Genomic DNA, 55634 nt, shown 5'->3' on the forward strand with positions numbered 1-55634 from the left:
GACGTGGGAGGATATTTTGACTTTTCCCCTAATGATGAAGCGGTGAGGGTACGAACCGAATTGATGGAAGCCCTCAATAAAATGGGGCTGGAAGTCGAAGTTGGGCATCACGAAGTGGCTTTGGGGCAGCATGAGATTGATTTTCGTTTTGCGGATGCCTTAAGGACTGCCGACAATGTGGTCACTTTAAAGTACACCGTTAAAGCAATTGCTGCTCAGCATGGTCTGATTGCTTCCTTCATGCCCAAACCCATTTTTGGGATTAATGGTTCGGGGATGCACTGCCATCAGTCGCTTTTTGACAAAGAGGGGAATAATCTCTTCTTTGCAGAAAATGACCCCTTCCATCTCTCGCCGATAGCCTATGGTTTCATTGCCGGGCAACTGGCACATGCCCGCGCACTATCGGCCGTGGTTGCGCCTACGGTAAATTCTTATAAGCGATTGGTGCCCGGCTACGAAGCTCCCGTCTATGTCGGTTGGGCGCAAATCAATCGGTCGGCGTTGATCCGCATCCCGCGTTACACCCCCGGCATGCATAAAGCCACCCGTGCCGAATTGCGCTGTCCGGATCCGTCCTGTAATCCGTATCTGGCTTTCAACGCCATGTTGAAGGCAGCATTGGACGGAATTGACCGCCAGTTAACCCCGCCGGAACCGCTCAATAATGTCAATGTTTATGAAATGGATGCTGCAGAACGCCGCGAGCGCGGAGTTGCCGAGTTGCCCGGCTCGTTACGTCAGGCACTGGAGGAGCTGGAAAAAGATGAGGTCATTCAAAGCGCATTTTCATCCAGCTTATACGAGGCGTTCGTGCGTGCCAAATGGACGGAGTGGGATGAGTTCCGTACGCAGGTATCGGACTGGGAAATTGAACGCTTCCTGGAGACGGCTTGAATTAGACCTCAGTTTTCTTCAAACAAACGGCAGGTTGCGCATAAATCACCCGTAGAGGTGGGTTGACCGCAGGACGGGCAGGGATTGAGGATGACCTCTCCCTGCTCGTCTTCGATGGGGTGGATGAATCCCTGTTCCATTGCATTAAAAAATCCCAGCAGAAAGCGCAATTTGACGCCGGGTTGCTGTTCTTCAAGGCGGTTCAGCAGGTCTTTGTATTGCAGTTGTTTGCTACCTTCGGCAAAGGGGCATTCTTCTTCAATGTATTCAATTCCACGCACAATCGAATAGGCCGCAGTTTCGCGTTCGGAGAAACGAATAAACGGTTTTACTTTACGAACAAAGCCTTCTTCAGCCTCCAGGACTGGCGATTGGCGCGGAATCTGCCGCAGGTTCCAGGATAGTAAGTTTCCAAACAGGAAGGATACCTCATCATCCAGATTATGGGCGGTAGCCAAAACACTGAAACCCAACTGGCGTGCCATTTGATTCATGGTGTGGCGTTTAATTAAACCGCAGACAGCGCACGGCTTTTGACGACCACGGTGGGTACGCAGGGCAATGGCAGGTACCGATTCGCCGCGCCGTTCCTCGACATGGTAAATGTGTAATTTTAATCTGCGTTGGTCCGCAAATTTTTGGGCGGCTTGTTGCGACTCATCCGAGTAGGCAAATTCCCCCCCAATACCGAGGTTGATGTATAAGCCTTCGGCTTCATAACCCAGTTGCCAGAGGACATCCCAAAGCGCAAGCGAATCTTTGCCGCCGGAAACGGCCACCAGAATCCGATCCTGATGGGTGAACATCCGATATTTTTCAATGAATCGTTGGGTTTGTTCGATGAACCATTGTGGGTAGTGATCTTTACAAAGCGCAAGGCGATGCTGCCGCATCCGAATCACGGCGCGTTGTGGACATTTGTGACAGCGGATGGTGGTCACCGCGCACCCCCCGAAATTGCGGAAATTACTTTGACCTCTTCTCCGTTTCGCAGGATGTCATTTTCATTCAGCAGTTCCCCATTCCGCACAATGAGGTGACTTTCGGGCGAAAGACCCAATTTTTGCAACGCTTCGCGAACGGTGAGCGTGCCTTCAACCTCTAATTTTTGTTTACGATAAATCAAAACGACCGGCATGGCTTCACCTCCTCAAAGGTGATTCATTTTAACACAAGTAAGAAGGGTCTTATTGCCCGATTTGTTTTTGAATGCAGAACAACCACTCCTGTACATACGGATCGGGCACAGTTAATTCTGCCAGCACAGGAAATTCACGGACATTTTGATCACCTTCAATGTTGACCAAAGTCACCTGTTCGTTGCTCCATTGTGTAGTGAGAATGCCGATTGCCGACGGATTTTCTACAATGTTCTTGCGCATTTGAAGCGGGTGGGGTGCTAGAAAGGCCAGCGCAGAAAGTGATTGCGGTGATAAACCGCTCCATTGACTAAAATTTTCCATGATGGAAAAGGATTGTGGGTAAAGCCAGAGTTGAATTTCGGCATCAGGCAGGTTTTCGGCAATTTCGTTCCATTGGCTAATCTTTCCGGTGAAAATCGCCTGCATTTTGGCATTGCTCAGCTCGCGAATTGCAAGAGCGGGATTGACTGCGACTTGTAGGGTATCACTTGTGATCTGGTAAGTATTTTTTGAGGGCGAGGTTGTTGAGCCCCAGTATATTTGGACGGTTGATTCAACTTCCGCCACAAGTGGGGTTTCTGTGGACAGAAGGATCCAGTTCCGCTCCGGGATTTGCTGACTGCAAGTTTGCATGGCGGGTCGTAGCCACTCGACAATCGGGTCCACTTGAATCTGCACAGAAGGGAGCGGGGTTGAGGTCGGCAGGGCGACTGGTTCAACGCTGCATGCGGTGATCAGCAGGATTGTCAACCCAAAAAGGAAGAGTTTATAAACCCGCATAAGAAAAAATCAAGGTTATTGCTGCCAGCAAAAGGCAGTAAACCGCAAATGGGCGCAATGAGCGGCGGGCGAGAAAACCCAGCAGCCAGTGAATGGATGAATAACCCACGATGGCGGCCGTAAAAAAACCTGCAATCATGCCGGGCAGGAAAGCAGCCAGATTGGGCAATTGAACTAAATCAATCAACCCAATCAGTCCCGCAGCTGCCATAATCGGGATGGACATCAGGAACGAAAAACGCGCAGCAGCGGGGCGGTCCAAATTGCGCGACATACCGCTGGCAATGGTCGCGCCGGAACGCGAGATACCCGGAAAGAGCGCCAGGGCTTGTCCAATTCCAATCCAGACGGCATCCACCCAGTTGAGAGTAGACAGGTCGCGGCTACGTTTCCCGATAGTTTCGGCAATCCACAATAAAGCTGCAGTTCCAATCAAGAAAAAGGCAACGCTCACCGGACTCTTAAAAGCCGCTTCGACGACATCCTTCAGTAAAATTCCGGCAATTCCGGCCGGCAGACTGGCAAGCACAAGCAGCCAGCCCAGACGGGAGGAGGAAGCGGAGAAAGGCTGACGGTTGACCAATCCTTGAATAACTTCGATCAGGATGCGCAGTAAGTCCTTACGAAAGTAAATTATGACGGCAACCAGCGTACCGACTTGAACCAGCACGTCAAACGGAAAAATCTGCTCGTCTGGTATTTGCCAGCCAAAAAAGAAGGGCGTCAAAACCAGATGCGCAGAACTGGAAATTGGCAGGAATTCTGTTATTCCCTGAATGATGCCAAGGATCAAAGCCTGTAAAAAATTCATGCTTGTGCCTTTTCCGGGAGAGTGTAATGGGCAAGGAACTCCTCTGCAAATTGTTCAAAAGTTCCTTCAAGGATCGCCCGCCGCGCATCTTGAACCAGATAAACGAGCGTGGCGATATTATGGATGGAGATGAGTGTTGCAGCCAGCATTTCTTTGGCAACGATCAAATGGCGCAAGTAAGCCCGGCTGAAATGGGTGCAGGTGTAACAGTGGCACTTTTCGTCTATTGGGCGGGGATCGCGGGCATGAGCCGCATTCATGAGGTTAAGCCGGCCCTGTCGGGTCATAGCGGCCTGATGACGGGCAAGGCGGGTTGGAAGTACACAGTCGAAAATATCCACGCCGCGGCGAATGCCGTTGATCAGGTCCTCGGGGGAACCTACTCCCATCAGGTAGCGGGGTTTGTCTTCCGGCAAAATCTGGTTGAGCAGTTCCAGTGTACGGTGCATTTCTTCTTTTGTTTCCCCTACCGAGAGACCGCCGATGGCATGGCCGGGAAACCCCAATGAAGAGATAAACCGGGCGGATTGCTCCCGCAGGTCCGGAAAAATACCTCCCTGAACGATACCAAATAGAGCCTGATCGGGGCGGGTTTGCGCAGCGAGACAACGTTCAGCCCAGCGATGGGTGCGAGCGACAGCCTGCTGGTTGTAGGCCCGGTCGTACGGGGGAGCGCATTCATCGAAGGCCATGATGATGTCAGCACCGAGTTGTTCCTGAACCTGAATGGCTTTTTCGGGCGTGAAACGGTGGATTGAGCCATCAATATGGCTCTTAAAGGTGACGCCGTCCTCATCAATTTTGCGCATTCCCGCCAGTGAAAAGACCTGAAAACCGCCCGAATCGGTCAAAATAGGAGAGTCCCATCGCATAAAGTGATGAAGACCACCCATCTCGGCTACCAGATCGGCACCGGGGCGCAGGTAGAGATGATAGGTGTTGGCCAAAACCAGCGTTACGCCAATTTCTTTTAGCTGGGCGGGGGTGACTGCCTTAACCGTTGCCTGCGTACCCACCGGTGCAAAGATGGGTGTCAGAAGGTCACCATGCGGCGTGTGGAAAACCCCGGCACGGGCATTGTGATCTTTTGCGACTAAATCATATTGGAAGTTGAAGGTCGTCATTCCACCAAATTCTATATATGGATTTACCAAGTCCAAAGGATTATAGCCTGATTCTTGCATTTGGCAAACCTTCGGTTTGGCTTGCAGGAACGCAAACCCCGTTTTATACTTGTGCACATGAATTCCCCCCTTCCTACCGCATGGCTGGAAATAGACCTCAGTGCCATTCAAAATAATTACCGGGAATTGTGCCGTATTAGCGGGGCAAAGGTGGCGGCGGTGGTCAAAGCCAATGCATATGGGCACGGTTTGGTTGAAGTTGCCCAAGCCGTACTCGAAGCCGGGGGCGAATGGCTGGCAGTTGCCCGCTTTGAAGAGGCTGAGCAGTTACGCAAAAACTGGATTATGGCCCCCGTTCTGGTGTTGGGATATACCCCGCCGGAACAAGTTGTGGAGGCAGCCAAAGAGAACATTCGCTTGACCCTGTTCGATACCCAGACGGCAATCCGGTATTCAGCCCAAACCAGCCAACGAGGGATGACCGTAAAGGTGCATATCAAGGTGAATACAGGGATGAACCGCCTGGGAATTGCTCCGCAGGATGCCGTCGAGTTCACCCGCTGGGTTTCTGGTCTTCCCGGCATTGAGGTGGAAGGTGTTTTTACGCACTTTGCGCGGGCAGATGAGCCGGCGGCAGATACGACCGATCGGCAGATACGCATCTTTGATGAGGTGCTTGCCAGCCTGCGTTCAGTCGGGATTCAACCGAAACTTTTCCATGCTTCCAATTCTGCGGCGGTTTTTAACTACCCGCAAGCGGCTTATGATATGGTGCGTTGCGGGATTGCATTGTATGGGCTGCATCCCTCCCCTGAAACCCTGCTGCCGGCAACATTCAGGCCTGCGTTGACCCTGAAAACTCGCCTGACAAGCATTCGGGAACTGGATGCTGGGGAAGGAGTCGGCTACAACTACCGCTACTACACGTCCAAGAAAGAGCGGATTGGCACCATCGCAATTGGTTATGCGGATGGTTTTCGAAGGGTGATGGGCAACAAAGTGCTGGTTAACGGCGTCGAGGTCCCTGTGGTTGGATCGGTTTGTATGGATCAATGTATGATTTCATTGGATGGCATTCAGGGCGTTCAGGTTGGGGATGAGGTCGTATTAATTGGCAAATCGGGTGGGCTTCAACGCACCGTCGAAGATGTGGCGAAAGAATGGGGCACGGTCAATTACGAAGTGGTCTGCGGAATGGCAGACCGCCTGACACGAAGATTCATTCACTCCAATGATAAGAAAGGCTAGTCATGCAAAAAGTTGCCTCAAAACGCTGGAAACTGGCAGAAAAAATACCACCGGAAATCGAACAGGCATTGAGTTATTATCCGGCTTTCTTTCGTCAGGTATTGTATAACCGCGGCATTACCAGTACCGAGCAGGCCATGGCTTTTCTCAGTCCGGGCGAAGATTTTCACGACCCCATGATGCTCCTAAATATGGCGGGGGTGGTAGAACGACTGCTGTATGCCATTGATCATCATGAACCGATTGCCGTTTATGGGGATTATGATGTGGACGGAGTCAGCGCAACGGCTTTGCTGGTAGAAACCATTCAATTACTGGGTGGAAATGTCACCGCATACATCCCCAACCGCTTTGAAGAGGGTTACGGTTTGAACATTGAAGCGCTGGGTCATTTACGGGAGCAAGGCATTCGTCTGGTATTAACGGTGGATTGTGGGATTCGTTCGTTACAGGAGGCAGAGCATGCCAGACAGATTGGATTGGACTTAATCATCAGTGACCACCATCACCCATTGGATGAAATTCCGCCGGCAAATTTTGTGATTTGCCCCAAACAAAACGGTGACGAATATCCGGAGAAAAATCTGGCGGGGGTGGGGGTTGCCTATAAAATTGCTCAGGCATTACTTCGGCAGCGCCGGAAAGAACTGCCACGCGAAGGATTTGGCCTGGATCTGGTGGCATTAGGCACGGTTGCGGATGTTGTGCCGCTCACCGGCGAGAACCGGCTTTTGGTGCGGGCTGGATTGAAAGAGTTGAGGCGTGGTGGGCGCACCGGTTTGCGTTCCCTGGCTCAGGCTGCCCGACTCAATCTTGGGGCATTGAGTACTTCCGACATTGGATTTGGTTTAGCGCCGCGTTTGAATGCCGCCGGGAGGTTAGAATCGGCGCTGGCTTCTTACCAGCTGCTGCTTGAGAGGGATATTCAGCAAATTGGCATGCTGGTTCAGCATCTGGATGATCAAAACCGCGAACGGCAAAAAATCACTACTGAGATGCAAAAACGAGCCGAAGAGCTCATTCAGGAGGAGGGATTCGAGGAAATCCTGTTTGCTTTTGATGAAAGTTTCAATCCTGGGGTTGTCGGCCTGGTGGCAGGTAAGTTAACCGAAAGTTACTACCGTCCGGCGGTGGTGGGACATATCAATGGGGAATATGTGCGGGCTTCCTGCCGGAGTATCCCCGCTTTTCACATCACTCAGGCATTGGATGCCTGTGCCGATCTGATGGTACATCATGGGGGACATGCGCTGGCGGCGGGTTTTACCATCCATCGGGATCGTTTAGCCGAGCTCAAACAGCGGCTTGCAAAAATTGCCTTTGAGCAATTGGGAGATTTAGATTTACGTCCCGTGCTACGGGCTGATGTGGAAATTCCGCTGGGTGAACTGCACCCGGAATTTTTGAAGTACTTGTATCTACTGGAACCAACCGGAATGGATAACCCGGAGGTCTTTTTTGTTTCGCGCAATGTACGCACTTCCAATGCCCGGGCAATTGGTGCGGATGGAAAACACCTCAAATTTTTAGTGACCGATGGGTGGATTACGTACGACGCGGTTGCTTTCCGGCAGGGACATTGGATGGAAGCCGGTTTACCAAAAGAGGTAGATATCCTATACCGCTTCGAGATGAATACCTTTAACGGGCGGGAAAGTTTACAGCTAAATGTAGTGGATATCAAACCCGCTGGCGGGGATTGATCTCGAATGGAAGGCGGCTTAATCTACGAAACGATACTTGATCAAAGCCCATAAGGCCTCAAAGGCATCCCAGGCTTTGATTTTTTTGCCTTCCGAATAATCGCGTGGATTGAAGGCAATTGGCACTTCGTAGATGCGTATCTTTCGTTTGAGAATTTTGGCGGTGAATTCCGGTTCAAACTCAAATCTGCGGGCATGCAGGGGAATATCTTTGATGATTTCCCGTTTGAATACTTTGTAACCGGTTTCCATATCGCTCAGAATATTGTTGTAGAGGATGTTGGTGATCATGGTCAATAACTTATTGGCGACCATGTTCCAGAATAAAATCGGACGGCGTGCAGCCCCCAAAAAGCGCGATCCATACACGACATCGGCGATTCCATCCCGAATCGGCTGCAAAAGATTGGGGTATTCTCGCGGGTCGTATTCCAGATCGGCATCCTGAATAATGATGACATCACCTGTAGCATTTTGAATGCCGGTTCTTACGGCAGCCCCCTTGCCCATATTCTTTTCATGGAAAATGGTACGGATTTCACCTTTTTGTTCCAACTCGCTTAAAATTTCGCGGGTGCCGTCCCTCGAACCGTCATCCACTACCAGGATTTCATCTGCTAAACCGGTTGATTGGACGCGCTGGATAATCTCGGAAATTGTTTTACGTTCGTTATAAGCCGGTATGATGACAGAAATTTTCATGGCGGCAATTATAAGGTATCCGTCCCAAATCAACAAGTCATGGCGTGCTATAATTTGGATGTCGGTTTCCGCACTAGTTGTTTGCTTATTCAGATGAAGTGAAACGGTTTTGAAAACTTTCTTTGGAGGGGTAGGATGACCAAAACTACTCGCCCGCCAACATCCGCTGCAACAGCAGTACCCACCGGCCCTTTTGTTCCACCGCCGATTAATACCATCGAAGATACCGGTCTGAATCCGTTGTGGCTTCAAGATCTGGCTCTGAAAATATTTTATTTTCAAGGGTATATGAGCGGTTTCAAACTGGCCGAGGAAATCGCCCTGCCGTTTACCGGCGTGCTCAGCCAGATTTTAGATGCCCTGAAACGCGAAAAATTAATCGAGGTACGTTCGTCGCAAGCAGGAGTGGGGGAGGGCGCTTATATTTACGCTATTACAGGCGCGGGTATTGCCAGAGCAAGGGAGGCTCTAGAGCGGTCACAATACGCTGGCCCTGCGCCGGTTCCGTTGGAAATGTACAATGATGCGATTCGACGCCAAAGCCGCGGCCGACTACAGGTGACGAATCGCGTAATGCGGCAGGTGCTTTCCCATGTAGTTCTTTCGGAAGACACGTATCAGCGTTTAGGCCCGGCAGTTAATTCGGGAATGTCTATTTTTCTCTACGGCCCTCCGGGCAATGGCAAAACGACGATTGCCCGAGCCATTGGCAACCTGATTCAAGCCCAGAAAATGTACATCCCTTACGCAATTTATGTGGATGGGCAGGTGATAACCCTGTACGATTCGGTCAATCACCAACTGGCTGGCGAGGAAGATGCCTCTATGCAAGGTACCGGCGGACTGCGTTCCACCGTGCGGCGCGATCCACGCTGGGTGCAGATTCGGCGCCCCTTTATTGTAACCGGCGGCGAGTTAACCATGGCGGGGCTGGATCTGGTCTTTGACGATACGCTGAAGTATTACGAAGCCCCGTTTCAGATCAAGGCGAATGGCGGCATTCTCCTGATTGACGACTTTGGCCGCCAGCAAGTCCGACCGCGCGATCTGCTCAACCGCTGGATTGTACCGCTCGAAAATCGGATTGATTACATGAGCCTGCACACCGGCAGAAAATTTGAAGTGCCTTTTGATGTGCTGGTGATCTTTTCAACTAATCTGCCGCCCAAAGAGCTGGTAGATGAGGCGTTTTTACGCCGATTGCGCCATAAAATTGAAATCACCGATCCGAATTACGAGGAGTACCGGGAGATTTTCAAGCGAGTGGCGGCGCAAAAAGGTGTGGCTTACAACGATCAAGGGTTGGCTTATCTACTTCAAGAATACTACATTAAAGCAAATCGAAAATTGAGGGCGTCTCATCCCCGTGATTTGTGTGATCAAATTCTGGATATCTCCCGTTATCTTGGAATGGAGCCGGAAATGTCCAAGGAGTTAATTGACCGCGCGGTGAAGTCCTACTTTGTGGAATTATGAATCGACTTTTTGAATTACCCAAACCGATTATTTTTGCCCATCGAGGGGCCTCGGCTTATGCCCCGGAGAACACAATGGCAGCCTTCCGCCTGGCCGCCCAACAAGGAGTAGAAGCGATTGAACTGGATGCCAAACTTTCAGCGGATGGTGAAGTCATTGTTATTCACGACAAAACCGTTGACCGAACTACCAACGCAAAAGGCGCGGTGAGCCAATTCAGCCTGCGGGATTTTCAACAAATGGATGCAGGCAGTTATTTTTCTGAGGAATTTCGTGGTGAGTCGGTGCCGGCGTTGCGGCAGGTATTTGAGGAATTCGGACGGAAACTTTATATCAATGTTGAGCTGACCAATTACGCTACCCCGCGTGATCCGCTGCCGGAAAAAGTGGCGGAATTAGTTCGGCTGTTTCATCTGGAGGATTGGGTTTTATTTTCATCCTTCAATCCGATCAATTTATATCGAATCCGGCGACTTCTGCCAGAATGTCCGGTCGGAATTCTGGCGTTGGAAGGATTGGCTGGCTGGCTGGCTCGTTCGTTCATCGGCAGCTGGTTTGCCCCGCACATTGTCCATCCTTATTTGCGGGATGCCACCAAATCCTTTATTCAAAAGCAACATGATCGCCATCGGCGGGTGCATGTGTGGACGGTGAATGATCCGCTGGATATTCAACGGTTGTTTGAGGACGGGGCAGATGGTATTTTTACCGATGATCCCGTGGTTGCCCAACAAATTCGGAATCGATTGTGAACGGACTTAAACATATGCATTCCACCCAGAAGTGGTTGAATATCCTTTGGATCCTTGTCCTCGTAGCGGGACAGGTTGCCTTGGGGCTTGGACCGGGATCGAGCGCCCAGGCGGCGAATAACCCTCAAAGTGAGCTCGACACTCGCGTGCGATTGATCATGGATCAGATGACACCGGAGCAGAAAGTTGGTCAGCTATTTCTGGTAACCTTCAAGGGTACCGATGCCCGACGTGACTCAGCGATTTACCGGTTGATTGTTGATTTTAAAGTGGGCGGAGTCGTGCTGCGCGCTGACAATGATAATTTTGAACCGGCGGGCAATACCGTTCCGAAAGCGGCTGAGTTGATCCGGGCTCTACAAAATCACGTTTGGGATGCTTCCCAAACCCAGGATCGAACAGCAGGTACGCAGGTTTTACCTTACATTCCGTTATTCATTGGCATTTCTCAGGAAGGGGATCTCTTTCCCAACGATCAAATTTTTAGCGGGATGACTTCCCTGCCCAGTTTGATGGCAATCGGGGCGACCTGGAATCCATCCATGGCCGAAGCCGTTGGAAATGTGATGGGAAAGGAATTGCGGGCAATCGGCTTCAACCTGTACATTGGACCATCTCTGGATGTGTTGGAGGTTACGGCAAATTCGGCTAATACATTGGGCGTTCGTACCTTTGGGGGGGATCCTTTCTGGGTAGGCGAGATGGGAAAGGCGTATGTGCGTGGTTTGCATTTGGGCAGCCGCGATCAGATGGCGGTGATTGCCAAACATTTTCCGGGACGGGGAGCATCGGACCGCTTGCCGGAAGAAGAAGTGGCAACGGTGCGCAAATCGCTGGATGCGCTTCGTCAAATCGAACTGGCTCCGTTTTTTGCATCCATGCAAGCCAGTGTGGAGAGTAGAGCCCGGATGGACGGGGTGATGGTTTCTCACATTCGCTATCAGGGGTTGCAGGAAAATATCCGTGAAATCACACCGCCCGTCAGTCTTGATGCTGAAGCAATGCGGCAGGTGCTGACTCTTGAACCGGCAGCCACATGGTATCAAGAAGGCGGCGTGATCGTCAGTGATAATTTGGGCAGTAACGCTGTAAGGCGCTTTTATGACCCGACCGGCCAGACTTTTGATGCGAGGGCGGTTGCCAGAAATGCCTTTCTGGCAGGGAATGATTTGTTGTATGTGAACAATTTCGTCGAACCCATTGACAACGACAGTTCCACTACGATTATGAGGGTTTTGGACTCGTTCGCCCAAAAATACCGTGAAGATGCTGCATTTGCCGAACGGGTTGATCAATCGGTAGAACGAATTTTGAAGTTGAAATTGCGTCTTTTCGGGGAGTTCCGCATTGACCGGGTGCTTCCGCCGGCGAGTCAACTGGCTGAGGTGGGACGATCGCAATCGGTGGCACTTGAAGTTGCCCGTAAAGCAGCAACCCTGCTCAGCCCTTCGGCAGCGGAATTAAACATACGGCTACCCCGTCCACCCGAAAGCCGCGATCAGATAATTTTTTTCACTGACGTGGTGAGTGCACGGCAGTGCAGTACTTGTGGGGAACAGCCGATTTTTTCGGTAGACAGTCTGAAGAATGCGGTTATTCGCTTGTATGGGCCGGCAGCAGGTGGTTCCATTATTCAGGGTTATTTGTTTTCATATTCCTTCCTTGACCTGAACACCTATTTGAATAATCCGTCAGGTTTGGCTGCTTTGGGGGTCAATCTGGCTGATGCCGAATGGGTGGTTTTTGCACTTTCAGGTGACAATCCCTCTCACCCGGAATCACAAGCCCTCCGCCGATTATTGAATGAGCGCCCCGATTTGATTTTGAACAAAAAAGTGATTGTATTTGCGTTTGGGGCACCTTACTTACTGGATGCAACCGATATTGCAAAATTGACGGCCTATTACGGGTTATACAGTAAAGTGCCGGCGTTTGTTGATACGGCTGCCCGAATTTTGTTTCAGGAGCAAAGCGCAAATGGGGCCTCTCCGGTTTCGATCCCCGGAATCGGCTACGATATTATCCGGGCAACCTCTCCCAACCCCCTCCAGGTGATATCTCTTTATTTGGATTTTCCGGTTAACCCTGAGATAACGGAGACTCCAATCACGCCTCAGCCAACCGAAACTCTTGAGTTTAAAGTGGGGGATGTAATCCCCTTTAGAACCGGAATTATTGTGGATCAAAACGGCAATCCGGTACCGGATGGTACCGTAGTGCGTTTCATCATCAATACGCTGGGTGAAAGCGGTACGACCCAGCAGATTGAAACCGTTACTACCGGCGGGGTCGCTAAGGCAAGTTATCGGATCAACCTTCCTTCCACTATTGAAATTCGTGTAGTCAGCGAACCGGCAATGACCTCTCAGATTATTACCATTAACCCTCTGAATGGTGAAGCCAACATTTCCACAGAGGTACCTACTCCGCAACCCACTCTGACATCCACGCCTACCCTTACTCCGACACCCCAACCGACTGAAGAAGCCGAGGAACTTTCAGAAACCACGCTTGATTATGGTTTTTGGGACTGGATGACCATGCTGCTGATTGTAGGAGGAGGGGGTGTGGGCATTGGTTTTATCGGACAACGGCGGATTTCTTTGCGCTGGGGTTTCCGTTGGGGGATGATGGCCGTCATTGGTGGAATTATGGCTTATCTATATCTGGTCAGCGGCTGGTTTGTGCCGTTAAGCCCCTTGGCCAGCGCAGGGCGATGGGGGGTGGCCATCAGCAGTCTGATTGGTTTACTCAGCGGTTGGGGAATTGGCTGGCTCTGGCAAATTCGTCTGCAAAAGGCCCAGAAACCTACCCGCAAGCCTTAACGGATCAGGGTCATCAACAGACTGATGACCATCAATAAACCCGTAATGAAAATCAGACTTTGCTCCAGCGGGTAATTGATAAAACTCCAGGGGGAAGTGGCTTCGGTTTTAAGGCGAGGGAGGGTGGGACGGTCTCCGAGCAGGCTTTTTCGGAACACCTCAACGGATTCGGGTCGTTCATCGGGATGCAGCCCCATTGCCCATAAAATGCATCGTTCTGTTCGAAGTGAGATATCGGGGTTAATTTGACGGGGTGGAATCAGACGACTCGGGTCAAGAAATCGTTCGCGGGCGTCGGCAGGCGGTTCATTGGTTAAGAGGTGGTAGAGTGTTGCACCGAAGGCATAAATATCACTGCGAACATCGGTATGTCCACTGTCACCGCCGTACTGTTCCAGGGGGGTGTAGAGCGCCGTACCCTGACCCTGTAAGACGGTAATGGTTACCTCGCCGGGTGCAAGGACTTTTACCAGTCCAAAATCCACCAATTTGAGCAAACCGCTGGGGGTTACTTTCAGGTTGGAGGGTTTGATATCGCGGTGCAGGATCGGCGGATTTTGACTGTGAAGATAAGAAAGCGCGCTTGCCAGTTGATCGGCCCAGTTAAGCACCTCGGCTTCTGAAAGGAAACGATTTTCCTGTTTCGCTTCCATCATGAGAGAACGCAGATCCCTGCCGGGGATAAAATCCATCACAAGGTAATCACGCGAACCGGTGGAAAAAAAGTCGGAAACTTTGGGTAAGTTGGGATGATCCAAACGCGCCAGAACCGTTGCTTCGCGGAAGAACTGATCTCGGGCTTCTTGCAGCAAATCTGGGGGAAGTGAACGATCGTGTTCGACTTCCTTAAGAGCGCATTGACGACCTTCGAGACGGAGATCATCCGCAAGGTAAATACTGCCCATGCCGCCTTGTCCGATTATGCGGACAATGCGGTAGCGGCCCCGTAAGACTTCTCCGGATTTTAGAGGCAAGGGCATTGGTCAGATCCCTGTTCTGTGGGGGTCAGGCAGTCTGGTGTCTTTCTCGGCGTGAAACCAGAATGTCTTCAGAATACTTTTACACAAAGTATCGATTCTTTGATATATTATACCTTACTGGGTGAGGCAATCATTCCCAATCCTGCATTCTGGAGATGGGCAGTGGATTCGCGTAGTGAAGATCAACCGATTTTGATTGCACAAAGCGGGCCGCTGAACGGCAAGCGGTGGGATATTTTCGATGGAATGACCATTGGACGGGAAAAGGATTGTGATCTGGTAATTCCAGACCGTCAGGTGTCGCGTTATCATGCCCGCTTTGAGGTGCACGCGGATCGAACTGTTCTCCATGATCTTTCAAGTAAAAATGGAACATACCGGAACGGCAAGCGGGTTGAAGAACCGGTTGTTCTTCAGGATGGGGATGTTGTTCAAATAGCGCTGGTTCAGTACTTTGTCTATCTCAGTTCGGATTCAACTTTACCATTGGGAACTGAATTTGAATTACCTCTTGAAGAAGCCGAGCAAAAGTTCAACAAACGATTGTTTTTGGATAAGTTATCCCGGCGGGTGTGGGTGAATGGACAGGAACTTTTACCGCCGCTTTCGGTACCTCAATTTCGGTTACTGGAAGCATTGTATGATAACGAGGGAAAGGTTGTTTCAAGGCAGGAATTGGTCGTCGCAGTCTGGGGGGATGAAGAAGCCATAGGTGTCTCGGAACAGGCTCTGGATGCCCTGGTGAGACGTCTGCGGGATCGTCTGGCAGTGTTGGATCCCAATCATGCTTATCTGATTACCGTGCGCGGATATGGGTTGCGCTTAGACAATCCTCCGGTTTAATTGAGGAGGGTTGACTGTCTGTATTTCCACATTTTTCAAACTGAAAACTAATTGTAAGTTTGAATGATTGATTGCCGACGTGCTTTGATTTAGTATTTAATCAAGAGTTTTCCGCAATGAAGATGGAGTTAGAAGGCGGGAAGATCAACATGATGAAACACTTGCAGTCGGTACAAAAATCTACTCATCCTAACGAAGCCCATTACTACTCATTCAGACAACCCCTTGCTCTTTCCGGTCACGAAGGCAGCCTGAACGAAACGGCATCGGTAGAAAGACATTTTCCCAAGACAACCGGGCTACACAAAACTACTTTATTGGAAGAAAAATGGTTTGGGCCGAGCGTTTGGAAGAGTAAACTCTATGATGGCATCCTGCCGGCTTTGGTGATGATCCTGCTTACTTTGTTGTTTAATTTACTTTTTATTCCGGTGGAAGTGCTGTTTGGTACACCGGGACTTCTGATTTACACTTTAATCATTCTGGCGGGCGGGGTTTACTCGTTGGGGAAATGTGTTCAGATGCGTTTTGATGAAATTACACGTGCCTGGTATGGTTTGATTGCGGGGTTGTTGTTGTGGTTCGCCGTCAATACCGCCGGGCGTCTGGGTGAAAGTTCATTCTCAATTGAAGTGGAAGCGGTCATACTGCTTTTGGCGGTGTTGGTTACTGCCACGCTGTGGAAGACCGTTTTCCCGCTGGGTGTAAGATTTTTGGCGTTTGTATTTTTAGTTGAGTGGACTTTGCGCTTCTGGCTGGAATTGCATGTCTTTTTGGCTGAAAGCTTTGAGTTTTTTCAGTGGAGTTATTATCTGAGTGGTTTCATTGCGCTTTCAAGTTTAATCTTTTTTTTGTTATGGATGTTCCAAAAGGCTGAAAGCCGCATTCATCATCTTTGGGCTGCGGTAGGCGTGTGGTTTTGTACGCTGATGGTTCTAATTGTGTTCTTCCAAATGCCCCTTTAAGGAGAACTTGCCTACATAGCGGAAAATAAGGGCTGGAAGGTGCGCTCGCCGCCCGTCCGAAGGTTGAGAGCATCCAGATAGACGGATTTTATTTCGTCGGCAATCCGCTCCCACGAATAGGCTTGAGCAACTTGATTAGCCTGTTTTCCCAGCCGATCGCGTAATGTGGGATCAAGTATCAGTTCTTTAAGACGGTTGCCCAGAATTTCCGGCTCGCCATCTGGTACGACAAAACCGGTCAGGCCCTCCTGCACCAAAAATGCCAACCCACCCACCTGCGAAGCCACCACAGGGGTGCCGCAAGCCATGGCTTCCAGCGCAACCATTCCAAAGGATTCATAATGTGAAGGAACCACAACTACATCAGCGGCAGAATAGTAGTACGGCAGTGAATCCTGATCGCGTTTGCCAAGGAAAAGTACAAAATCGCGCAAGCCGAGGCTTTTGACGAGATTTTGCAACCGTGCCATTTCGGCATTGACGCTCAACTGGCTCTCTTCAGGATCACCCCCGACAATCACCAGGGAGTAGGGGCAGCACAGCAATTCGGTGGACTGCTGCATCCAGGCGACTGCTCGAATGAGAGTTTCTAGCCCTTTAAGAGGTTCAATTCGTCCGACGAATAAAATCATCCGATTTTTCACCGGTACGCCGATCACCTCACGAGCCTCATCCCGCGGAATGGGATAGAAGCGGCTCAAATCCACTCCAGGGGGAATCACCCGAAGTTTTTTTGAGTTTGCCCCGTAAAGAAATTCCAGCTGGGATTGTTCTGCCGGTGTCGCAGCAATGATTCGGTCGGCTATTTGTAAGACATGTTTTTCACCTTCTAAACGATACTCGCCTTCAATTTCTTCGGGAGAGCGGGCGACCCGATTTTTCATTAGCACGAGAGTGTGGAACATGTGGATGATGGGCGCGTTCCATTCCGCCTTCAACTTTTCCGCCGCGATTCCGGACATCCAGTAATGGCTGTGGATGAGATCGTAACGCAATTGTTTGGCGCGGGTGAAGTGAAGAATCCCCTCCACAAAGTCAGGCAGGTAGTTGACCAGTTCCTTTTTTGGCAGGGGGACTTCTGGCCCGGCGGGAATATGTACCACCCGGTTGCCATAACCTAAGTTGTGCAATACATGGGGGACGTGTTCATCCTGAGAACGGGTAAACACATCCACGTGAATGCCGGCTTTACCCAAAAAGCGGGTTAATTCAGCGACATACACATTCATTCCGCCAGTATCTTTACCGCCCAGGGTCGCCAGTGGGCAGGTGTGATAGGAAATCATCGCGATGTTCATGATCAAATTCCTTGCCCGAAAAATCGGTGTACTGGTATAATTTGACCCACGCCACCGTAGCTCAGACGGTAGAGCAGGCGTTTCGTAAACGTCTGGTCAAGGGTTCGAGTCCCTTCGGTGGCTCTTTGATTCTACACCCGCATCAGAGATGTTTCGGTTTTTCATCCCGGTAACATTGTACCGACTCGGTATTTCTGTTTTCGGTGGATTTTTCAAATATCCGGAACTCTCGCTGGATGTCCTGTAAGGACCAGAGCAAGATTTGCCCGAATGAAAGGAAACTTCCTTTCAACGCTATTCAGTTGAAGCAGGACAGGAATGCATTGTTCTTTGCAATGAAAATTGAAAAAGTTTCCTTAAAAACCGATACGGAACCAATCTGTACCGGTAATTACGGAAAGTGCCAGCAGGATGAACACAATAAAAAGGATCATTCCGCAGCCACACCCTAAACAGGAGCCGCTGCCAAATCCAAATCGGGATTGGAGCCAGTTAAACAGGCGATCCAGTAAAAACAATTTCAACAAACCTGATAAGCAACCTGGGCGATTGTCCATTTTGTTTTGAACCTCTCTGTTTTTCTACTTTATTTACGAAAGAGATGCAGAAAAGTTGCCTGAAAGATGCGGGTTAAGCCTTGTATAATGCTCTCGGAAGAATTCAACAAAAATTGCTTGACAATTCCAGACACCTCTCAGTAAAATAACCCATATGATACCCGTGATGCATACTCCCATTTCTCTCCATCATCATCATTTGATCCATAACCTCCACTGTCCGATTGGGTGAGTGGGTAGTTCGGGTATTACCGCTTAGAACCAACCCCCGCCAATCGGCGGGGTTTTTTTTATATCTTTTTGCATTGAGGGAAAGCCATGAAAACTTTTCGGATTTCGTTACCATCCAAAGGCCGTTTATCTGATGAAGCAATGAATTTTTTAGAATCTTGCGGCTTACGGGTTTACAAACCCAATCCTCGCCAGTACGAGGCAGTCCTGCCGGATTTGCCGGATTTGAAAGTCCTTTTTCAAAGGCCGGGGGATATTGTTGCCAGTGTTGCCGATGGAAGCGTTGACTTTGGGATTACGGGTCTGGATATGGTCATGGAAAAATCACCGGAACCAACGTCAATTCTGGTTTTGCACGAGGCGCTGGGGTTTGGGGGTTGTACATTGAGTCTGGCAATTCCAGAGGGGTGGGAAGGAATAAATACTCTTGAAGGACTGAAAACCCATGCGGTTTACTTGGGGCGTCCATTGCGGGTGGCGACCAAGTTTTCTCGTTTGACCGGTCAGTTTTTGAGCCTGCACCAAATTCCATTTTCCCTGATCTCTGCTGAAGGAACGCTCGAAACTGCCCCGGCGATTGGTTATGCCGATATGATCAGTGATCTGGTGGCCTCTGGGCAAACTCTGCGGGATAACCGCTTGAAGGTCATTGAAGGCGGTGAGATTCTCGCTTCTCAGGCGGTACTGATTGCCAATTTTCACCGGTTGAAGGATAGCGAAGCAGCCCAGGCGCTCGCCCGCAACTTACTGGAATTGATCGAGGCTCATTTGCGGGGAAGTACCAATTACTCGGTATTTGCCAATATGCGCGGCCCATCGGCTCAGGCAGTTGCTCAACGGATTTTTGATCACAGCACTTTACATGGTTTACAAGGCCCGACCATCTCACCGGTGTTTACCCCGCGGGGAAACGGTGATTGGTATGCTGTGCATGTGGTGGTTGAAAAGCATGAGATTTACCGGGCGGTCAATGAACTCCGGGCGGTGGGCGGTAGCGGAGTGGTGGTTGTGCCGGTAACCTACATTTTTGATGAGGAGCCGCCGCGTTGTCTGAGGATGAAACAAGCGTTGAGCATGGCTCAACCGCCAACCCTTGCCGCTATATTAGAAAAACCATCGGAGCGAAAAGATGATTGATGAAATTCAAAAAGATGTGTTTGAGCGTTTTGAACAGGTTGCGCCCTACACCCCGATTGAGCCGTTTGAAGTCATTGCGGAGAGAGTGGGGCGAAAGCCTGAGGAAATTATCAAGTTAGACGCAAATGAAAACCCTTACGGTCTCTCTCCGTTGGCGCGTCAAGCTTTGAGCGGATTGCGTTGGGGCAATATTTATCCTGATCCGGAAAGCCGTGCCTTACGTCAGGCGATTTCCGGTTTTCTGAATGTTCCGGTCGAACATATTTTGGCTGGCGCTGGCGCAGATGAATTGATTGATTTGATTTTGCGAGTCCTGTTGAAGCCCGGTGACGCCGTGCTGGTTGCACCTCCTACCTTTGGTATGTATGCCTTCGACGCCCGGATTAATGGTGGACGGGTGCTGGAGGTGCCGCGTAATCCGGACTTCAGTCTAAATCTGGAGGGGATGCGTCGGATTGTGCAACAGCAAAAACCACGGGCGGTTTTACTGGCTTCTCCTAACAACCCGGATGGAAGAATGCTCACCCCGTCGGAATTGGAGGAAATCTTTTCGTGGGGTGTGCTGGTTGTACTGGATGAGGCATATATCGAATTCAGTGATGGTGGGCAATTGGGCGAAAAAAACAGTCAGATTCGTCTGCCGCTTGAACGGGATAATGTGATTGTGTTGCGTACTTTCAGTAAATGGGCTGGACTTGCCGGACTGCGAGTGGGTTACGGTGTTTTTCCGCAGTGGATGCTGCCGGTTTTGTGGAAGGTAAAGCAGCCCTACAATGTCAATGTGGCAGCCAGTGCAGCGGCCATTGCTTCGTTGGAGGATTTAGCCTGCCTTATTGAGCGGGTGGCCAATCTCCGCTCGGAACGCTGGCGCCTGTTCAACGTGCTTACCCAGGTTGACTGGCTGGAACCTGTGCCCTCGCAGGCTAATTTCATTTTATGCCGGGTTAAAGGGCGGCCTGCCAGGAATGTCAAAGCCGATTTGATGAAAAGAGGCATCTTTGTACGCTATTTTGATACCCCTCTACTGCAAAACTATATTCGTATCAGTGTTGGATTACCTCAACACCACGATGTTTTGTTTCAAGTCTTGAAGGAAATGGAGGAACCCAACTCATGACTGAAAACCAGGTGAAAGGGCGAATTGCTTCACTTAGCCGGCAGACCCGCGAAACTTTCGTTCAAGTGGAATTAAACCTGGACGGAACAGGCGAGTACCAGATTCAAACCGGTATCGGATTTTTAGACCATATGCTGGCGCAGCTGGCTTTCCACGGTCTGTTTGATTTACGGATCCGGGCGGAGGGTGATTATGAAGTGGATTATCACCATACCGTTGAGGATTGTGGTCTGCTGCTGGGGGAGGCGTTTGACCGCGCGTTGGGCGAACGCAAAGGGCTGGTGCGGATGGCAGTTCAGTATGCACCGATGGACGACAGTTTAGCCAGGGTAGTGGTGGATTTGTCCGGCAGGCCTTATAGTGTGATCAAGGCACGCTGGGAAGCCAGCGAAGTCGGCCGTATTCCGGTGAGTTTGTGGGAGCATTTTCTGGAATCCTTTGCACTGCGTTCCCGTTCAAACCTGCATGTCAAGGTCTTTTACGGAAGGGATGGTCATCATCAAGTGGAGGCCGTCTTTAAAGCGCTGGCGAGGTCACTCTGCGAGGCCAGCCGGTTGGAACCGCGCCGTTTGAATGAAGTGCCATCCACAAAAGGAGCCTTGAATGTCTGATCCAATGGTCGTTGTAGATGCCGGCACAGGCAATTTACGTTCGGTGGTCGGGGCTTTGACCAAAATAGGCGCTTCGGTCAGGCTGACCCGTGACCCGGAGGATGTTTTGAGGGCTGAACGAATTATTCTGCCGGGGGTAGGAGCATTTGGTGAGTTTATGCAGGGACTCACTCGAAATCACCTGGATGAAGCCCTGAAAAACTTTATCCAAAGCGGACGGCCGCTCCTGGGGATTTGCGTGGGTATGCAGGCTTTAATGGAAATCAGCGAGGAGCTTGGAAGTTACCAAGGCTTGTCTCTTTTCAAGGGGCCGGTCAGGAAATTTCCATCCATGCCGGCTTACAAAGTGCCGCATACCGGTTGGAATCAAGTCTGGATCAGGCGGGACTCACCCCTCACCCGAGGACTTACCAGTGGGTTTTATGCTTATTTCAATCACAGCTATTATTGCCAGCCGCACCAGAACGAGTTTGTCCTTGCGACAACCGATTATACGCTTGACTTTTGTAGCATGATTGGGCAGGGAGTTCTGTTTGGCGTTCAATTTCATCCCGAAAAGAGCCAGGCAGTTGGTGAAATTTTGCTGAACAATTTTGTCAACTTGTAGGCGAGGCAGGAAGAAAATGAGTGATTTTACGATTTTCCCGGCGATTGACCTGCGGGATGGAAAAGTCGTTCGATTGGAATTGGGTGATCCCACCCGGCAGACGATATTCAGTGAGGATCCGGCAGAAGTGGCTTATCGTTTTTTCCGTTCAGGCGCAAAATGGCTGCATGTCATCAATCTGGATGGGGCATTTGGTGATGAGCGCCGCGCAAGAAAAAATGAAACGGCAATTGCCCGGATTTTGGAAATAACCCCAGAGTTTGGAGGAAAAATTCAAGTGGGGGGAGGTTTGCGTTCGATGAAAGCGTCCGAGCGGCTATTGGCGATGGGAGTCAACCGGGTGATTTTTGGTACGCTGGCCGTTGAGCAGCCGCAACAGGTGACCGGATGTATTCGGCAATGGGGTTCAGAGCGAATTGCGGTCAGTGTGGACCTGCGTGCCGGTAAAATCCAGACTCACGGCTGGCAGCAAAGCGCACAAATGGAGCCAGGAGAGTGGCTGTATCGGCTGGCAGACGAAGGTTTACGCTGGGTGATGGTAACCGATGTGGAACGGGATGGCATGTTAAGCGGGGCAAATCCTGAGGTAACTCTTTGGGTGCGGCAGGATAAGAGACTTAAAGTGGTGCTGGCAGGAGGAGTCAGCCGGTTGGTGGATATTCAGGTTGCCCACCGTAGCGGTCTTGCCGGAGTGATCATCGGACGGGCTTTGTATTCCGGTGAATTGAATTTACCTGAGGTGTTGAAGGAGGTAACCCATGCTGGCTAAGCGGATCATTCCATGTCTGGATATCAAGGATGGCCGGGTGGTCAAAGGGATTAACTTCATCTCCCTGCGGGATGCTGGCGATCCGCTCCGGCAAGCAGCCTTGTACGATGCGATGGGTGCGGATGAACTGGTCTTTTTGGACATTCAGGCCACGCCGGAAGGACGGAAGACGGTGGTGGACCTGGTTGCCCGTGTTGCCGAAGAAATCCGCATGCCGCTAACGGTAGGAGGTGGAGTACGCAGTGTGGAGGACATGCGTCAGTTATTGCTGGCTGGGGCGGATAAGATCAGTATCAATTCTGCGGCTGTCCGCAACCCCCATATCCTTCGTGAAGGCGCTGATCGGTTTGGCAGCCAATGTATCGTGCTGGCGGTTGATGCGAGGAGAATCATGAAAAACAGCCCCGTGCCCCGATGGGAGGTCATTGTGGATGGGGGCAGGACACCAACAGGATTGGATGCGCTGGAATGGGCCGAGCAAGCCGTTCGTTTGGGTGCAGGTGAAATCCTCCTGACCAGCATGGATAGAGACGGTACGCGGGCTGGCTATGATCTTGAATTGACGCGGGAGTTCAGCAAAAACCTGCCAGTGCCGGTAATTGCCTCCGGCGGGGCCGGTCAAATGGAGCATTTTGCTGAGGTGCTGGATGCCGGCGGTGCAGATGCCGCCCTTGCAGCGACCTTGTTTCATGACGGAATTATCCGAATCCCGGAATTAAAGCACTATCTCTCTCAACGAGGAATACCGGTGCGCTTGCTGGAGAAAGGAGAAAGATCATGAACCGAGAAGGTAGTTTGAGGTTTGACGAGAAGGGTTTAATCCCTGCGGTTATTCAAGATGCTTTCAGTCAACAAGTACTGATGCTGGGGTGGATGAACCGAGAGGCGTTGGAACTGACCCGCAGCACAGGACTGGTTCACTTCTGGTCGCGCAGCCGTCGGCGTTTATGGAAGAAAGGCGAAACATCCGGCAATTTGATGCAGGTCGTAGAAATCAGCGTGGATTGTGACCGGGATGCTCTTTTGGTGCGGGTGTTGCGCAAGGGCCCGGCCTGTCATACCGGCATGGTCACCTGTTTTCACAACCCGATGGACGAGGAGAATGAAAATCATGCAATTTCTTGATCAACTGAGTAAAGTGATTGAAGATCGGCGGGATAATCCACGGGAAGGGTCATATACCTGCTACCTGTTTGCAAGCGGTGAGGATGAAATCCTGAAGAAAATTGGAGAGGAAGCGGTTGAGGTGATTCTCGCGGCAAAAGGACAGGGACACCAGCGGATTGTGGAGGAAGTCAGCGATCTCCTCTATCATGTCCTGGTGCTTCTTTCATTAAAGAGGGTGAATTTAGACGAAATTGAGGAAGAATTACGCCGTCGACATGGAAAATGAGATTTATGAAAGACCGCGGTCAAGAAAAATTGGAAGCGGCTAAAATCTTCCATTCAGGAGAAATAGGATTATAATAACAGCAATCCATTTGCCCGGTTACAGGCAAGCCATTCTGGTTTGTACTGACCCGAAAGTTGCCCTGGCAAGGCATGCGTCTGTCCGTTACGCACCTTAAAAATGCTGTAACGAAAAATCTGGCAATCAAACGGTGGCCGGATGATTTTTGGCACCGCTTTTCCATCGGGCGGAATTGTGGAGCCAATTTTTTTGCCTCGACATTGCGCCGCAGAACAGTGCCATCACAGCCCATGCGGTAAGGTGGTCGTTATGGCGTGTTTTTTGTGGACAAACCCTCAGCGGGTTAGTCCGGGACAGGCTCATGGTGAATAACCATGGCAATTTAACCAAAGACCGGGCGTCTCCGGCGAGGTTAAAAATTCCATATCTTTTTACTTCAAAGGAGAAAAATGGAGATTCAAACATTTTCATATTGCTCTCCAAAATTGGAGTTGCGTCCGTGCCCTGAAAAGGGGGGATTTGGTTTGTTTGCGATTGAGCCAATCAGCGCAGGCGAGCTGTTGGCTATGTGGGGCGGGCAGGTGGTCACCAGTGAACAACTGCAGTACCTGCCGGTTGACCGCCAGACACACGGCATTCAAATTCATGAAGATCTTTATCTGGTACCGGTTACTCACGGTGAACCCGCCGATTATTTCAATCATTCCTGTAATCCCAATTGTGGATTGGATTCGCCAATTTCGCTGGTCGCCATGCGGGATATTGAAGTGGGGGAGGAAGCCTGCTTCGATTACGCAATGAGCGATTCCTCCGACTATGACGAATTCGAGTGTCACTGTGGAGCCCCTAATTGCCGCAAGACCATTACCGGTCGGGATTGGATGCTTCCCGAACTTCAGGAAAGATATTTTGGGTTTTTCTCACCCTATCTTCAGCGGCGGATTGAAAAAATGCGTGAAGAAATCCAATTGAAAGGAAATGGCAACAAACCCGCCAATATAACGGACGACCGCTGATCGGTTGAGGTGAAAATATGTCGGTAATCTCATTGTTGACCGATTTCGGTGATCGGGATGCGTTTGTGGGTGTCATGAAAGGGGTAATCTGGAGGATCGCCCCTCAAGTTCAAATTGCCGACCTTACCCACTGGATCGAACCGCAGAATGTTTTACACGGTGCCTTAATTCTGGGCCAGGCGTATCGGTATTTCCCGCAGAGGAGTGTACATCTATCTATCGTGGATCCGGGGGTGGGTACTCAACGAAGAGCAGTAGCCGTCCGAATAGGAGATTTTTATTTTGTCGCGCCGGATAACGGTCTGCTGACCATACCGTTAGAGCGAGCTGAAAAAACCGGAGAACCGATTCATGCGGTCGAGCTGAACGAACCGCGTTTCTGGCTGCCGGAAGTCAGTCATTCGTTTCACGGCAGGGATATCTTCGCCCCATGTGCAGCGCATCTGGCAAATGGCGTACCCCTGGACGAGCTGGGCAGTCATGTGGAGAGCCGAGATCTTTTGCGCGTAGTCATTCCCCGACCTCGCCGTACACCAACCGGCTGGGAAGCGCAGGTATTAATGGCTGATGTGTTTGGAAATCTGATCAGCAATCTTACTTCGGAAGATTTGGGCGATCAAAAAATTCGTAAAGTGTTTATCGCCGGTACCTCCATCGAGCGATTTACGCGGACGTTCGGGGAAGCGCCAAGCGGGTCTCTCATCACGATGTTCGACAGTTCAGGGTATTTGAGCGTTTGTGTGGTTAACGGAAATGCCCAGAAACAGTTGAACGTTCGGGTAGGAGACCCGCTGGAAGTGGTCACTGAATAAATGGGCTACACCTTTTCCTGGCCGTACAAAAGTAGAATGCGGGCGATGTGCTTGGCTCCCTTCAAGTACAAATCCAGGCGGATGTTTTCATTTGGCGCATGAGCCTGCGAACCGGGGTGTCCGATACCGGCAGTAACAATGGGTACATGCAGTGTTTCGATGAAAAGGTGGTTTGGGCCTGAACCGCCACTCATCGGGATCATTTGCATCGGTTGGCCATAGACTTCGGCAGCTGATTCGACCACTAATTTGACAAAAGGATGATCCGGATCGGTGCGGGCGGGTGCTTCGCCACCAAGATAGGTGATCTGCACATCCTGAAAGCCGTGGCTGTCGAGATGCTGGCGTAATTGCTCCAACACCTCTTCGGGAGTCTGATCCGGAACCAGACGAAAATCCACCTTTGCGCTGGCACGAGCAGGCAGGACGGTTTTTGAGCCAGGTCCTTGATAGCCGGAGGTTAATCCGCAAATGGTGCAGGTCGGCATCATGCTCTCGGCAACCCGCAATTCAACCCCACCGGTCATGCTTTTGAGAAATTGTTTGATCCCATATCGGCCGCGGTATTCATCGGCAGTTTCTGGCATTAATTCAAATAATTCAAGATCGCGCTTGGAGGGCGGACGGACTTTATCATAGAAACCGGGCAGGTGAATGATTTCATCCGGGGATTTGAGGGTGTTCAATGCCCAAACCAACCGCCATGCGGCATTCGGAAAAATGGAACCACCCAATCCAGAATGAACATCCTGATTGGCAGTTTCAACACTGAGTTCCACATAACACAAGCCACGCAGACCCAGATATTGAACGGGGACATCGCGGTGATCCACGCCGCCAAATTCCCAAATGCAGGCATCTGCGCTCAGGTCGCCAGCATGTTTTTCTATAAAGGGTTTGAGATTTGGACTGCCGACTTCTTCTTCTCCTTCAACCACAAAACGGACATTACAGGGTAATTCCCCCAATTCAGCAAGCAAAGCATCTATGGCAAAAAGACGGCTGACTAAATGACCTTTGTCATCGCTGACACCGCGCGCAAACAACTTTCCATCGCGCAGGGTGGGTTGAAAGGGAGGCGATTCCCACAATTCAAGCGGTTCTGGCGGCTGGACATCATAATGATTGTAAAATAAAATGGTGCGCGGTGATTTTCCTGCCCGAAATCCGGTAACAACCGGCGCGCCATCGGTAGGAATGTTCTGAGTTTCAAACCCGCGTTTTTTCAGCATCTTTTCGACCATCCGGGCGGTTTCTTCAATTCCCCAGTTCTGAGCTGAGACACTGGGTTGTTCACAAAGACGGCTCAACTCGGAGATACTCTGATCGAGATGATCTTCCAGATAATGATCAATGCGGCTTGTATGAGTCATGGTTGCCTCCTATCGTTTGAGTCATTTTTAAAAGGGGAAAAGATTCAGCACAAAAGATCCGCCGTAGGAAAACAGAAGCATTTTCAATACTTTTCCGATCCATGAAAAGAGCAAAAACTGCCAGAGCGGCATTTTGAGGATACCGGCTGTAATCCCGGCTACATCGAAAATCGGGTTTGGTACAAAGGAAAGCACCAGAATGGTAACTGGCCCGTATTTGCGCATCCATTGTTCAAACCTGTCGCTCCATTGGGTTCTTTCGATAATTCCCTGGCCACTAAAACCGGCCAGATAACCTGAAAGTTCACCAATGGCTGCGCCTGTACCCGCTGCAACGGCTACCCAGAAAGGATTGAAAACCGCCCCCATGGCGGAGGTAAACAAAACCCCAGGTACGGGCAGAATCAAGGTGGCGTTTGCCAAAAGGGAAACCAGGAAAATACCCGGGTACCCCAGCCCCCCTAGCTGGCGGACATTTTCGCGGTTAATGTAGAGAAAAATCGTCAAACCCACCACAAAGATCAGGGCAAGAATGCGCGTGACTTTGAGGCGGGTGTCTTTATTCATCCGGGTTGTGTTCTTTGCTTTCCAAAAGTGTTTCGATGCGGGAAATGACCATGTCCAGCGCTACGGTGTTGAACCCGCCCTCCGGGATGATGACGTCCGCATAGCGTTTGGATGGTTCGACAAATTCCATGTGCATTGGGCGGACGGTATTCAAGTACTGGCGGATGACCGATTCGGTTGTGCGCCCGCGTTCGCGAATATCCCGCTCCAAGCGACGGATGAAGCGTAAATCGGGGTCGGTATCCACAAAGATTTTTACATCAAATAATTCCCGCAGGGCTGGTTCGGCGAAAATAAGGATTCCTTCCACCAGGATCACGCGCTGCGGTTCAACGTGAATGGTGCGGTCGGTACGGGTGTGGGTGGTGAAATCATAAACCGGCAGCTCGATGGCTTCCCAGTTCTTCAATTTTTTGATGTGTTCAATCATTAAAGAGGTTTCCAGCGAATTGGGATGGTCAAAATTGACCAGGTCTCGCTGTGCCCGTGGGAGGTCTTTCAGGTCTCGGTAGTAGGCGTCGTGGGGAAGATAAGCAATTCGGTGCGAACCAACTCGTTTGAGGATTTCGGTAGCCACAGTTGTCTTTCCAGAACCGGAACCACCAGCAATGGCGATAACAAGCGGAGTAATCATGGGCTTCATTATTTCCGATTATAGTCGAAATCATTCAATGCCGGGTCATTCCAGGAAAACAAAACGGATTTTCCGATTTTGTACATCCATAATGCAGAATGAGCGTTCTTCTTTTCTCAATCCTCCAATTGCCCCCGGGTTTATCAGGCGAGTTTTTCCCTGCAGTCTATCTTCGCGGCGGTGGCTATGCCCAAAAAACAGAAAATCGAACTGCTGGCTGTGGAGAAGATTCTGGAACTTGGAAGCAAGGTGACCGTGGGTAACGGCTATTCTTAAACCGCCTATCTCCCCCTGAAAAACGGTATCGGCGAAAGATTCGGGATTCATTTTCAGCAGGGTGTCCCGGATTTCACCGCTGGCAAAATCACCGTTCCCGAATGTCAAAATGACTTTGTGGGGAGCCAGGATTGAGGCAGTTTCAGCGGTGGTTACGTCTCCACAGTGAATGATGGTCTGGATGTTCTCATTCTCGATGATTTGCAAAGCCTTTTGCAGATTACCCAGATGGTTGTGAGTATCCGAAAGGATGGCAATTTTCATGACTCAAGCAACCTCCAATGAGACAATCTCAATATCGGCGTTGAGAAAAGCCAGGCGCAGGGCTTCCCGCTTTGTGGAGGTCAGGTTTTTGATCACCAGCCGGATGTAAAAGCTTCCATCCGGCTGGGTGTCATTGATGGAACGAAGAATGTTGCCGCCAGCCTGCGAAACGAGGTGGGCAATGCGAGCCAGTACACCCGGGCGGTTGGCATTTTTGCTACCGGTAATCGAGATGGTTGTCCAATTCAGGTTTTGTTGTGTTATGCCCGCATTGATCAGAGCATCGGCGAAATCCAGTTCGCGAATGGCGCCCGAACCAACCGAAGCATACAGGTCTTCCAGACTGGAGGCTGCCAGATTTTCCAGAAGAATATCAAAACGAACCGGATCAAGGACCTGAACATCTTCCAGAGAGAGGATACCCTGATTAATCAGAATCGGTTTGATCAATTGGCGTCCTTTTTCGGCGCTTTTTTTTAAGGCTTCGGTAACCAATACCGAGCGCAGCAAGCGAGCGGTGGAATTGTTGGCGTAGGCAAGCCATTCTTCGTTAGGTGGCTGGCGGGTGCCGTCGGTAATGACTTCCACAACATCTCCTGAATTCACTCGATCCGAGAGACGCACCAGGGCTCCATTTACTTTGACGGCACTGATTTTATCGAGCAGAAATTCCTGCTGAATTGATGCAACCGCATCCAACACAGTAGAGCCTTCCGGCAGAAAACGTGCTCCACCGGTGGGGGTCAAAATTTCCACAGGCCGGTAATGGCTGATATCCTTGCCTTTTTGGATGGCATAAACGACACCCCAGTGATTCTCCCCTTCCATGTCGCGGGTGGCAATGGCAACTTCCACTGCTCCTAAATCCGGCAGCCAGGCGGTAATTTGTAAAGCACGATATCCATTTTGAGGACAGGCAATATAATCATCGAAACGGTTTTGATCCAGATAGGGGCCTAAAAAGCGGTTGACCCGGGGTAACAGCTGATAACAGGCGGCTTCGTCTTCCTCCTCAATGACCATGCGGAAACTGATGATGTCATTGACATCCCGAAAGGAATTCATGGAAGTTTTGCGGGCACGAGCCATGCGGCGCAGTTTTTGCCAGGATTGCCAATAGCCGTTGACGATAATCTCAATCGAGCCATGTAAACCGCTTTTTTCCATGATGGCGCCTAGTTGTTCCATCATTGGGTTGATGAAGTTCAGGTCAAGGCGCGGGTCAGTATCAATCATTGCCTTAACCGAGGTGTAAGTTTCCGGCTCGGCAAAAGGAAAGGCGAGATCCTCAATCCAACGCCGCCAACGGTAACAATTCAGGATGCCGGCCAGTTTTCCATAAGCGCGAATGGCCTCGGTAGCTTTTTGCTGCCGTTTGTGGGCGGGCATGTGATGAAGGGTGAGCAGGTTGTGGCTTTTGTCGGCCAGCTTGACCAGAAACACACCGGGATCACGGTACTGGGCAATTTTGCGCAAGGTTTCCATTTCTCGTGAACGTCCATCACGCGGGGCGCTGATTTTGGTTACCCCGTCCACAATAAAGGCGATTTCTTCTCCCAACCGCCCTGGAAAGTGCTGTTTGATGCGCTCTAAACTTTCCCCTTGATCCTCAACGCTATCGTGCAACAGGGCGGCAATTGTCCAGGCTTCGTTAGCGACCAATTTATCCACGAAGGCGGCTACCCAGGCACAATGGGTTTCAAAATAAGGTTCTCCGCTCAGACGCAACTGACCGGCATGAAGTTCTTTTCCCCACCGATAGGCTTCCGCAATTGCCGGAGTGCGCGGGACAAATACGCCGGGGTTGAATTCATCATCTAACCGCGGTCGAATTTCACGGATATGCTTGATCGTCACCATTGGTTTTTAATTCCCGAACATAAACACCGATTGTAATTGAAAAGTAATTTTAAACGCAAACTGAAAAATTGACTAAAATTGGTGTGGTGCACAAGAATGAACCTAAATCCCTATTGAGGAGAAGAAATTTGATGAAAAAATTGATCACTGCTTTGCTTGCCCTTGCGCTGATGTTGACTGCCTGTAACCGCCAGAATTCGACCGCGGAGCCGATCAAGGTGGAATTACCGGTGGGAGTGGTGGAATCGCTTAGCCGGAATTTGAAAGTGGAATCCGAACAGATTGAATTCAACAAAATTACCGAATTGGATTATTCAAACACCTGCCTTGGCCTCCCATCGGTTGATGAACAATGTGCTGAAATGATAATTAAAGGCTATCAGGGAATTATCTCGCTGGATGGCGCTCAGTATGAGTTTCGCAGCGATCGAAGCGGCGAACGGATGAGGATTGTGCCAATTGCCCTGAAAGCTGCTCAATCGGTTTTGGCGAACCGGCTGAATGTCAATCCGGAATTTGTGCGCTGGGTTTCCATTGAAAAGGTGGACTGGCCAGACAGCTGCCTTGGACTGGAGCAGCCAGGAATGAATTGCAACATGGTGATCACCCCCGGCTTTCGGATCCTGCTCGAATCGGGGGGAATTATTTTTGTGTTTCGAACCGATCTTTCGGGTAAGCAAACGGTAATGGAAATGTTCAGCAATTGACGATTGAGTCACTCCGCCCATGATACCGGTTGGAATTCGGAAAAATGGGCGGAGTAGTTTTTTACTTAACGAGAGCCGTATTGGAAGGGGGTTCTTTCTTCATTGCGGTCGGTAGCGGGTGGTGGTTCGGGGGATAATGCGGAGATTTCAGCGCGCAATTCGGGGGTCATCTTGATCTCAAGACATTGCAGAATTTGTTTCAATTGTTCGGGGCTGCGTGCCCCAATGATCGGGGCGGTTACAGCCGGGTGACTTGCCACCCAGGCAACCGCCAACGGAGCGGGGTGGTAGCCATGTGAGCTTGCCAGTTCACTGAATCGTTCCGCCAGAACATACAAAGCCGGGTCTCCGTAGCGGGTTTGATACATTTTGTTTTCAACCAGCCGACCGCTTTCGGGTTTTTTGCCCGTTCCGTATTTCCCACTCAACAAGCCGCCACCCAAGGGACTGTAAGGAATGACGGCCAGGCGTTCGGCTTGAGCCAGCGGTAGAATTTCAACTTCGGCCTGCCTCTTGGCCAGATTGTACATCGGTTGGATCACTTCAATGGCAGCCCAACCATATTGACGGGATATTCCAAGCGCCTTCATAATCTGCCATGCAGCGAAGTTGCTAACAGCAGGGTATAATATTTTTCCCTGCTGAACCAGATCATCGAGCGCTCGCAGGCTGTGTTCCAAATCAGTAAAGTCGTCAAAGTGGTGGATGAAGTAAATATCTATCCAATCGGTTTTTAATCGTTGTAAGGATGCTTCTACTGATCGCATCATTTGCCGACGAGATGCCCCGCGTGCGTTAACATCTTCACTGGTTGGAAAGTAAACCTTACTGGTGATGACCACTTCATCGCGGTGATCGTGAATCAGCTCCCCTAAAATTTCTTCTGATTTACCACCAGCATAGACATTGGCGCAATCAAAGAAATTGATGCCTGCATCCCTGCACATCTGATACAACTGTGCGGAAGTGTCGCGATCGGCATCACCTCCAAAGGACATTGTGCCAAAACACAACGAAGAAACCTTGACACCGGTTTTGCCTAAAAATTTGTATTCCATAGTGGCTTCCTGAGAATGGGATTTGATAGGATTTTGAAAATTTTTGTTTCTGAGCATAATCATACCATCATCAGAATTAATAAAAGGTGACGAATGGTGGTATTCATTAAAGGGATTTTTTGTTATGATATTACCGATTCCGTTAAAAAATATAAAAAAGGATAGACTTAGTTTGTCAACGTGTGGTGAAGGTCAAAAGAATTGTTTTCTAAGACCACTAACCAGCACCTTATTTTTATTTTTTTGACAACATCATGGCCGAACTTTCCATACCGGTTACCCGAACCAAGGTCATTCTCCCTCGACGCCGTGCGGATCTTCTCACCCGACAACGGCTGCTCTCCTATTTGGATGACCTGAGCGAAAACCGGCTGGTGATTATTGCCGCCCCGGCTGGCTATGGGAAGACGTCCCTTCTGGTAGATTTTGCTCATCAGAATCCCATGCCGGTTTGCTGGCTATCCCTTGACCCAATGGATGCCGAGCCACAGCGGTTTGTAGCAGGATTGATCGCTGCTCTTCAAGCCGTTTTTCCGGAATTTGGCAGAAACAGTATTCCGGCGTTGAATGGGATGCCTCAGGAACGACTTAATCTGGAAACACTGGTTTCCTTGATTGTCAATGATATTTATGAGACCATTGATGAGCACTTTATTCTGATCATTGATGATTATCATCTGGTTGAGAATGTACAGGAAATTAATTACTTTATCAACCGTTTCCTGCTCTTAGCTGATGAAAACTGTCATGTATTCATTTCTTCGCGACGTTTACTTCCCCTGGCCGATATGCCATTGCTGGTTGCCCGGTCAATGGTGGGTGGTATTGGCTTTGAGGAACTGGCTTTTCAACCCGAAGAGATCCGAAATTTGTATTTGCAAAATTTTGGCATTTCTTTGTCCGAAAAGCAGGTTGAAGAACTTTCCCGCCTGACCGAAGGATGGATTACGGGGTTGATCCTTTCTACACAAGTAGAAAATGGTCAGCTGAGAACTCGCTTTCAGGCGAAGAAAGTTTCAGGCGTGAGCATCTATGATTACCTTGCCCAACAAGTTCTTGAGCAACAAAAGAATGACTTGAAACAATTTTTATATCGAACCTCGCTTTTCGAGGAGTTTGATCGTCAGATTTGCGAGGAAGTTTTGGGGAAAGGTTTGAACCTCCAAATGGACTGGGATCGGTTGATGGAGGAAGTGCAGCGGAATAATTTATTTGTCTTACCGGTCATCGAGGAAGATCGAATCTGGCTGCGCTACCATCATCTTTTTCGTGATTTTCTACAAAATCGGCTGCTCAGAGAATATCCCCAAGAAGCTCAGTGCATCCTTAATCGGCTTTCAGCATATTATCAGGAAGTGGGGGAGTGGGAGCGGGCTTATCAAATTTACGAGCGGATGGGGGATAAAGAGGCCAAGGCGCGATTGATTGAGCGCGCCGGAACCGTTATGGTCTCTAAAGGGCGAATCATTACGCTTCAGGCCTGGCTGGAGGATTTACCATCGCTGTACATTGAGCGATCCCCTTTGTTGCTCTCCATTCAAGGGGCGGTTCGGGTGATGCTTGGGGATGTTCGTAGTGGAATTGAGTCGTTCAATCTTTCACTAGGTTTGTGCAAAGAAGCGGATGCGACTCTCTACGCGCACACCTTGATTCGTCGTTCGGGAGCTTTTCGAATCCAGGGGGATTATCTTCACGCTCTGGAGGATGCCGAGAATGCTTTGCAAGTATTATCTCACTTGCCGGGTGAAAAGCATTTATTTGCAACAGGGTTGCATGCCAAAGGAACGGTTTTGCATTATCTCGGAAAAATCAACGAATCCTTGAATTGGCTCATTCAAGCCAGAGACATTTTCTTCGATTTGGGTGATGAGGAGTCGGCAGCCAAGGTAGCCATGGAAATTGCCATGGTGTACCGCTATCTTGGCAACCTCGAACATGCTGAAAAGATCTATAAAGACACGTTATTGTTTTATCAAAGCAGTGGCAACATTGTCTGGCAAGCCAATTTGTTAAATAACCTTGGTGTACTTCACTCGCTGGCAGGATTATATGAAACAGCCCTGGAAGAACTGGAAAAAGCGATCCAGTATGCCAGACTGGGGGGTTATGTCCGGCTGGAAGCCTATGCCCTAACCAGTCTTGGAGATTTGTTCAAGGATGTAGGCGCATTTTTGGAGGCGGAGCAAGCCTATCGAAAAGCTAATCAATTGACCCAACAGATCGAAGACCAGTTCCTCCGGTTTTATTTAACCCTTGCAAAAAGTGATCTGCTGTTGATTCGCAACCAGATTCAAGAAGCAGAAAATGAACTGATCACTGCATGGCAGGCGGCAGTAGATGCCGGTTCTCTGTACGAGGAAGCATTGTGTAAATGGGTTTCGGGAAAAATCGCAATCCTCAAAGAGGATTGGGATACAGCTCGCCGCAATCTCGAAGAGGCGGAAAGTTATTTTTCTCTGGAAAGACATCATGTGGAGGCTATTCGTTGCCGGATGTTGTTGTTAGCGGTTTATGCCCGCTTACAAAACGAACCCGCATTAATAAGAGGCATGGAAGAGTTATTGCCCGTGGTGCAGGACATCAAATTTCATCACTTGATTGGCAGCAGCGGAGAACCGCTCGGCAAAGTGTTTCAAGATGAGATGAATCTGCCGGAAGATATACGCGTTCTCTCAGCGCCATTTCTCAAAGTGATCCGGCAGCACAGCCGGCATTTACCCAATGCCCGAAAACAACTTCGCCAGAAATCGCAGGAAGTTCCGATATCGCCACCGGAATTGACTATTGTGACGCTGGGCAGAATCCAAATTTCGCTCGGAGACCACATGATTACAGGTATGGAGTGGCGCTCTCAAACAGCCCGTGATTTGATGCTGTTGTTGATGCTTCACCCCGAAGGTCTAACCAAAGAACAGGTCGGACTGATCTTCTGGCCGGATATCAGTCCGGGTGAATTGAAGATCCGATTCAAGAATACTATTTACCGATTACGCCACGCTGCCGGCAAAGATGTGGTGGTTTTTGAAGACGACATTTACTACTTCAACCGCGCCATGGATTACGAGGCGGATTTTGAGACGTTTAATCGCGAAATTCAACTTGCCGGGCTTGCCCGAAAGCCAGAACAGGAAATTGAGCATTATCGTCATGCGATTGAACTGTATAAAGGCGAATTCTTGCCGGAAATTAACGAGGAATGGGTCGTTGTCGAAAGGGAGCGTCTGCACCAAAAGTACATTACCGCTTTGAGGCGATTGGCCGAGTTGTATCTGGAGACTTCTCAACCGGTGGAAGCGCTGGCGTTTGCCAATAGATACCTTCAATATGATCCTCTCAATGAAGGTGTTCACCAGCTGATTATGCGATGTTATGCCAGCATGGGGAATGTCAACATGGTGATCAAGCAATACCAGACATTGAATTTCATACTGGAAAGTGAGCTGGGCGCTCAGCCGAGTCCGCAAACAATCTCACTTTATGATTTACTAACCCGCAACCGTCGCAAGACTGAGAACGATCATTGATGGCTTCTTAATCAAATGTTAACATTTTGTTAACATTAAATTGCCCAAAAACAGCCTCAAAACCGGTTTACGGAAGCCTCTTTGGAAGCCTACCCCTGATTAAACTGGATTTATCCAAACACAAGAAAAAAGGAGAGGCTGAAATGAAAAAGATCAATTCCCGTGTTGTTTTGTTCGTTCTGACGGTTGCCCTGTATGTTCTGGGTTCTGGTGCACCGGAAGCTGGCGGCGGAATCATCAACAGCATCATCAATTTCCCGGGCTGGTAATCTCCCTCTCAAACTTTTTGCTTGAATGATACTCCTCACAGCCGTCATCGCAGGCCTGACTCTGGGTCTAATTCGAGCAAAAATCGGCAATCGCCCGTACCGTCCGTTCTCCTTTCGGTGGGGGTGGATGGTGGCGGCGGCGCTCATCCTTCAATGGCTTGCATTTGGTTTTCCGCTTACCCGAACCATTTACCCGGATGAGGCAGCCAGTATCAGTTTAGTACTTTCACAATCCATATTGCTCATTTTTGCATGGTTCAATCGGAAAATTCCCGGTTTCTGGCTTTTGACCATCGGGCTGGTGATGAACCTGCTGGTTATCAGTGCCAACGGCGGTTTTATGCCGATCAGCCCAGACACCGTCCAATGGTTGCGCGGAGACGCCGTCACGGCTGGTTGGGAGGTGGGAGAACGGTTAGGAACGGGAAAAGATGTTGTGTTGCCGGTTGAACAAACCAAACTCGAATTTCTTTCCGACCGTTTCCGAACGCCGGACAACCCCTACTATCGGGTTGCCTTCAGTGCAGGCGATGTATTGATTGCTTTGGGTGCATTCTGGTTGTTATGGTCAGTCGGCGGCCGGTTTGAACGAAATTCGGGAAAGGAGATTTAACGATGACACCTACATTGATGGATTCGAGAAAACCCACTTATCGAGATGTTTCGGAAGAATATGGACGTATTCTCACCGCGGCGGTGATCAGCGCTCAGTTTCGTCAATTGCTGCTCAGCAATCCGGCTAAGGCACTTGCGGCTGGCTTTGGCGGCGAGGCGTTTCACCTTAGCAGTGAGGATCGTTCACGTCTGGTAGCGATCCGGGCTACCTCTCTGGCTGATTTCGCTTCTCAATTGAGTGGTTACAATGCAAACCGCTCGGTTCAGTCGGCGGTGTGTGGAGATTAGAGGTTTGTATTTTTAACAAGAAATGGGGATACCGGAAACTGTTTCCCTGCCTGTGCATCGAAGCTCGCGTTTTTGCTCACAAGGAATGGACTCCATGATTACAGGGAATCTTTATTTTGGCGGGGATTTTTTAAACCGCTTTGGGAAATTCCAATCTCCCCTCTTGACAGAGGTATGGGGGGAATCGGGCGATCTGGCTGCGCAATGGCTGCAGGTTGAAGGATCGTCCAGTTTGCTTTTTGAAATAACCGTCAAGGCAGTTGAACTGCTGGATGTCAAGCATTCTCAGGTTCTTGTCTTATGTGCGGATGGGACCTTTCACCGACAGGCATTTTATCAGGCTCAAACTTTGTTGAGCCGTTCCAATGGAGTTTTACGCAATTATCCACGTCTGAATCATTTTCTTCAAAAAGTTGTGCTTAGCGATGGACCAGTTCTGATCGGGTATCGAGATGCTTTTTTAGGTGTGGAAGAACGGCGGGTATTGAAGCTGCAAGCCAACGAAAATCTGGTATTTTTCCCAATGAGGTTAGAAACCGAACCTGTTGGTATTTTTGGCCTTTGCTTCGACCGTTTTCATACGATTGAGCAGCGCTTACCGCTGGCGATGATGTTTGCCGAACAGGCTGCTCAAGCCATTCAGCGAGAGGGGCTGGCGCTAACGGAGGAGGAATCCGCCGTTGAGATTGTATTGGCGCTGGCCAAAGCGCAAGAGGCTAGAGATTTATCCACCGGCTCGCATTGCCGAAGAGTGACCCGTATGGCCGAACAGATTGCCTTGCGCATGGGTTGCACTTTTCGTGAAATTCAGGATATTCGCAGGGCAGCCCTGTTACACGATCTTGGGAAGATCGGGATCCCGGATCAGATTCTACATAAACCCGGCCCGCTCACCGAACGTGAATGGGCGGTCATGCGTCAGCACCCGGAGATTGGGGCAAGAATTTTGCGGCTGGTACATGGATTAAGCGAGGTTGCCCAACTGGTGCTGGCTCATCATGAACGTTATGACGGCTCAGGTTATCCTTATGGATTGAGTGGGGATGCGATCCCGTTGGGTTCTCGAATTCTGGCCGTAGTGGATGCTTTCGGGGCGATGACAACCGATCGAGTCTATCGGCCAGCGTTGTCTTTTCGGGATGCACTGGCAGAGTTAAAGCGGTGTGCGGGCACCGATTTTGATCCGAAAGTGGTGGATGTTTTCTTGGAAATGATGAACGCAGACTCGGATGGGATGGAAGATGTAGGGTGAAGTCATCCCAATCTTAAGTCGGGTGCCCCGTGCGAAGTGTACAGCGCGACGGGGCACCCATTTATTAAGACGGAGTTTGTTGGTCAAGTGTTAGAGGCAGCGCGGCGATTGATCAGACTGATACGGACTTCTGGCAAATCGGTATAAAGCAAATATAATGCGGAGAGGAAAATGCTGATTAAGGTCAGGGAAACGTAGGAGACATTCAGCTGAACAGCGCCGTCCACGAGAATGGAGGCGCGTGGCATGAGCAGCATCAAGCGGCTGATGATGTTGAAACCATGAGCAAAAGAAAGCAGATACCACGGCCAGGGTTGAACTGCCCCGCGAAAAACCAGTTGAATAGCGGCGATTAATGCAAAAATTGCCAGCAATAGCGGAAGCCACCACTCCTGAGTGGCGGGTGAATAAGATTCTGGAGGAAGGAGAAGGATTGGAAAAAACTGAATAATGAATAAAAAGATAACCACATTCGGTTGGGCAAGTTTTTTCCGCAACATAATTGAGCAGCTCCCTGAAGGAAAATGGAAGAAGGGGGAAAGGACTTACAGGACAATCTTACAATTTGTGAGTGTAATTGTCAAGCAATGCCGCCCAAAAATTAGAGGAAGTTAAACACTTGACAATTTGAGCATGTTTCTCTATTATATGCACTATGCAATTTCATGCAACATCGAAATTGCTGATTTCGATTAATTCCCTCTTTTTTATCATTGATATGCGAGGAGTTGCCTTTCGGGAAGGAGGTGGTATTGTTCCACACAAGTAACAGCGAAGATCGCAGGCACAGACTGGCTCTGATGCCCGATGGGGGATAAAAATTGAATAATTTTCATCATTCATTTGCCAAACTATGGAGGAGAAAATGCGTTTCGTAAAGTTTTTCAGTTTGTTGATTGTAGCTGCCCTGATTCTCTCGGCGTGCGCTCAAGGCGGAAGCACCGGCGGCCAGCAGAAAGAATTGAAGGTGGCAATTTTAGCGCCTTTGTCCGGGCCAGTGCCGACCTTCGGGGTATCCACCCGTGACGGCGCCTTGATGGCGATTGATGAATGGAACGCCAAAGGCGGTGTGTTGGGCATGAAAATTGTCCCAATTGTTGAGGACAGTCAATGCACACCTGATCCTGCGGTCAATGCGGCAAATAAGGTCATTGATCAGGATGGCGTGAAATTCATCATCGGCGAGGTGTGCTCCAAAGCATCCATTCCGGTGTCCGAAATTGCTAATGCCAAAGGTGTCATTCAAATCAGCCCTACCTCCACCAATGAACAGGTTACGGTGGATGCGAATGGGAATGTGAAGCCCTATATCTTCCGCGCCTGTTTCATTGATCCATTCCAGGGCTTTGTCGGCGCTAAATTTGCTACGGAACAGCTGGGCGCAAAGACTGCCTTTGTCATGCTGGATCAGGCGAATGACTATGTTAAGGGTCTGGCGACCGAATTTGCAAAGAATTTCGAGATGATGGGTGGCAAGGTGGTTGGTACCGTGTCGTACACTTCCACCGATACCGACTTCTCGGTCATCCTCGGCAAGATTGCCGAAGCCAAGCCGGATGTGGTCTACCTGCCGGATTACTACAACATTGTCAATCTGGTTGCAAAGCAGGCCAAGGAAAAAGGGATCAATGTGCCCTTCATCGGTGGTGACGGTTGGGACTCTCCGGATCTGGATCTGGCGGCAGCCGCTGGTGGATATTTCACCAATCACTATTCGCCGGATGATCCGCGCCCCGAAGTGGTCAACTTCTTGAAGGCCTACGGCGAAAAGTACAAAGATGAAAGCGGCAATCCGAAAGTTCCGGATGCGCTGGCTGCTCTGGCTTACGATGCTGCCAACGTATTGCTGCAGGCGATCAATGATGCCGGTACGACCGATACTGCCAAGGTGAAAGACACCCTGGAAAAAATTACCTATAAGGGTGTTTCCGGTACCATCACCTTTGATGCCAATCACAATCCCATCAAATCTGCCGCCTTGCTGGCAGTCAAACCTGACGGGGTCAAGTTCGAGACTATTGTCAACCCCTAATTGTGCATGGTATTAACCAATCTGTGGAGGGCAACCTCGAGTTGCCCTCCATCTTTGGTTTGATATTCTTTCCTTCGCTTTCATCCCAGGAGACAGGTATTCTCAATTTGGAGGTGCTCGGCCGATGCAACAGGTGAGCGGTTCATCTCAAGTGGTCATTCCCGTGCCTAAAAAGAAAAAACAGCCACCCCTTGCTTGGGTTGGTCAGGGGTTTTTCATTTTACTGGGTATTGTTGTAGTGGCGATTTTAATCAGTAACCTGATCCGCCAGCCCACTTTATTTGCTCAATTTTTTATCAGTGGGTTGCAATTAGGATTTGTGTACGCCCTGATCGCATTGGGCTACACAATGGTTTATGGAATCGTCAAATTAATCAATTTTGCTCATGGCGATGTGTTCATGGTGGGAGCCTTTGTTTCTTATTTCGCGGTGGCCCGCTTCCGGCTGCATCAGTGGCCGCTGGCAGCTTTTCCGCAAATCTCACCCGGTCTCGGTGTGGTGATCGGATCGCTTACTGTTATCTTGCTCTCGATGGTGATTTGCTCCGCCCTGGCCATTACGATTGAGCGAGTGGCTTATAAACCCTTGCGGGATGCACCTCGCATCGCCGCTTTGATTACCGCCATTGGTGTTTCTTTCTTTTTGGAATATTTTGGGGCTTTGAATTTTGTTTTTTCGCCTCGTTTTATCCCATATGAACGACCGTTTGAAGTGGTAGCCTGGTATATCAAGGATGGCATTCATCTGATTAAACCGGGCGAAGCGCCGCCGGATGGCGCAATTACTTTCTCAAATATTTTGTTGATTATCATCGTTGCCTCCATTCTTGTGCAAATCTTTTTACAATTTTTAGTGAGGCGAACCAAGATTGGAATTGCCATGCGGGCGTCCTCGTATGATAAGCCTGCAGCCCGATTGATGGGCATCAATGTTGATTCGGTGATTTCCTTCACCTTTGCAATTGGGGCTGCTTTTGCCGGTCTTGGCGGGGTTTTGTATGCGATTGCGTATAGTTCAATCTGGACTCAGTTGGGTATTCTGCCCGGTCTGAAAGCCTTTGTTGCGGCAGTCTTGGGTGGGATTGGAAGTATTCCCGGTGCTTTTGTCGGAGCGTTGATCATGGGACAGGCAGAAGCCATGACGATGGGTTACATTTCAACCCCCATGCGGGATGCCGTGGCTTTTACAATCTTGATCATTGTGCTTCTCATCCGACCGACTGGCATTTTCGGTGAACCTGAAAAAGAGAAGGTATAAAGGAGAGCCCTGATGGAACTTGGATTTCTCTTGGGTTCAATTGTTAAAATTTTAGGGATTTTGGCTTACTTATATGGTTTGTTGTGGGTGCTAGCACGCCCTAACCGCTGGGTTAAACTTATTGGGGTGGTGGGAGCTTTTGGGGTGGTGCAATTAGCCCTGACGGATTTTGGCGGCTTTCAGATCCTGACCAATTTCGACAGCGGTTTGCTGTTTCAGGCCTGCGCCATGACCATGGTTGCACTCGGTTTGAATCTGATTTACGGGTTCAACGGGCAATTCAGCCTTGGTCAATGGGGCTTTTATGGAATTGGCGCCTATACGGCTGCGGATATCACCTACCGCTGGGTTAATGGAGACGCCAGAGGTCTGCTGGTGGTGGGTTTTGGCACAATTCTGGGCGGACTGGCGCTCATTTACATTGGGCGCTGGTTAAAACGCTTTCGGGGCGTGCCGGTACTTTCGTCTTTTACACTCTATTTGATCGGCGCTATTCTGGCAGGAACTGTGGCGGTTTACATTGGCAATGCGCTCAATCCCATGTTTGAACCGTTGCTTGGCACCAGCCTGAATCCGGGCATTCTCAATTCTCCGTTAGCTTTGCAAATTGTCTTTTTCCTTGCGGTGGTGTTTGCCGGTATTTTCGCGGCGGAAGTGAGCTTTCTGTTCGGCTTGCCGGTATTGACGCTGGGTTCGGATTACTTTGGGATTGCCACCCTGGGCTTTACGATTGTGGTCAATGTTCTGATGATCAACTCGGATACCATATTACCCTTCCCGGAAATGAAAGGCGGTCGTGGTATGGTGGGGATTCCGAAGCTGACAACCTGGTTCTGGGCGTTTTTCTTCATGATGGCAGTTATCATTATCATGAGAAATTTGATCCAATCCAGCACCGGCCGGGCAATCATCTCTGTGCGCGAGGATGAAGTAGCCGCTAAGGCAATGGGTATTGACGTGGCCGGTTCAAAATTACTGGCATTCGTGGTGGGCAGCTTTTTCGCCGGGGTTGGTGGGGCGGTGTATGCTCACTTTATCGGTTTCCTCAGTCCCGGAACATTTGGCTTTTTACAAAGTTTCAATCCTCTGATTATTATCGTGTTTGGCGGGTTGGGTAGCATGACGGGTACGATTGCGGCATCTTTTGGCTGGATCTTCTTCCTGGAAGGTTTGCTGCGGGTGTTGCTCAGTCAGATGGGTACCGAGGCGCCAACCTGGCGGTTTGTCTTGTATCCTATCACGTTGTTGCTGTTGATGCTGATTCGACCGCAGGGTTTGCTGGGAAATATCGAGTGGGGCTTTTTGAAGCAGAAAGACGTGCTGCCGCGAGAAACCTCCGCGGTTGATCAACCCGAAGTTGCGGCCAGTAAAGCCTGAGGAGACCTTGACAATGACCACCATTTCAACAATCCTCGAAATCAGTGATCTGACCAAATTTTTTGGCGGTTTGGGGGCAGTGCGGAATTTTGACCTGACCCTCAAAAAAGGTGATTTGAATGGATTAATTGGCCCCAATGGGGCAGGAAAAACCACCGTTTTCAATTTGATCACCGGTATTTACGAACCGACCGCTGGGGATATTGTCTTCAACAATACTTCCATCGTCGGGTTAGAGCCGTTCGAAATTACCCGTTTAGGAATTGCGCGAACCTTTCAGAATATCCGCCTGTTTTCCAACCTGACCGTTCTGGATAATGTCCGTATCGCCTATCATCCGCATACCAAATACGGTATGGCGGATGGTATCCTGCATAACCGTAAGTTTGATGTTCATGAAAAAGAATTAACTGAAAAAGCACAGGACTTTCTGGCGATTTTTGGGTTGGAAAACCTGCAAAACGAAATTGCGAAAAATCTGCCGTACGGCCAACAACGACGGGTTGAAATTGCCCGTGCGCTGGCTTGTGAACCGCGTTTGTTGCTGCTGGATGAACCAGCAGCCGGGATGAATCCGCGTGAGATTCTGGAGTTAATGGATCTAATCCATTTCATCCATGATCGCTTTGACCTGACCATTTTGCTGATTGAACATCAAATGCGGGTGGTGATGGGAATTTGCAAATATATCACCGTGATGGACTTTGGTCAGGTGATCGCGCGTGGAACGCCGAAGGAAATTCAGGAAAACGAACGGGTGATTGAGGCTTATCTGGGAAAAGGAGCCGGTCATGCTGCTTGAGGTTGAAAATCTGAATGTTTATTACGGGGCAATTCATGCCTTACAAGGTGTTTCTTTTCACGTTGAGGAGGGCGAAATTGTTACCCTGATCGGCGCCAATGGCGCTGGTAAATCCACAACCCTGCGCACCATCTCTGGTTTGCTGCGTTCGCGTACCGGACATATCAAATTCAAAGGTCAGGATATTTCGATGATGCCAGCCGATCAAATTGTCAGGCTGGGCATCAGTCATGTGCCGGAGGGGCGCAAGATTTTTGCTCCTTTGACCGTGAAAGAGAACCTGTTGATGGGAGCCTACACCCGTAAAGATCCCAATGAAATTGAACGATCCATGCAACGCGTGTTCGCCAGCTTCCCACGATTAAAGGAGCGTTTGAATCAACTGGGAGGGACTCTTTCAGGTGGAGAGCAGCAGATGCTGGCAACCGGCCGGGGATTAATGAGCCGCCCGACTTTGCTGATGATGGATGAACCTTCGATGGGGTTAAGTCCCATCCTGGTTGAAGAAATCTTCAACATCATCAAGGACATCAACTCGCAAGGGACCAGCATTCTTTTGGTGGAACAAAACGCTCAGATGGCGCTTTCAATTTCACACCGGGCGTATGTGCTGGAAACGGGACGGATCGTTCTTTCTGGTAGCGCAAAAGAGATTGCTGAAAATCCACGGGTAAAAGAAGCCTATTTAGGCGTATAGGGTACCGGGCTGGCCTGTAAGCCGCATTCTGTCCACCCGCAGGGTATCCCGATTGGGACGGCTGCGGGTGGGGTGATCATCTCTCTTGACCGGCTGTTACCAGACGGTTCTATGCAGCCTACCCGGAACTCAAACGGGACGAGCAGCCCCTCGTTCCTGCTTGGCTTTGCTCCCGGCGGGGGTTGCCTGGCAGCCGCATTACTGCGGACTCCGGTGGTCTCTTACACCACCTTTTCACCCTTGCTGCCTGAAACAGGCAGCGGTTTGTTTCTGTGGCCCGATCCAGCAGGTTACCCCGCTCCGGGTGTTACCCGGCGCCGTGCTCTGTGGAGTGCGGACTTTCCTCAGCAGCCGAAAATGACTGCCGCGATCACCCGGCCAGCCCGGTTAATATAGAATATACCCTAAGAAATCCCAAACGTAAAGTATAATCTACTCAAGCCATTTTTTTCTCGGAGGGAACAATGCGTACACCTTTGATTGCTGGAAATTGGAAGATGAACAAAACTGTGGAACAGGCACGCGCGCTGGTAGCCGAAATGTTACCCGGTTTGCAAGCGGTTCCGTCGGTCGAGCGGGTGCTTTGTCCGCCGTTTACGGCGCTGATGCCCATTTCAGCCATGCTGGTAGGGACAGAGATTGGACTGGGGGCGCAAAACATGCACTGGGAAGCCCAGGGAGCCTTTACGGGTGAGATTTCACCAGGGATGGTTAAGGAATTTTGTCAGTACGTCATTTTAGGGCACTCTGAACGACGCACCTATTTTGGTGAAACCGATCAGACGGTTAACAAAAAAGTTCATGCCGCACTGGCAAACCAGTTAATTCCGATTGTGTGTGTGGGAGAAACTCTGGAAGAAAACGAAGCTGGTCGAACTGCGGAAGTGGTTGCCCGTCAGGTTTGTGATGGATTGAAGGATGTATCCAAAGATCAGGCCGCCAAGCTGGTGATTGCCTACGAACCGGTTTGGGCAATTGGCACCGGCAGGGCAGCCAGCGGTGAAGTGGCCAATCGGGTGCTGGCCGAAATTATTCGCCCGGCGTTGGCAGGTCTGTTTGATACGCCAACAGCCCAAAAAATTAGAATTCTATATGGCGGTTCGGTCACGGCCGCGAACGCCCAAGAGTTTTTTGGTCAACCTGAAATTGATGGCGCATTAGTGGGCGGCGCCAGCCTCAAACCGGCTGAGTTTGTCAATATCGCCATTGCTGCTGCAAAGTGAGTTGGTTTCAACCCTATAGCGGGCTGATATTTTTTGTTCTAAGTCTGCTGATGTATCTGGTGGTGCAGCGCAGGCTGCACCGCGAGATACAGGGGGTTTTTCTTCTGTTGACGCGCAGCCCGGCGCTGGCTTTAGGGCTGTTTGCCTTGTTGTTCTTTCCCGGTGTTTTGATCCATGAAGCCAGTCACTGGATTATTGCCAAACTGGTGGGTGTACGCACCGGAAAATTTTCACTCATTCCGCAATTGCAGCCGGATGGCACTTTGCGATTGGGATATGTTGAAGCAGCGCCGGCGGATGTCTTCCGTGAGACTTTAATTGGAGCAGCTCCTTTTATGAGCGGTGTGCTGACCGTTGGCTGGATTGCTCTTTTCCCTTTGAAGATCATGTCCTTTGGGCAAATCCAATCTGTCGCAAGTTTTTGGAGCGCTCTGGCCGAAATGGTCAGCCTGCCGGATTTTTGGTTGTGGTTTTATCTGGCATTTACAATCAGTTCCACCATGCTGCCTTCGGCATCGGATCGGCGTGCATGGCTGCCAGCCCTGTTGATCATCAGTATGATTTTGTTGATTTTTCTGTTGGCCGGTGCGGGCGATTGGTTGTTAGCCATGGTGGAGCCAATCAATCGAATTCTGAGCGCGTTAGCTCTTGTCTTTGTATTTTCCTTGCTGCTGCATGTATGTTTGATTCTGCCTTTCTGGCTCTTGCGCAGGTTCCTGAGCCGGATCACTGGCTTGGAGGTAATTTGACAATCATCATCCAATTTTAGGACTAAGGTTAGGTGAAAAATTTGTCCATTTTCATTAGAATGGTGGATAAAACAGGGAGAATGACCACTTGTTAACCGACCCGTTTGGCAGGCAAATTACCTATTTGCGTATCTCGGTCACCGACCGGTGTAACTTCCGGTGTGTTTACTGCATGCCGCCACAGGGTGTGCCGCATGTTCCCCACGAACGGATTATGCGTTACGAGGAAATTGCGGCATTTGTTCAGGTGGCAGCCCGGCAGGGTATTCGTAAAGTACGCCTTACCGGCGGTGAACCTCTGGTACGGGCTGATATACCCCGGCTGGTGGAGATGATTTCGGCCATCGAAGGAATAGAGGACATCAGCCTGACAACCAATGGCATTTTGCTTGAAAAATATGCCGGAGCCCTTGCTCAAGCAGGTCTAAAACGCGTGAATGTCAGTCTGGACACGCTGAACGCTGAAAAATTTGCCTGTATCACCCGCGGAGGTGAACTGGAAAAAGTTCTGAGGGGCATTGCTGCGGCAGAAGCGTATGGGTTAACCCCGATCAAAATCAATACCGTCATCATGCGCGGAATCAACGATGACGAATTGGTTGATCTGGCAAAATTGACGCTGAGTCATCCGTGGAATCTGCGCTTTATTGAGCTCATGCCGATTGAAAATCAGCGGCCGTGGGGGGAAGGTTTTCCTCCCCCGGAAGACATCTTCATGCCGGTCAGTGAAGTGATGGACATTTTGCAGCCTTTGGGTTTGCATCCGGTGGAATTGTCCGGTGATAGCGGCCCGGCGATCCCCTATCGGCTGGTTGGCGGGGTTGGGACGGTGGGTTTTATTTCGCCGTTGACCGAACAGCATTTTTGTCAGCGCTGCAACCGTATCCGCCTGACGGCAGATGGTCATTTACGACCCTGCCTGATGAGTGATGCGGAAATTCCAATCTTGCCGGCCCTGCGAGCCGGTGAACCGGTTTTGCCTTTGTTACAAGAGGCAGTCAACAAGAAGCCTGTTTCTCATCAGCTGGCTTACCACATTTCGCCCAACGGCCGCTGCATGATTCAGATTGGGGGGTAAGGATCATCACCCCGTGCCAAACTGGCGGTCGCCGGCGTCTCCCAGTCCGGGTACGATATAGCCAATCTCGTTCAGGTGGTCATCCACGGCTGCCAGATGGATGGGAACATCCGGGTGGTGTTGCTGCATGTTATGGATGCCCTCCGGTGCGCCGATTAATCCAACAAACTTGATTCGTCTGACGCCCCATTGTTTGAGAATGTCAACAGTGGCGACTGCTGAACCACCCGTAGCAAGCATCGGGTCGAGAATCAGGCAGACGGAAACACGCGGTTCGGTGGGTAGTTTGTTGTAATATTGTACCGGTTTGAGAGTCTTTTCGTCGCGATAGATGCCGATGTGCCAGACTTCGGCGGAAGGCATCATTTCCCAGATCCCCTCGACCATTCCCAGACCAGCACGGAGGATGGGCACCAATCCAATTTTTTCTAATAACTCAGCCCCCGGTGCAGTACCTAATGGGGTTTGTACCTCGACGGGCTGGATTTGCAAATCGGCGGTGGCTTCGTAAGCGAGCAAGATGGTGATTTCCCTAACCAGTTCCCGAAATTTTTTCGGTTCGGTTTGGGTTGAGCGAAGTTTAGCCAGTTTGTGAGCAACCAGCGGGTGTTGGGAGATGAAGACCTGGGACATATCTGCTCCTTGGAGAAGATTTTTCCCATTATAAACCCATTCAGGCAAACGAAAGAGGGTATAATCGTTGCCATGAGCGATTCATCAAGCCGATTGGTACAACCCGAAGCCCGTCCGGATGACCGTCTGGATCAGGCGTTACGTCCCCGCCATTTGAATGAGGTGATCGGGCAGGATCAGGTCAAAGAAAACCTGTCCATTTTGATCAGTGCTGCCCGAAAACGCAACGAACCCCTTGATCACGTGCTTTTTTACGGTCCGCCGGGATTGGGCAAAACCACATTCGCCCATGTACTGGCCAATGAGATGGGAGTCAACATCAAAATCACAGCCGGTCCGGCAGTTGAGCGTGCTGGCGATCTGGCGGCCATCCTTACCAATCTACATGCCGGTGATATTTTGTTTATTGATGAGATTCACCGGTTAGGAAAAACCGTTGAAGAAGTGCTTTACCCGGCAATGGAAGATTTTGCCCTGGATATCGTCATTGGCAAGGGGCCATCGGCGCGTTCGATTCGTTTGAAATTACCCCGTTTTTCGGTGATTGGAGCCACAACACGGCTGGCGCTGGTCAGCGCACCGCTGCGCGCCCGCTTTGGGGCGGTGTATCGGTTGGATTATTACGAACTGCAGCCGATGTGCATCATCGTTCAGCGGGCAGCCCAAATTCTAAAGGTGCCAGCCGACCAGGGCGGCATTGAGGAAATTGCCAGACGAGCGAGAGGAACGCCGCGGGTGGCTTTGCGTTTATTGCGGCGAGTGCGGGATTTTGCCCAGGTTCGGGCCGATGGAATAATCAACCGTGAGGTAGCCCGCGAAGCCTTGAATTTGCTCAACGTTGATCCATTGGGTTTGGATGATGTGGACCGCCGGGTTTTAAATACGGTAATTGAAAAATATGGCGGCGGCCCGGTCGGATTGAACACAATTGCCGCTTCCATCGGAGAGGAAGCAGATACGATTATGGATGTGGTCGAACCTTACCTGCTGCAATTGGGCTTTTTGGATCGCACTCCTCAGGGAAGGGTTGCTACTCGGCTGGCCTATGAGCACTTGGGAATCGCCTTTCCGGGTGATCACCGTCAACCTACATTATTTGATGCTTCAAACTCGGAGTAACTTGACCGAAAACCATTTCCGCTCCATGCGTACCAGTGATTTTGATTATTACCTTCCACCGGAACGAATCGCTCAACACCCGATCGAACCGCGTCACAATGCCCGTTTGCTTGTGTACGACCGAAAAACGGGCAAAATGGATCACCGCATCTTTTACGACCTGCCGGAGTATTTGAATGCCGGAGATGTGCTGGTCATTAATCAGACGCGGGTGATACCGGCACGAATCTTCGGTTTCAAACCCAGTGGCGGAAAGGTGGAAATTCTTTTGCTCAAGCGGGAAAGTGATCTGGTGTGGGAAGCCCTGGTGGGGGGCAAGAAAATCCGGGAAGGAACCATCCTTCAACTGGTAGAAGGGCCGCTCGCTGTCGTTGAGCAGGTACTCGATGGCGCACGCCGTCTGATTCGGTTCGAGACGGAAATTGAACCCTACCTTGAAAAACAAGGCCAGATGCCGCTTCCACCATACATTCACGAAAAACTGGAAGATCCGGAACGCTATCAAACCGTGTTTGCTCGGCAGCCCGGTTCGGCAGCGGCACCTACTGCCGGCCTGCACTTCACACCGGAATTGATCCAACTTCTGGAACAAAAAGGCATCCTTTTTGGGCGGGTTACCCTGCATGTGGGGCTGGATACCTTTGCGCCGGTTACAGAAGAAGATCCCCGCCAACACGCCATTCACAGCGAATGGTGCGAGTTGGACGAGGAAACCGCCAGCCTGATCAATTCGGCTCGGGCGAAAGGCGGGCGAATCATTGCGGTGGGAACCACCTCCGTGCGAACGCTGGAAAGTGCGGGGGTGAATGCCCAAAGCGGGCAGGTAGTTGCACCATTCCACGGCAGTACCCGTTTGTACATCTTACCGGGTTTTACTTTCAAAGCAGTGGATGCAATGATCACCAACTTTCATTTACCACGCTCGACCTTGCTCATGCTGGTATCGGCTTTTGCGGGAAGAGAACAGATTTTGAGAGTGTACGAGGAAGCCATTCGCCGGGAGTATCGGTTTTACTCGTTCGGTGATGCGATGTTGATTTTATAACCCTAAAGGAGAGATCATGACTAAAAAGAGTTTACAATGGGCGCAACCACCTGCGATGCAGATTGACCCCAAAAAACACTACACGGCAACCTTTGTGACTGAAAAGGGGGATATTATTGTCCGCTTACACGCGGACAAGGTTCCCAAAACTGTGAACAATTTTGTCTTTCTTGCTCGCCAGGGTTTTTATGATGATACGATTTTTCATCGGGTAATTGATGATTTCATGGCCCAAGGCGGAGATCCAACCGGAACGGGCAGGGGCGGGCCGGGCTATCGCTTTGAGGATGAATTCCATCCCGACCTGAAGCATGATAAACCCGGCATTCTCTCGATGGCGAACGCTGGCCCGAATACCAACGGTTCTCAGTTTTTCATTACCCACGTGCCAACACCATGGCTGGATAACCGTCATGCCGTATTTGGTGAGGTCATTGCGGGAATGGACGTGCTCCTGTCCATCCCTGCCCGTGATCCAATGAAAGTCAACAGCCCGGCTGTACGTTTGAAAACCGTGACGATCAACGAAGAGGATTGAGCCTTTCTTGACTGTGCAACGAGATTTATGGGAGCAGTTGAATCGGGAAATTATTGGCTGCCGGCGCTGCCCGCGGTTGGTGGAATGGCGCGAGCAGGTGGCGCGGGAGCGCCGACGTGCTTTTGCAGATTGGGAATATTGGGGAAAACCGGTTCCGGGATTTGGGGATACTCAAGCGCGGGTGTTGATTGTCGGGCTGGCACCCGGTGCTCACGGTTCAAACCGTACCGGCAGAATGTTCACTGGTGATTCTTCCGGTGATTTTCTTTACAGGGCTTTGTATGAAGCCGGTTTTGCCAGCCAACCCACCGCAAATCATCAGGGAGACGGATTGAAGCTACAGGATGTTTTCATTACGGCGGTATGTCGCTGCGCTCCACCGGATAACCGTCCCCTCACAGAGGAAATTCTCAATTGCCAGCCGTATCTGGTACAAGAATTGCGTCTGCTCAGCCAGCTGGAGGGAATTGTTGCATTGGGGCGAATCGCTTTTGAGCGGGTTCAAAAAATCCTGCGGCCCGAAAATCCACTGCTACCATTTCGGCATGGGGCATTTTATAAACCGGTAGATCATTTACCCTGGTTGCTGGCTTCGTACCATCCCAGCCGGCAGAACACTCAAACCGGGAGGCTCACGCCAGCAATGTTTGCGGGTATCTGGCAGCGGGTGAGGGAAGAACTCGGTTAAGCGGGTTTTTGGGCGAAAAACCACACCCGTCCGGAGTCAGGTTGTGCCGGACTTTGGTCGCTCAGGTTACCAAGCCGATCCAGAACGCGAAAGCCAACCTTTTCCAATAGCGCTTGAATGGTGTCCATCGGATAGGCTCTTTGGGTGTGTATCTCTTCCCAGCGTTCCCATTGTTGGGTTTGATGATTGCGAATAAACAGGATTATGCGCAGCGATGCTTCGCTCTTCTCGTAATTACATGAAGGGATGTGAATTTCTAACAGGTCTTCATTGTCTTGAGGAATGTAAACGGGTTGTTGCTGCCAGCGTACAAAAAGTCCGTAAAGGGTGTTCATATCAAACAGAAACCCTCCTTTGGCTTTCAGGGCGCGGAATACACGCCTGAAAACATTTTCTAAGTCGCTCACTTCCAGCAGATAATTCATGCTATCGAACCAGCAAGTAACCAGATCAAACTCATTGTCGAAATCTAAATTGCGCATATCGTCCTGAATCAGATGAAAAGGCTGGCCGGTTTGTCTTAAGCGCATTTCCGCCAGGCGAAGCATCTCTGCAGATTGATCCAGTCCAGTTACCTGCCAGTTGTTCAACAGCATCCCTTCCAGGAAGGTGCCTTCGCCGCAAGCAAGGTCAAGTAGCTTGCCGGATTTCGGCAAGGAAAATTTTTCCAAAAGGGATGGCAACAAGCTGAGCACCCATTTTGAAAATTCCGGGTAAGAACCGCGGCTATATACTTCCGCAAATCGTTGGTAAATTTGGTTCATATTGGGATTCCTGATGAATAGTTTGTAAAACCTTTGTACAATTATATCTTGTTCCTGCTGACGGGGTGGTTTAGAATGAAGGTATGAAAAACCGAAAACTACTCTTTCTCATTCCAGTTGTTCTAATCCTGATCATTTTTAGCGGGTTTTCGATATGGGCTTACACTCCCTTAGGCCCAATGCCAGAGGCTCGCGCAGCGTTGATTAGCGATGATCAGGTTCAGATTCAACCGCAAGATGATTGGTGGATATTTACTCCCGTTGGGGATCAGGTTTCTAGAGGTTTGATCATTTACCCGGGTGGAAGAGTGGACTGGCGCTCTTACGCGCCCCTTGCCAGAGCCATCGCTCAACGCGGCAACCTGGTTGCGTTGGTGCCGATGCCATTCAATCTAGCGGTTTTTTCACCTCAAAAAGGTTTGGAAATCATCCAGGCAAATCCCCAGATTGCTTACTGGGCAATTGGGGGGCATTCCCTGGGGGGTGCTATGGCGGCCAATTTTGTTTTTCAAAACTCCGGATTGGTACAGGGCTTAGTCTTGTGGGCTTCATACCCGGCAGAGAATAATTCTCTGAGCAATGTGCCGGTCAAGGTGATTTCAATATATGGGAGTGAGGATGGACTGGCGACGGTAGATGTCGTGGAAGCCTCTCGCGCCCTCCTGCCGCCGGATACCCATTGGGTTCAAATTGCTGGAGGGAATCACGCTCAATTTGGCTGGTATGGAGATCAGCCCGGTGATGGGGAAGCGCTGATCAGCCGTGAAGACCAGCAACTGATCGTTGTGGAGGAAACAGCACGCTTTCTGGAAAAAATTTCTTTCCATGGGGTGGACAAATGAAACCGTTGCGACTGATTGGATTGTTTCTGCTGGTTGCTTTGCTGGTTGTCATCATTGGGCCGCTGATCATACCTGTACCACCTTTACCCGATGCCGTTCCCGTGACAGCACTGATGGACGATGACAGCCGTTTTGTCGAGGTCAAAGGGATTGATGTGCATTACAAACAATATGGCAGCGGTGAACCAGTGATGATTTTATTGCACGGTTTTGGGGCAAGCACCTTCTCATGGCGCGAGGTGATGCAGCCACTCGCCCAGTATGGGACGGTGATTGCTTTCGACCGGCCGGCTTTTGGTCTGACGGAGCGCCCGATGCCCGGCGAGTGGTCAGGAGAATCACCCTATACCCTTAATTCCCAAATCCAATTGTTGATGGGTTTGATGGATCAGTTAGGCATCGAACGTGCGGTGTTGATCGGAAATTCGGCGGGCGGTACCGTGGCTGCTGCGGCGGCGTTGGCCTATCCTGAGCGGGTAAGCGCTCTGGTATTGGTGGATGCGGCGATTTATGCTGGCGGGGGTGCCCCGGCCTGGATTCGTCCACTTCTGCGAACGCCTCAATTTGACCGTCTGGGTCCATGGTTTGCGCGTTCAATTGCCGGTGAGCAGGGGGATGCCTTCCTTCGGGCTGCCTGGCATGACCCTTCCAAAATCACCGAGGATATCATTCAGGGTTACCGCAAGCCTTTACAACTGGCTAATTGGGATCGGGCTTTATGGGAGTTAACCAAAGCCAGCGGCGAATCCCAACTTGCGGGTCGGTTGAAGGAATTATCCATGCCGGTGCTGGTCGTAACCGGCGACGATGACAGGATTGTGCCAACTGCCGAGAGTTTGCGGCTGGCAAATGATATTCCCGGCGCAAAACTGGCTGTTTTTCCAGATTGTGGTCACGTCCCTCAGGAAGAGTGTCCGCAGTCGTTTTTGGAGGCAGTCGTTGGTTTTTTATCAGAAATTAAGTAACAAGGAGAATGGACATATGACAAAGCAATTAAAAACAAACATTCCAGCCCCCGATTTTGAAGGAGTAGATACCCGCGGAAATACTGTGCAATTGTCCGACTTTCGCGGTAGAAAAATTATTGTTTTGGTTTTCAACCGCGGGTTTATGTGACCATATTGCGTGAAGCATTTGGCGCAGTTGCGTCAGGATTACGATGAGTTCACCCGTCGAGGTGCTGAAATTATTGCGTTAGGGCCGGATGGCCCACGTGCCTATCAGAGATTTTGGGAGTTGGAGAATATGCCGTTCATCGGAATGCCCGATATCCGTTCGAAAATTGCGGATAGCTATTATCAGGAAGTCAATTTGCTCAAACTGGGCAGGATGCCGGCGGTGTTCGTGATTGATAAAAACGGGATCATACGATACAAGCATTATGCTTCCTCGATGTCGGATATTCCACAGAATGAAGAAGTCTTAAGGGTTATTGATCAAATCAATGAGGAGCGGTATGAGTAAGACGGCATTAATCTGGGGAGTAACAGGCGGAATTGGCTCTGCGCTGGCAAAATTATTAGCGAAGGAGGGCTGGCAGGTTGCAGGTACGGCGAGAGATGAAATACAGGCTCGCCGAATTGTCCCCTTAGCCTTTGAGGTGGATGTTGCTAATCCATTTTCTGTGCGGGAAGGTGTGGCTGCCATTGCGCAGGAAATTATCAGCGTGGATTGGTGGGTTTTCGCAATCGGTGATATACTTTCAAAATCGGTCAGCGAGATGAGTGATGTGGAATGGCAGAAAATCTTAAACGCCAATTTGAACGGCGTTTTTTATGCAATCCACGAAAGTCAGGCACTCTTGAGTGACGGAGCGCCGGTTTACATCCTGGGGGCAGTCAGTGAACGAATGCGCCTTCCCGGTTTAGCGGCGTATGCTGCTGCAAAAGCCGGGGTGGAAGCCTTTGCTGAAGTACTGCGCAAGGAAATGAAAAGAACCGTTGTGGTTGTAAGGCCGGGAGCGGTCAACACCGATCTATGGAAAAAGGTACCCTTTCGGCTACCCGCTAATGCACTCAACGCAGAAGATTTGGCTCGAAAGATGTATTCGGCATATCAAAATAACTATAAAGAATTGTTTTTGGATTAACATGGTTTGGGATTATCAGCATCTGATTTCCAGACGGCTGCTGTTGTGGAGTTCAATCAGCATCGTCGTGTCGGGATTGGTCTTTGGTCGGGGGGATTTTTGGCGCGGCTTTGCCATTCAGGCATTGGTGTGGGCAGCGGTGGACGCAATAATTGCCGTGTTTGGCTTGCGTTCTTCCTTGCCGCGCCTTTATCTGCCG

Annotated in this window: 61 protein-coding genes, 1 tRNA gene and 1 other RNA gene (2 of these 63 running past the window's edge); 43 read left to right on the plus strand and 20 right to left on the minus strand. The window is 50.2% G+C overall.

Annotated features, from left to right (window positions below; genetic code table 11):
• Positions 1-897, plus strand: the 3' portion of a protein-coding gene (gene glnA, locus AC812_RS12950; protein WP_061915456.1) for a type I glutamate--ammonia ligase. Its footprint begins 444 nt before the window's first position; only the last 897 of its 1341 coding nucleotides appear in the window; its start codon lies beyond the left edge, outside the window; it ends in the stop codon at positions 895-897.
• A gap of 8 nt (positions 898-905) precedes the next feature.
• On the opposite strand, the gene AC812_RS12955 is transcribed toward glnA, so the two are convergent.
• Genes AC812_RS12955 through tgt form a run of 5 tightly spaced genes read right to left on the minus strand, consistent with a single transcriptional unit; the run spans position 906 to position 4754 of the window.
• Entirely contained in the window at positions 906-1838 is a 933-nt protein-coding gene (locus tag AC812_RS12955; protein ID WP_201797705.1) for a TIGR00269 family protein, read from the minus strand.
• Entirely contained in the window at positions 1835-2035 is a 201-nt protein-coding gene (locus AC812_RS12960; RefSeq protein ID WP_061915459.1) for a MoaD/ThiS family protein, read from the minus strand. Before AC812_RS12960 ends, AC812_RS12955 begins: the two co-directional genes overlap by 4 nt.
• A gap of 49 nt (positions 2036-2084) precedes the next feature.
• Complete coding sequence (locus AC812_RS12965) at positions 2085-2819, minus strand: type 2 periplasmic-binding domain-containing protein (protein WP_061915462.1); 735 nt, start codon at positions 2817-2819, stop codon at positions 2085-2087.
• The gene (uppP, locus tag AC812_RS12970) at positions 2806-3630 is read right to left on the minus strand and encodes an undecaprenyl-diphosphatase UppP (protein ID WP_061915465.1); all 825 of its coding nucleotides are present in this window, start codon (positions 3628-3630) and stop codon (positions 2806-2808) included. The genes AC812_RS12965 and uppP overlap by 14 nt, the downstream gene beginning before the upstream one ends.
• Positions 3627-4754, minus strand: coding sequence for a tRNA guanosine(34) transglycosylase Tgt (gene tgt, locus AC812_RS12975; protein WP_061915645.1), 1128 nt, complete (start codon positions 4752-4754; stop codon positions 3627-3629). The genes uppP and tgt overlap by 4 nt, the downstream gene beginning before the upstream one ends.
• A 117-nt stretch (positions 4755-4871) precedes the next feature.
• Between tgt and alr the strand changes: the two genes are divergently transcribed.
• Positions 4872-6002: an alanine racemase gene (alr, locus tag AC812_RS12980; protein WP_114676093.1), complete on the plus strand. Its 1131-nt coding sequence runs from the start codon at positions 4872-4874 to the stop codon at positions 6000-6002.
• 2 nt (positions 6003-6004) lie between these two features.
• The gene (recJ, locus tag AC812_RS12985) at positions 6005-7705 is read left to right on the plus strand and encodes a single-stranded-DNA-specific exonuclease RecJ (protein ID WP_061915470.1); all 1701 of its coding nucleotides are present in this window, start codon (positions 6005-6007) and stop codon (positions 7703-7705) included.
• An 18-nt stretch (positions 7706-7723) separates the two neighbouring features.
• Here the strand turns inward: recJ and AC812_RS12990 are convergent, their stop codons facing one another.
• Entirely contained in the window at positions 7724-8407 is a 684-nt protein-coding gene (locus tag AC812_RS12990) for a glycosyltransferase family 2 protein (protein ID WP_061915473.1), read from the minus strand.
• Between the two features lie 135 nt (positions 8408-8542).
• On the opposite strand from AC812_RS12990, the gene AC812_RS12995 reads away from it, so the two are divergent.
• From AC812_RS12995 to AC812_RS13005, 3 genes are read left to right on the plus strand one after another with little or no spacing between them, the layout of a single operon-like run.
• A complete protein-coding gene (locus tag AC812_RS12995; RefSeq protein ID WP_061915476.1) occupies positions 8543-9883 on the plus strand; it encodes an AAA family ATPase in 1341 nt (446 codons plus the stop codon).
• Positions 9880-10635: a glycerophosphodiester phosphodiesterase gene (locus AC812_RS13000; RefSeq protein ID WP_061915479.1), complete on the plus strand. Its 756-nt coding sequence runs from the start codon at positions 9880-9882 to the stop codon at positions 10633-10635. Before AC812_RS12995 ends, AC812_RS13000 begins: the two co-directional genes overlap by 4 nt.
• Positions 10636-10649: 14 nt before the next feature.
• Positions 10650-13460, plus strand: coding sequence for a glycoside hydrolase family 3 N-terminal domain-containing protein (locus AC812_RS13005; protein WP_062158930.1), 2811 nt, complete (start codon positions 10650-10652; stop codon positions 13458-13460).
• On the opposite strand, the gene AC812_RS13010 is transcribed toward AC812_RS13005, so the two are convergent.
• The gene (locus tag AC812_RS13010; protein WP_061915485.1) at positions 13457-14440 is read right to left on the minus strand and encodes a serine/threonine protein kinase; all 984 of its coding nucleotides are present in this window, start codon (positions 14438-14440) and stop codon (positions 13457-13459) included. The two genes, AC812_RS13005 and AC812_RS13010, sit on opposite strands and share 4 nt — an antisense overlap.
• A 162-nt stretch (positions 14441-14602) precedes the next feature.
• Here AC812_RS13010 and AC812_RS13015 point away from each other — a divergent pair, with 162 nt between their 5' ends.
• Both AC812_RS13015 and AC812_RS13020 read left to right on the plus strand, forming a co-directional pair.
• Complete coding sequence (locus tag AC812_RS13015; RefSeq protein ID WP_061915488.1) at positions 14603-15283, plus strand: FHA domain-containing protein; 681 nt, start codon at positions 14603-14605, stop codon at positions 15281-15283.
• Between the two features lie 116 nt (positions 15284-15399).
• Entirely contained in the window at positions 15400-16248 is an 849-nt protein-coding gene (locus AC812_RS13020) for a hypothetical protein (RefSeq protein ID WP_062158932.1), read from the plus strand.
• A gap of 11 nt (positions 16249-16259) precedes the next feature.
• Here the strand turns inward: AC812_RS13020 and AC812_RS13025 are convergent, their stop codons facing one another.
• Positions 16260-17546, minus strand: a complete 1287-nt coding sequence (locus AC812_RS13025) for a glycosyltransferase (protein ID WP_061915494.1) — start codon at positions 17544-17546, stop codon at positions 16260-16262.
• Between the two features lie 50 nt (positions 17547-17596).
• Between AC812_RS13025 and AC812_RS13030 the strand changes: the two genes are divergently transcribed.
• Positions 17597-17669: transfer RNA gene (locus tag AC812_RS13030), tRNA-Thr, on the plus strand.
• Between the two features lie 233 nt (positions 17670-17902).
• Here the strand turns inward: AC812_RS13030 and AC812_RS17875 are convergent.
• Positions 17903-18103 carry a hypothetical protein gene (locus tag AC812_RS17875; protein WP_169787312.1) on the minus strand — a complete coding sequence of 67 codons (201 nt, stop codon included), beginning with the start codon at positions 18101-18103 and terminating at the stop codon, positions 17903-17905.
• Between the two features lie 318 nt (positions 18104-18421).
• Here AC812_RS17875 and hisG point away from each other — a divergent pair, with 318 nt between their 5' ends.
• The 8 genes from hisG to hisE are packed head-to-tail and all read left to right on the plus strand — an operon-like array spanning position 18422 to position 23968.
• Positions 18422-19471: an ATP phosphoribosyltransferase gene (gene hisG / locus AC812_RS13035; RefSeq protein ID WP_061915500.1), complete on the plus strand. Its 1050-nt coding sequence runs from the start codon at positions 18422-18424 to the stop codon at positions 19469-19471.
• A complete protein-coding gene (hisC, locus tag AC812_RS13040; RefSeq protein WP_061915503.1) occupies positions 19464-20588 on the plus strand; it encodes a histidinol-phosphate transaminase in 1125 nt (374 codons plus the stop codon). The genes hisG and hisC overlap by 8 nt, the downstream gene beginning before the upstream one ends.
• Positions 20585-21199 (plus strand): imidazoleglycerol-phosphate dehydratase HisB, encoded by a 615-nt coding sequence (gene hisB / locus AC812_RS13045; RefSeq protein ID WP_061915506.1) that lies wholly within the window; start codon positions 20585-20587, stop codon positions 21197-21199. Before hisC ends, hisB begins: the two co-directional genes overlap by 4 nt.
• A complete protein-coding gene (gene hisH / locus AC812_RS13050; RefSeq protein ID WP_082149021.1) occupies positions 21192-21806 on the plus strand; it encodes an imidazole glycerol phosphate synthase subunit HisH in 615 nt (204 codons plus the stop codon). Before hisB ends, hisH begins: the two co-directional genes overlap by 8 nt.
• Before the next feature lie 16 nt (positions 21807-21822).
• The gene (locus AC812_RS13055) at positions 21823-22575 is read left to right on the plus strand and encodes a 1-(5-phosphoribosyl)-5-[(5-phosphoribosylamino)methylideneamino]imidazole-4-carboxamide isomerase (RefSeq protein WP_061915509.1); all 753 of its coding nucleotides are present in this window, start codon (positions 21823-21825) and stop codon (positions 22573-22575) included.
• Entirely contained in the window at positions 22565-23356 is a 792-nt protein-coding gene (gene hisF / locus AC812_RS13060; protein WP_061915512.1) for an imidazole glycerol phosphate synthase subunit HisF, read from the plus strand. The genes AC812_RS13055 and hisF overlap by 11 nt, the downstream gene beginning before the upstream one ends.
• Complete coding sequence (gene hisI, locus AC812_RS13065; RefSeq protein WP_061915515.1) at positions 23353-23700, plus strand: phosphoribosyl-AMP cyclohydrolase; 348 nt, start codon at positions 23353-23355, stop codon at positions 23698-23700. Before hisF ends, hisI begins: the two co-directional genes overlap by 4 nt.
• Positions 23687-23968, plus strand: coding sequence for a phosphoribosyl-ATP diphosphatase (gene hisE, locus AC812_RS13070; protein ID WP_145962540.1), 282 nt, complete (start codon positions 23687-23689; stop codon positions 23966-23968). Before hisI ends, hisE begins: the two co-directional genes overlap by 14 nt.
• Before the next feature lie 201 nt (positions 23969-24169).
• Here the strand turns inward: hisE and AC812_RS17675 are convergent, their stop codons facing one another.
• Positions 24170-24457 (minus strand): hypothetical protein, encoded by a 288-nt coding sequence (locus tag AC812_RS17675; RefSeq protein ID WP_145962541.1) that lies wholly within the window; start codon positions 24455-24457, stop codon positions 24170-24172.
• Positions 24458-24510: 53 nt separating this feature from the next.
• Here AC812_RS17675 and AC812_RS13075 point away from each other — a divergent pair, with 53 nt between their 5' ends.
• On the plus strand, positions 24511-25002 hold the full coding sequence (locus AC812_RS13075) for an SET domain-containing protein (RefSeq protein WP_236839244.1): 492 nt from the start codon (positions 24511-24513) through the stop codon (positions 25000-25002).
• A 17-nt stretch (positions 25003-25019) separates the two neighbouring features.
• Positions 25020-25814 carry an SAM hydrolase/SAM-dependent halogenase family protein gene (locus AC812_RS13080; protein WP_061915520.1) on the plus strand — a complete coding sequence of 265 codons (795 nt, stop codon included), beginning with the start codon at positions 25020-25022 and terminating at the stop codon, positions 25812-25814.
• Between the two features lie 5 nt (positions 25815-25819).
• Here AC812_RS13080 and AC812_RS13085 read toward each other — a convergent pair whose 3' ends face one another.
• The 5 genes from AC812_RS13085 to AC812_RS13105 are packed head-to-tail and all read right to left on the minus strand — an operon-like array spanning position 25820 to position 30788.
• Entirely contained in the window at positions 25820-27187 is a 1368-nt protein-coding gene (locus AC812_RS13085) for a M20/M25/M40 family metallo-hydrolase (RefSeq protein WP_061915523.1), read from the minus strand.
• A gap of 27 nt (positions 27188-27214) precedes the next feature.
• A complete protein-coding gene (locus tag AC812_RS13090; RefSeq protein ID WP_061915526.1) occupies positions 27215-27754 on the minus strand; it encodes a VTT domain-containing protein in 540 nt (179 codons plus the stop codon).
• Positions 27747-28388 carry a uridine kinase gene (gene udk, locus AC812_RS13095; RefSeq protein WP_061915529.1) on the minus strand — a complete coding sequence of 214 codons (642 nt, stop codon included), beginning with the start codon at positions 28386-28388 and terminating at the stop codon, positions 27747-27749. Before udk ends, AC812_RS13090 begins: the two co-directional genes overlap by 8 nt.
• Before the next feature lie 45 nt (positions 28389-28433).
• Positions 28434-28928, minus strand: coding sequence for a metallophosphoesterase family protein (locus AC812_RS13100; RefSeq protein WP_061915531.1), 495 nt, complete (start codon positions 28926-28928; stop codon positions 28434-28436).
• 3 nt (positions 28929-28931) lie between these two features.
• Positions 28932-30788, minus strand: coding sequence for an HD domain-containing protein (locus AC812_RS13105; protein WP_061915534.1), 1857 nt, complete (start codon positions 30786-30788; stop codon positions 28932-28934).
• Between the two features lie 131 nt (positions 30789-30919).
• Here AC812_RS13105 and AC812_RS13110 point away from each other — a divergent pair, with 131 nt between their 5' ends.
• Positions 30920-31495: a hypothetical protein gene (locus AC812_RS13110; protein ID WP_061915536.1), complete on the plus strand. Its 576-nt coding sequence runs from the start codon at positions 30920-30922 to the stop codon at positions 31493-31495.
• 65 nt (positions 31496-31560) lie between these two features.
• Here AC812_RS13110 and AC812_RS13115 read toward each other — a convergent pair whose 3' ends face one another.
• On the minus strand, positions 31561-32553 hold the full coding sequence (locus AC812_RS13115; protein ID WP_061915650.1) for an aldo/keto reductase: 993 nt from the start codon (positions 32551-32553) through the stop codon (positions 31561-31563).
• 254 nt (positions 32554-32807) lie between these two features.
• Between AC812_RS13115 and AC812_RS13120 the strand changes: the two genes are divergently transcribed.
• The 5 genes from AC812_RS13120 to AC812_RS13135 all read left to right on the plus strand — a co-directional run bounded on the left by AC812_RS13120 (position 32808) and on the right by AC812_RS13135 (position 38501).
• Entirely contained in the window at positions 32808-36077 is a 3270-nt protein-coding gene (locus AC812_RS13120; protein WP_061915541.1) for an AfsR/SARP family transcriptional regulator, read from the plus strand.
• A 143-nt stretch (positions 36078-36220) separates the two neighbouring features.
• On the plus strand, positions 36221-36346 hold the full coding sequence (locus tag AC812_RS18305; protein ID WP_272897780.1) for a hypothetical protein: 126 nt from the start codon (positions 36221-36223) through the stop codon (positions 36344-36346).
• Between the two features lie 25 nt (positions 36347-36371).
• Positions 36372-36959, plus strand: a complete 588-nt coding sequence (locus AC812_RS13125; protein ID WP_145962542.1) for a DUF5317 domain-containing protein — start codon at positions 36372-36374, stop codon at positions 36957-36959.
• 2 nt (positions 36960-36961) lie between these two features.
• A complete protein-coding gene (locus tag AC812_RS13130; RefSeq protein ID WP_061915546.1) occupies positions 36962-37249 on the plus strand; it encodes a hypothetical protein in 288 nt (95 codons plus the stop codon).
• 94 nt (positions 37250-37343) lie between these two features.
• Complete coding sequence (locus AC812_RS13135; protein WP_061915548.1) at positions 37344-38501, plus strand: HD-GYP domain-containing protein; 1158 nt, start codon at positions 37344-37346, stop codon at positions 38499-38501.
• A gap of 83 nt (positions 38502-38584) precedes the next feature.
• Here the strand turns inward: AC812_RS13135 and AC812_RS13140 are convergent, their stop codons facing one another.
• The gene (locus AC812_RS13140; RefSeq protein WP_061915551.1) at positions 38585-39001 is read right to left on the minus strand and encodes a hypothetical protein; all 417 of its coding nucleotides are present in this window, start codon (positions 38999-39001) and stop codon (positions 38585-38587) included.
• A 365-nt stretch (positions 39002-39366) separates the two neighbouring features.
• On the opposite strand from AC812_RS13140, the gene AC812_RS13145 reads away from it, so the two are divergent.
• The 5 genes from AC812_RS13145 to AC812_RS13165 all read left to right on the plus strand — a co-directional run bounded on the left by AC812_RS13145 (position 39367) and on the right by AC812_RS13165 (position 44667).
• The gene (locus tag AC812_RS13145; protein ID WP_061915554.1) at positions 39367-40533 is read left to right on the plus strand and encodes an ABC transporter substrate-binding protein; all 1167 of its coding nucleotides are present in this window, start codon (positions 39367-39369) and stop codon (positions 40531-40533) included.
• 124 nt (positions 40534-40657) lie between these two features.
• Entirely contained in the window at positions 40658-41791 is a 1134-nt protein-coding gene (locus tag AC812_RS13150; RefSeq protein WP_082149025.1) for a branched-chain amino acid ABC transporter permease, read from the plus strand.
• 12 nt (positions 41792-41803) lie between these two features.
• Positions 41804-43168, plus strand: coding sequence for a branched-chain amino acid ABC transporter permease (locus tag AC812_RS13155; protein WP_061915557.1), 1365 nt, complete (start codon positions 41804-41806; stop codon positions 43166-43168).
• Positions 43169-43181: 13 nt separating this feature from the next.
• Positions 43182-43970 carry an ABC transporter ATP-binding protein gene (locus AC812_RS13160; protein WP_061915560.1) on the plus strand — a complete coding sequence of 263 codons (789 nt, stop codon included), beginning with the start codon at positions 43182-43184 and terminating at the stop codon, positions 43968-43970.
• Positions 43960-44667 (plus strand): ABC transporter ATP-binding protein, encoded by a 708-nt coding sequence (locus AC812_RS13165; protein WP_061915563.1) that lies wholly within the window; start codon positions 43960-43962, stop codon positions 44665-44667. The genes AC812_RS13160 and AC812_RS13165 overlap by 11 nt, the downstream gene beginning before the upstream one ends.
• Position 44668: 1 nt before the next feature.
• Here the strand turns inward: AC812_RS13165 and rnpB are convergent.
• Positions 44669-45053, minus strand: an RNA gene (rnpB, locus tag AC812_RS13170) — RNase P RNA component class A.
• Positions 45054-45131: 78 nt separating this feature from the next.
• On the opposite strand from rnpB, the gene tpiA reads away from it, so the two are divergent.
• The 3 genes from tpiA (at position 45132) to moaA (ending at position 47717) form a co-directional block, all read left to right on the plus strand.
• Positions 45132-45890, plus strand: a complete 759-nt coding sequence (tpiA, locus tag AC812_RS13175) for a triose-phosphate isomerase (protein ID WP_061915566.1) — start codon at positions 45132-45134, stop codon at positions 45888-45890.
• Positions 45887-46639 carry a hypothetical protein gene (locus AC812_RS13180; protein WP_061915569.1) on the plus strand — a complete coding sequence of 251 codons (753 nt, stop codon included), beginning with the start codon at positions 45887-45889 and terminating at the stop codon, positions 46637-46639. The genes tpiA and AC812_RS13180 overlap by 4 nt, the downstream gene beginning before the upstream one ends.
• A gap of 88 nt (positions 46640-46727) precedes the next feature.
• A complete protein-coding gene (gene moaA, locus AC812_RS13185) occupies positions 46728-47717 on the plus strand; it encodes a GTP 3',8-cyclase MoaA (RefSeq protein ID WP_061915571.1) in 990 nt (329 codons plus the stop codon).
• 6 nt (positions 47718-47723) lie between these two features.
• Here the strand turns inward: moaA and upp are convergent, their stop codons facing one another.
• Entirely contained in the window at positions 47724-48350 is a 627-nt protein-coding gene (gene upp, locus AC812_RS13190; protein WP_061915574.1) for a uracil phosphoribosyltransferase, read from the minus strand.
• Between the two features lie 72 nt (positions 48351-48422).
• Here upp and ruvB point away from each other — a divergent pair, with 72 nt between their 5' ends.
• From ruvB to AC812_RS13210, 4 genes are read left to right on the plus strand one after another with little or no spacing between them, the layout of a single operon-like run.
• On the plus strand, positions 48423-49469 hold the full coding sequence (gene ruvB / locus AC812_RS13195; protein WP_061915577.1) for a Holliday junction branch migration DNA helicase RuvB: 1047 nt from the start codon (positions 48423-48425) through the stop codon (positions 49467-49469).
• A gap of 25 nt (positions 49470-49494) precedes the next feature.
• Positions 49495-50514, plus strand: a complete 1020-nt coding sequence (gene queA / locus AC812_RS13200; protein ID WP_061915656.1) for a tRNA preQ1(34) S-adenosylmethionine ribosyltransferase-isomerase QueA — start codon at positions 49495-49497, stop codon at positions 50512-50514.
• A gap of 16 nt (positions 50515-50530) precedes the next feature.
• Positions 50531-51052 (plus strand): peptidylprolyl isomerase, encoded by a 522-nt coding sequence (locus AC812_RS13205; RefSeq protein ID WP_061915580.1) that lies wholly within the window; start codon positions 50531-50533, stop codon positions 51050-51052.
• A 13-nt stretch (positions 51053-51065) separates the two neighbouring features.
• Positions 51066-51740 carry a uracil-DNA glycosylase gene (locus tag AC812_RS13210; RefSeq protein ID WP_236839291.1) on the plus strand — a complete coding sequence of 225 codons (675 nt, stop codon included), beginning with the start codon at positions 51066-51068 and terminating at the stop codon, positions 51738-51740.
• Here the strand turns inward: AC812_RS13210 and AC812_RS13215 are convergent.
• Positions 51737-52504: a class I SAM-dependent methyltransferase gene (locus AC812_RS13215; RefSeq protein WP_061915585.1), complete on the minus strand. Its 768-nt coding sequence runs from the start codon at positions 52502-52504 to the stop codon at positions 51737-51739. The genes AC812_RS13210 and AC812_RS13215 overlap by 4 nt on opposite strands.
• An 83-nt stretch (positions 52505-52587) precedes the next feature.
• On the opposite strand from AC812_RS13215, the gene AC812_RS13220 reads away from it, so the two are divergent.
• The 6 genes in view from AC812_RS13220 to AC812_RS13240 are tightly spaced (at most 16 nt apart) and all read left to right on the plus strand, a layout consistent with a single transcriptional unit that may run on beyond the window.
• The gene (locus AC812_RS13220) at positions 52588-53346 is read left to right on the plus strand and encodes an alpha/beta hydrolase (protein ID WP_061915588.1); all 759 of its coding nucleotides are present in this window, start codon (positions 52588-52590) and stop codon (positions 53344-53346) included.
• Positions 53343-54311, plus strand: a complete 969-nt coding sequence (locus tag AC812_RS13225; protein ID WP_061915591.1) for an alpha/beta fold hydrolase — start codon at positions 53343-53345, stop codon at positions 54309-54311. Before AC812_RS13220 ends, AC812_RS13225 begins: the two co-directional genes overlap by 4 nt.
• A 16-nt stretch (positions 54312-54327) precedes the next feature.
• Positions 54328-54462, plus strand: coding sequence for a redoxin domain-containing protein (locus AC812_RS18385; RefSeq protein ID WP_169787313.1), 135 nt, complete (start codon positions 54328-54330; stop codon positions 54460-54462).
• A gap of 9 nt (positions 54463-54471) precedes the next feature.
• Positions 54472-54810 carry a peroxiredoxin family protein gene (locus AC812_RS13230; protein ID WP_157235476.1) on the plus strand — a complete coding sequence of 113 codons (339 nt, stop codon included), beginning with the start codon at positions 54472-54474 and terminating at the stop codon, positions 54808-54810.
• On the plus strand, positions 54803-55435 hold the full coding sequence (locus AC812_RS13235) for an SDR family NAD(P)-dependent oxidoreductase (RefSeq protein ID WP_061915594.1): 633 nt from the start codon (positions 54803-54805) through the stop codon (positions 55433-55435). The genes AC812_RS13230 and AC812_RS13235 overlap by 8 nt, the downstream gene beginning before the upstream one ends.
• A gap of 1 nt (position 55436) precedes the next feature.
• A protein-coding gene (locus AC812_RS13240; protein WP_061915596.1) for an alpha/beta hydrolase crosses the window boundary here: on the plus strand, positions 55437-55634 show its 5' portion. Its footprint extends 1056 nt past the window's final position; only the first 198 of its 1254 coding nucleotides appear in the window; the start codon lies at positions 55437-55439; its stop codon lies off the right edge, out of view.

Source organism: Bellilinea caldifistulae, from assembly GCF_001306055.1.
GTDB lineage: Bacteria > Chloroflexota > Anaerolineae > Anaerolineales > Anaerolineaceae > Bellilinea > Bellilinea caldifistulae.

Bases quoted from the DNA above. Each gene is read 5' to 3' on its own strand.
- tgt (WP_061915645.1), bottom strand. From the start codon at position 4,754: ATGACGACCTTCAACTTCCAATATGATTTAGTCGCAAAAGATCACAAT.
- queA (WP_061915656.1), top strand. From the start codon at position 49,495: ATGCGTACCAGTGATTTTGATTATTACCTTCCACCGGAACGAATCGCT.
- hisI (WP_061915515.1), top strand. From the start codon at position 23,353: ATGAACCGAGAAGGTAGTTTGAGGTTTGACGAGAAGGGTTTAATCCCT.
- hisE (WP_145962540.1), top strand. From the start codon at position 23,687: ATGCAATTTCTTGATCAACTGAGTAAAGTGATTGAAGATCGGCGGGAT.
- ruvB (WP_061915577.1), top strand. From the start codon at position 48,423: ATGAGCGATTCATCAAGCCGATTGGTACAACCCGAAGCCCGTCCGGAT.
- AC812_RS13160 (WP_061915560.1), top strand. From the start codon at position 43,182: ATGACCACCATTTCAACAATCCTCGAAATCAGTGATCTGACCAAATTT.
- alr (WP_114676093.1), top strand. From the start codon at position 4,872: ATGAATTCCCCCCTTCCTACCGCATGGCTGGAAATAGACCTCAGTGCC.
- AC812_RS13125 (WP_145962542.1), top strand. From the start codon at position 36,372: ATGATACTCCTCACAGCCGTCATCGCAGGCCTGACTCTGGGTCTAATT.
- AC812_RS13000 (WP_061915479.1), top strand. From the start codon at position 9,880: ATGAATCGACTTTTTGAATTACCCAAACCGATTATTTTTGCCCATCGA.
- uppP (WP_061915465.1), bottom strand. From the start codon at position 3,630: ATGAATTTTTTACAGGCTTTGATCCTTGGCATCATTCAGGGAATAACA.
- AC812_RS13110 (WP_061915536.1), top strand. From the start codon at position 30,920: ATGAAAAAATTGATCACTGCTTTGCTTGCCCTTGCGCTGATGTTGACT.
- AC812_RS13215 (WP_061915585.1), bottom strand. From the start codon at position 52,504: ATGAACCAAATTTACCAACGATTTGCGGAAGTATATAGCCGCGGTTCT.
- hisC (WP_061915503.1), top strand. From the start codon at position 19,464: ATGATTGATGAAATTCAAAAAGATGTGTTTGAGCGTTTTGAACAGGTT.
- AC812_RS18305 (WP_272897780.1), top strand. From the start codon at position 36,221: ATGAAAAAGATCAATTCCCGTGTTGTTTTGTTCGTTCTGACGGTTGCC.
- AC812_RS13055 (WP_061915509.1), top strand. From the start codon at position 21,823: ATGAGTGATTTTACGATTTTCCCGGCGATTGACCTGCGGGATGGAAAA.
- hisB (WP_061915506.1), top strand. From the start codon at position 20,585: ATGACTGAAAACCAGGTGAAAGGGCGAATTGCTTCACTTAGCCGGCAG.
- AC812_RS13155 (WP_061915557.1), top strand. From the start codon at position 41,804: ATGGAACTTGGATTTCTCTTGGGTTCAATTGTTAAAATTTTAGGGATT.
- AC812_RS13135 (WP_061915548.1), top strand. From the start codon at position 37,344: ATGATTACAGGGAATCTTTATTTTGGCGGGGATTTTTTAAACCGCTTT.
- AC812_RS13225 (WP_061915591.1), top strand. From the start codon at position 53,343: ATGAAACCGTTGCGACTGATTGGATTGTTTCTGCTGGTTGCTTTGCTG.
- AC812_RS17675 (WP_145962541.1), bottom strand. From the start codon at position 24,457: ATGAAAATGTTTGAATCTCCATTTTTCTCCTTTGAAGTAAAAAGATAT.
- AC812_RS13105 (WP_061915534.1), bottom strand. From the start codon at position 30,788: ATGGTGACGATCAAGCATATCCGTGAAATTCGACCGCGGTTAGATGAT.
- AC812_RS13235 (WP_061915594.1), top strand. From the start codon at position 54,803: ATGAGTAAGACGGCATTAATCTGGGGAGTAACAGGCGGAATTGGCTCT.
- udk (WP_061915529.1), bottom strand. From the start codon at position 28,388: ATGATTACTCCGCTTGTTATCGCCATTGCTGGTGGTTCCGGTTCTGGA.
- AC812_RS13025 (WP_061915494.1), bottom strand. From the start codon at position 17,546: ATGAACATCGCGATGATTTCCTATCACACCTGCCCACTGGCGACCCTG.
- AC812_RS17875 (WP_169787312.1), bottom strand. From the start codon at position 18,103: ATGGACAATCGCCCAGGTTGCTTATCAGGTTTGTTGAAATTGTTTTTA.
- AC812_RS12995 (WP_061915476.1), top strand. From the start codon at position 8,543: ATGACCAAAACTACTCGCCCGCCAACATCCGCTGCAACAGCAGTACCC.
- AC812_RS18385 (WP_169787313.1), top strand. From the start codon at position 54,328: ATGACAAAGCAATTAAAAACAAACATTCCAGCCCCCGATTTTGAAGGA.
- tpiA (WP_061915566.1), top strand. From the start codon at position 45,132: ATGCGTACACCTTTGATTGCTGGAAATTGGAAGATGAACAAAACTGTG.
- AC812_RS13115 (WP_061915650.1), bottom strand. From the start codon at position 32,553: ATGGAATACAAATTTTTAGGCAAAACCGGTGTCAAGGTTTCTTCGTTG.
- AC812_RS13100 (WP_061915531.1), bottom strand. From the start codon at position 28,928: ATGAAAATTGCCATCCTTTCGGATACTCACAACCATCTGGGTAATCTG.
- AC812_RS12960 (WP_061915459.1), bottom strand. From the start codon at position 2,035: ATGCCGGTCGTTTTGATTTATCGTAAACAAAAATTAGAGGTTGAAGGC.
- upp (WP_061915574.1), bottom strand. From the start codon at position 48,350: ATGTCCCAGGTCTTCATCTCCCAACACCCGCTGGTTGCTCACAAACTG.
- recJ (WP_061915470.1), top strand. From the start codon at position 6,005: ATGCAAAAAGTTGCCTCAAAACGCTGGAAACTGGCAGAAAAAATACCA.
- AC812_RS13140 (WP_061915551.1), bottom strand. From the start codon at position 39,001: ATGTTGCGGAAAAAACTTGCCCAACCGAATGTGGTTATCTTTTTATTC.
- hisF (WP_061915512.1), top strand. From the start codon at position 22,565: ATGCTGGCTAAGCGGATCATTCCATGTCTGGATATCAAGGATGGCCGG.
- AC812_RS13010 (WP_061915485.1), bottom strand. From the start codon at position 14,440: ATGCCCTTGCCTCTAAAATCCGGAGAAGTCTTACGGGGCCGCTACCGC.
- AC812_RS12965 (WP_061915462.1), bottom strand. From the start codon at position 2,819: ATGCGGGTTTATAAACTCTTCCTTTTTGGGTTGACAATCCTGCTGATC.
- AC812_RS13005 (WP_062158930.1), top strand. From the start codon at position 10,650: ATGCATTCCACCCAGAAGTGGTTGAATATCCTTTGGATCCTTGTCCTC.
- AC812_RS13130 (WP_061915546.1), top strand. From the start codon at position 36,962: ATGACACCTACATTGATGGATTCGAGAAAACCCACTTATCGAGATGTT.
- AC812_RS13020 (WP_062158932.1), top strand. From the start codon at position 15,400: ATGAAGATGGAGTTAGAAGGCGGGAAGATCAACATGATGAAACACTTG.
- AC812_RS13085 (WP_061915523.1), bottom strand. From the start codon at position 27,187: ATGACTCATACAAGCCGCATTGATCATTATCTGGAAGATCATCTCGAT.
- AC812_RS13205 (WP_061915580.1), top strand. From the start codon at position 50,531: ATGACTAAAAAGAGTTTACAATGGGCGCAACCACCTGCGATGCAGATT.
- AC812_RS13150 (WP_082149025.1), top strand. From the start codon at position 40,658: ATGCAACAGGTGAGCGGTTCATCTCAAGTGGTCATTCCCGTGCCTAAA.
- AC812_RS13145 (WP_061915554.1), top strand. From the start codon at position 39,367: ATGCGTTTCGTAAAGTTTTTCAGTTTGTTGATTGTAGCTGCCCTGATT.
- AC812_RS13120 (WP_061915541.1), top strand. From the start codon at position 32,808: ATGGCCGAACTTTCCATACCGGTTACCCGAACCAAGGTCATTCTCCCT.
- hisH (WP_082149021.1), top strand. From the start codon at position 21,192: ATGTCTGATCCAATGGTCGTTGTAGATGCCGGCACAGGCAATTTACGT.
- hisG (WP_061915500.1), top strand. From the start codon at position 18,422: ATGAAAACTTTTCGGATTTCGTTACCATCCAAAGGCCGTTTATCTGAT.
- AC812_RS13165 (WP_061915563.1), top strand. From the start codon at position 43,960: ATGCTGCTTGAGGTTGAAAATCTGAATGTTTATTACGGGGCAATTCAT.
- AC812_RS12990 (WP_061915473.1), bottom strand. From the start codon at position 8,407: ATGAAAATTTCTGTCATCATACCGGCTTATAACGAACGTAAAACAATT.
- AC812_RS13220 (WP_061915588.1), top strand. From the start codon at position 52,588: ATGAAAAACCGAAAACTACTCTTTCTCATTCCAGTTGTTCTAATCCTG.
- AC812_RS13080 (WP_061915520.1), top strand. From the start codon at position 25,020: ATGTCGGTAATCTCATTGTTGACCGATTTCGGTGATCGGGATGCGTTT.
- AC812_RS13090 (WP_061915526.1), bottom strand. From the start codon at position 27,754: ATGAATAAAGACACCCGCCTCAAAGTCACGCGCATTCTTGCCCTGATC.